Raw genomic sequence first — 57,671 nt, forward strand, 5'->3', positions numbered from 1 at the left:
TGTCTCCATTGTGTCTCGGGGACCATTCCCTGCGGCTGGCTTGTCGACCTATGGGCGGATCGGGCCCGCCCGAAACCCTCGCCGGCAGCTTTTTTCCCCGCCGCCTGCGGCGGCTTCCTCGCGCCGCTTCGCTTCAAAAAAGCTGCCCGCGCGGGTCCTCCGCTATCGCTGCGGCCGTCCCGGTTCCGGCGGTCCGGACGCGCCCATCACGGTCCGCCATCGCAGGGGAATGGTCCCTTGCGAGCACCAAGAGGAGACTGGAAATGACCGCGATCGGATACGTCACCAAACAGGAAAACGGCGGCTACAAGGGCCAGCTCAAGACGCTCAGCGTCCGAGCCGACATCGATATCGTGCCCAATCAGGCAAAGAGCGCCGACACCCATCCCGACTTCCGGGTGCTGACGCAAGGGGTCGAAGTGGGTGCGGGCTGGATCCGCACCGGCGAGACCTCCGGCAAGGACTATGTGAGCCTGTCGATTGCCGCCCCCGAGTTTGGCCCCCGCAAGCTCTACGCCAATCTCGGCCGCGCCGCCGGCCAGGATGACGACGACACTTACGCCATCATCTGGAACCCGGTCGACTAACCGGCCGATCCGGAAAGCCCCGCGCCGCCACCGGCGCGGGGTCCTCTCTCAGGACCCGTGAGGCCGCCGAAGGGGGCGGCGAAAACTCGCCCCCCACTCTTCGCCCGTCCCCAAAACGATCTCGCTCGCCGATCCTCGCCTTCGCTTGTCCGTAGCAAACGAGGATCATCATGGACGACGAAAACGAACGCGCAGCCCGCGCCAAGAAGGGCAGTCCGTTTCTCAATACCGCGCAGGCGGCCTTCTATATCGGGCTGTCCCAGCGCACGCTGGAGAAGATGCGCCTCAAAGGCGGCGGCCCGCAATTCCGCAAGCACGGCCGCTATGTCCGCTATCACATCGACGAACTCGACGATTGGTCGAAGGGGCACGCGCAGGAGACCGGGCCCGAGGACGGCGGGCACGATTCCGGCTCGGCCGGCGAGGGAGGCCGCTCATGAGCCGGCGTCCCACCATCCATCTGATCGGCAGCCATCTGCGGCGCATTCGGGCGCGCAAGACGATCGCCGTGGCCACGATGGGCCTTGCCCTGATCGGCTTCGCCGCCTTCGGCAAACCATCGCCCTGGCTGGTCTGGAACGCCTCGGCGAGTGCGCCGGTCGGCCTCTATCGCGTCGCGTCCGGATCGCCGGCTCTTGGTGATCTCGTACTCGTCCGCCCGCCAAAACCGGTCGTCGATCTGGCCGCCGAACGCTTCTATCTGCCCAGCAACGTGCCGCTGGTCAAGCACCTTGCCGCGCTGGCTGGCGAGCATGTCTGCGCCTTCGGCGACGCCATCATCATCGGCGGCGAGATTGTCGCGCGCCGGCTTGCAACCGACACGCAGCACCGTCCGCTGCCTTGGTGGAATGCCTGCCGAAAGCTCGCCGCTGCCGAGGTTTTCCTACTCGGCAGAGACAAAAATCGCTCGTTCGACAGCCGCTATTTCGGGCCGGTGCCGACCGAAAATATCATCGGGAGGCTCGTGCCGCTATGGACCGAGTGACCCTCCTGATGCTGGGCATGGTGTCTCTCGCACCATGCTCCTGTTCCGCGGCGACCAACACGAAGCCGGTCGTCATCTCCCATAGTCCGCAGCTTGCAAGATGGCAGCCCTTCGTAGCCGAAGCAAGCCGGCGTTTCAGCATTCCACAGACCTGGATTTATGCCGTCATGCATGCCGAAAGCCGGGGGCAGACGACGCTCAATGGGCGGCCGGTCACGTCGAGCGCCGGCGCCATTGGCCTCATGCAGGTGATGCCAGGCACCTACGAGGAGTTGCGCGCAGAGCTTGGCCTGGGAGCCGCCCCGCACGACCCTCGCGACAACATTCTGGCAGGCACTGCCTATCTGCGCGCCATGTATGACCGCTTCGGATTTCCAGGCCTGTTTGCAGCCTATAACGCCGGGCCGGAGCGCTACGAACAGCATTTGCAGCGTGGGCGGCCACTGCCCAGCGAGACGGTTTCGTATCTGGAAGAGGTCAAGGCGGCGGGCATTTCGGCCGCCGATATGGACGCGCTCACCGACAAATCCCGTTCCAAAAGCGCGCCGGGAATCCCTTCCGGGCAGTCGCTGTTTTTCCTCCGAAACGGTGTTTCCGTGACCGGCCCGAATGGCCACCTCCTGGTGCCGCTCGGATCGGAGCGAGCAAGGTCAGGCCGGCCGGATCGCAGGTGAGGGCAGCGGCTACCGCGGTTCGGGCGGGGGGCAGGGAGGCAGGTCCGCGGAAGGCAAGATAAAGGCATCGCCTCCTGAGGCGGCGAAGTGTTTGTCTGCACATCGTTTTCCCGGGAGGTTGCCTGCGGGTCCAGGAGGGTCTGGCGCGCAAGCCTCTGATTTTGCTGCTGGTTCATCGGAGGCCGCATGCAGGATGACGAATTCACGCCGAGGCTCGGCAAAATTGGCTCGCGCGGCTCGAAGGCGGGCAAACGCTACGCTGGCCAGGTCCAGGCCGCGGTCAACCGAGCAGGCGGCAGGAGCGGACGCGGCAGCCGCTTCATCGGAAGCCGGGTGGGGCGCGGCGGGGCTGCTGCCGCCGTTCTTAGAGCACGCGACCGCCACGCGGCGTTTCGGCAGCGGCGCGCAGTCGTCAAGGCACGCATCGTCAAGCTGGCCGGCAAGGGAGTCGACGGAGCTCGTGCGCACCTCCGCTACCTCCAGCGCGACGGCGTCACCCGGGAAGGCGAGCGTGGCGAGCTCTACGCTGCCGACAAAGACCACGCGGACGGCAGGGCCTTTCTCGATCGCGCGAACGGTGACCGTCATCAGTTCCGCTTCATCGTCGCCCCTGAAGACGGTATCGAGTATGATGACCTGAAGCTGCTCACCCGGCGCCTCATGGCGCAAATGGAAGAAGACCTCGGCACCAGGCTAGACTGGGTGGCCGTCGACCATTTCAACACCGGCCATCCTCACACCCACATCATCGTGCGCGGCAGGGACGATCACGGCGAAAACCTCGTCATCGCGCGGGACTACATCTCCTCTGGCCTGCGCGAGCGCGCAGCCGAACTGGTTAGCCTCGACCTTGGCCCGCGCACCGACCGCGAGATCGAGCAGCGCTTGCGCCAGGAGATGGAGCAGGAACGCTTCACCAGCATCGACCGGCAGCTGATGCGCATGCGCGACGAGGGGCATGTCTCACCAGCCAGCCGAGACACCTTTCGCCAGACGCTGCACCAGGGCCGCCTGCGCAAGCTCGAGCGGATGGGCCTCGCCGAGGAGATGCCTTCGGGTCGCTGGCGCCTGGAGGATGATCTCGAAGCCACGCTACGCCGCATCGGCGAGCGCGGCGACATTGTCAAGACCATCCATCGCGAGCTGACCGGCAAGGGGCTCGTCCGCAGTGCCGCCGACTATCTTATCCACGATCGATCCGACGGGTCGGCCCAAACCGTGGTCGGACGTGTCGTCGGGCGCGGGCTGGCCGACGAAATCACTGACCGCCATTACCTCGTCGTCGACGGCGTGGACGGCAAAAGCCACTATTTTGATATCGGCAAAGGCGAGGCCACCCAACCGACACCAGAAGGCTGCATAGTGCGGATCAGGCCGAGGGACACCGGGCCAAGAAAAGTCGACCGCACAATTGCCGGCATCGCCACGGTCAACGACGGGCGCTACAGCATCGATATCCATCTCAAGCATGACCCCTCGGCCACCGAACGCTTTGCCGAAACGCACGTGCGGCGACTGGAGGCGATCCGCCGTGCGACCGGTGGCGTCGAGCGCGAGCCGGACGGCACATGGACAGTCGCGCCCGACCATCTCAACCGCGTCGCGGATTACGAGCGTCAACGAGCGAGGGCCCAGCCTGTTGTCGTCGACAAGCTCTCATCAATGCCGCTGGAGAGCCAAGTAGGCTTTGACGGCGCCACCTGGATCGACCAGGAGCTGGTATCAGCCCACCCTGAGTCCTTGCGCGACTCTGGCTTCGGTCGAGAAGTACGTCAGGTCCAGGCCCGCCGACAGCAGTGGCTGATCGCGCAAGGTCTTGCCCATGATGCGCAGGATCGGGTCATCTATCGCGCCAACATGCTTTCAATGCTGCGCCAACGAGAGCTGAACCGTGTTGCCAGTCAGCTCTCGGACGAACTCGGGCTCTCGTATTCTGAAGCGCAGCATGGCAATCGAATAGACGGTACGCTGCGCCGCTGCGTCGAGCTCGCCGGCGGAAAATACGCTGTCATCGAGAAATCGCGCGAGTTCACGCTGGTGCCCTGGCGGCCGGTGCTTGAGCATCATATCGGCAAGGAGGTGTCTGGCGTGGTGCGCGCCGAGGGGATTTCCTGGACGATCGGACGGCAGAGGAGCGGGCCTGGCGTTTCGTGAACTGGCTACAATTTATTTGTTCACGTTGAAACAGGTACTCAGCCCAGACGGAGTTCCTCCGCCTGCTGCTTGCTCGCAGCATTCATTTGGCGGAGAGTCAGTGTTCTGCATTTTGTAGTTCGCTCTGTCAAAAAGCGCTGGGAATATGCATCATGTTCTGCGTTGACACGGAAGCCGGGCCGACAGGTGCCGCCCTGTGGTTGCGGATCGGCTCCCGATGGCTGCCAGCTAGAAAGGTGGGCTGACTCGTGATAGCGCAAGGGGGCTATGGCGGCCGCGGTACGGCGAAGCGGGCACTGGCATCGAGGATGAAGCCGCACTTCCCGATCTTATTCTACTCGCAGGACCGGCAGACGCGGCGGTCGCCCCTGCGGGTGCTGTTGGCCCTGGCGTGAACTGGCAGTCCGTCCCGCGGGGACTTTGTAACGGAGAAAAGTCGCTGCGATGGCCCGGGTGACGATGCGGTCAGCGACCATGCCAGACGAGATCGGCAGCTTTCTGCCGCGGCACGGCGCCGGAGCCATCAGGCCGCCGCGACATCGGGTCTGGCGCACCTTCGGATGTTGGCTGGCCGCGGTTTACTTCGAGCAGCGCCGGGTGGGTCATGCGGTGCCGCTACTAGGCACCGAGGCAGCTTTGAGCATGAGACCCGTTCAATCGCGCCGGCCACGTCGGTCATCGCGACATCTGGACTCGAGGCCAGGTCAGACCGGGAAAAAAACCTGCTCGTCGCGCGGGAGCCCCGGGTTGCGCCGTCGATCCTTCCGCCCAACTCAGCGCCGCGCGACCAGCAATAGCCCCTTGCCCCGAAACTGACGCCAAGCCGACGGACCCGCTCTGCGCATACCGATGCCGTCCGCGCCGTCGTCGGCGGAAACCAGCGAGCCGTGGACCTCACACAATCTGAGCCGCTGGTGACGATGTGCATCGCCTACTTCCATCCGCACTCCTATCGACGAACTCGCCCGCTGCCCGCGGTGATGCGAACCCGTGGATGAATATTTCGCCGAAGCCGCAGTGGGGGCTCAGCCTCGACGATTTTTTTGCCTTGCCCCGGCGGGCGGCGCAACCGAGCATCGAGACAAAAAACGGGAAAGGGAGGGCACCAGCCCGTTAGAGCCGTGGCCATGATGATGTGGGGACGATCTCCTGGAAGAAATGTGGAGATCGACGCTCTCCTGACGCGCTCATCGAAGATTTTAGGCCGCGCCGACGTGGCTGCTTGAGCGATAACACTCACTCCGGAGGCCCCAGTGCGGCTCCTTGGCCAAGCTGCTCGGCACGCCGTGAGTGTGCTTTCTTGTTTGGGGAAGGGAGACTTACGTCTACAACAATCTCGTTTCGATCTACGATGGAGAGTCGGCGAGACAAGTGTTGCTGATGTTCATTGGCTCCGTAGCAACTTCTGCAGTCACAATGCAGCTTATGTTCCTATGCTGGAGAGTTGGCCATTCAACTCGCGTAGCTCGCTTTGTTGCGGTGGAGCTTGGTCAGAGCACACTGCTGCTTTACCTGCTTCAGGGCGCCGTGTTTCGCTTCATGGATCTAATAGGGTTCGGAGAGCTTTGGATCTCCCGAGCAGAATCGGGTTCGCCACTTTGCTTGGTGCCGCGATCGTTGTCTCCGCTTGACAATTCGCAGGATTGCGCGTGACCACGGATGGTTGTCGCGCGGCTACGCTTAATATGTGACGACGCTTGCGCCTTGTAGGCAATTGTTGCGGCCGCCCACGGCCGACATGAACGTGCTTGGCCGCACGTTTTCTAAGTGAGGCGGAAAGAGGCGCGCGACCCCTCTCCCCAGCAACCCGCCTTGCGGATTCCTCCTCTGCCCGCTTCGCAGACGGGGATACCCTCCGCCCCCTTGCTATTCGTTGCCCGCCGCTATGCAAAGGACGGGCGACCTGAATCCGTGCTCAAGCCGATCTGGCGGCAGAGGGGGGGCGGGCTGAACATGGGACCCGTGATTGACATAATTGCCGCGCGAATCCTCATGCTCGCCTAACCGGCCGGAACGATTTGCAATCCGGGCAGGCTCGACAAATCAAGGAGTAGCTCGTTCCGTGTCCAAGCCCAGACAAGTCTTGGTTATCTCACGGGCGCGATACAAAAGGCACAGGCTGGACTTGGCTGCCGGGGGCGGGGCTTGTCGACCGCTCGATTGAAAGTGAGATGCGAGGCGGAGAATCACCCATGTGCAGAGCGGCAAGGCGCTCGCCTACCTCCCTGTCATTCACCGTCAGCCGATGGTGTAGACGAAGATAGTCCGTCCATGTCGGCGTGCGGAATGTCTCGGTCCAAAGCGTCGACTTCTGAAGGTCGCGCTGGAGGGTCCAGTCCCGCGCACCGGCGCGGCTCTGAACGCGCCGCCTTTCGCGCATGCAGCTCAGAAATTGATCGATACTCTCCTCGGGTATCGAGTACTCCACCTTGATCACGATCGGACCGCTCCTGGGCTTCAAAGGGAGGGCCAGTTCTGGTGGCCTGAAGTCGACGGCCGCTTGATCCGATTCCTCCCATAGCCGCACTGGCAATAGCTTTCCCACACCCGCGACCAGCAACAGTGCCGCTGCAGCACCTTCCAAAGCCCACGTCAGCGAATAGTACTGCGCGACAGCACCCCAGATCCAGCTGCCCGCTGCCATGCCGCCGTAGGTCAGGGCGTAATAGATGGACAGGGTCCGACCAACGACCCACCTTGGGCTTGCCAACTGCACACACACGTCGGTTCCGGTCCAGGTGACAACCCAGCCAGCGCCACCGATTGCAAGCGCGATCGCCGCCACAGCCACCGACGATGTGAGGGCCATCAAAAGGCAACACGTTGCGCAAGCAACGGATGCGAGCGTGATCAATCGGTTCTGGGATGTAATGCGTCTCAAGTAGCTGCTGCCAATGCCGGCTATGAAGGCGCCTGTGCCGAAGCCAGCCAATAGCACCCCGTAAACAATTGGCCCTCCCGCCAGCTGGTCGCGAACCAGGAGGGGGAGCAGAGCAAGGATCGAGATGCTTGACAGCCCGAATAGGGTTGCACGCACAATCGCCACTCTGATCTCTGAGGATATTGCCGTGAATCGCATGCCATCATGAATGGCCGTAGTCATCCGCTCGCGCGGAAGAGGCGAAAAGCGAACTTGCCACTTTGAGCGCAGAACAGCGCTCAACGGGACCAGGTCACTCAGCGCAGCGAGGGCGAAAGCCGTAAGGGGGCCTAGCAAAGCTAAGATTACACCGCCCAGCGCCGGTCCTATGCTCCGAACCACGTTGTAGCCCACCGACATCAGCGTCACTGCGGCGGGTATGTCGCGCTTTTCCAGGATATCGCCTACCGACGCGTGCCATGCTGGATCGTTCAAGGCAAAGCCGCATCCGGCCAAGAAACTCAGTCCCAGGATCAGCCATGGACTAACAAAGCCCAGTCCCACAGCGAGTGCCAGCGCCGTGGATGCCAGTGCGATAAGGCAGTGTCCGGCAAGCATCACGCCGCGGCGGCTGAAGCTGTCTGCAATGGCTCCAGCAAGGATCGACAAGAAGAACGCGGGCAGTGTCGATGCAGCCTGTACGAGCGCAACCATTAGATCGGAGGCTGAAATCGTCGCCATGAGCCAGCTTATAGCCACGCTCTGCACCAGCCAGCCAAGGCTGGATATCTGCGTGGCTGTCCAGATAGAACGAAAGACCGGGTTGTGAAGAGGGATCAGTGTGTTTGCCGCAAAGCGCGGAGGATCTTGACGCCGCATCACTTCTCTCCTCCACTGGGTGTCGTTCGTCCGCTCATTTGCTTACAGCGGTGCGCTCTGTGCACAGACTGCGTCACAACGAAGTTCCGAAATCGCGCTCGCAACAAGGACAATGTGACATCCATGGTGCTGATGCGCCTTGAGGTACCAACCTGGCCGTTAGCTGATGGGTCCCGCAGCCCGCTGGGTGCGGTCAGTTCTGCCCTGCGACTCTTGGCTTTGGACGGTGCTAGCGCCCCGATGGCCGGCTTGTCAAACTGCCGTAGTGCCAGCACATCCATCCCATCTGTTGACCGCGATCTCCGACGAGGTCGAGCAGCAGTAGGTCAACGGCAAATCTGGGTATTTCCGCTATCCGGTCGAGCGCGTGGCCATCGTCCGGAAACCCGAAGACGTTCATCACCCAGGCGACCACCACGCCCGAGACAATGCGACACGGCGGTAGCGGTTCACCAGAGGACGTGCGTTCTACTCAGCAGGAACATTGTTCTGCCGATCGTCGGCTGCGCCAGCCGTCACGTAAAGCGGCGCCAGAGTTCTTGCACCCGTCATTGGACTCCCGCTTTGCAGGTTTCGCCTAGGGCCTGCATCAGGTCATCTATAATGTCCTGAGGATGTTCAGGCCCTACAGAAATTCGCAGCAATCCGCTTGGCGCTTTGGACTTCGCACCTTCAACGGATGCGCGATGCTCTATCAGAGAATGCGTCCCGCCAAGGCTTGTCGCCCGGACAACAATCTTCAGGCGGCCGGCCACGGCCATTGCAGCATCGGCTCCGCCCTCGACGATAAAGGATAGCATCGCTCCGTAATGGCTCATTTGCCGCGTAGCAAGATCGTGTCCCGGATCAGTTTGCAAACCAGGAAAGAGCACTTTTTCGACGCGCGGATGAGACGCCAGGGCCTCGGCCACTTTCTGGGCGCCTTCGCAATGGGCGCGCATGCGGACCGGCAATGTCTGCAGGCCCCGCAACGCCAGCCAACAGTCGAAGGGCGCTGCGACGCTGCCCTTGTGTTTCTGGACCATCCGCAATGGGCGACCGAGGGGTGTCGCGTTTGGGACAATGACGACACCGGCCATCAAATCCGAGTGGCCGCCAATGTACTTTGTCGCCGAGTGCATCACCGCGTCTGCCCCGATTTCGAGTGGCAGTTGAAGCACTGGGGTGGCCCACGTATTGTCCACCACCGCCAAGGCGTCTGCCTCGTGCGCGATTGCGCAGATGGCCGCAATGTCGACAACGCGGATCATCGGGTTTGACGGCGTCTCGACCCAGACGAGGCCAGTCCGCTTCGATGTCACCGCGGCGCGCAAAGCGTCCAAATCGCGCATGTCGACGGGGGCAAAGTCGAAGCGAGACCCAATGTCGGTCTCTTCGATCAGCGAACGAATGCCGAAATACATGTCATCCGGCAGAACGATCCGACCCGCCGACGGATGGCTCTCGAAAACTGCAGCGATTGCGGCCATGCCCGAAGCGAAGGCGATGCCGTCTCCCCCTCCCTCAAGCGTCGCCATGGCCGCCTCGAACGCATTGCGTGTCGGATTTCCATCCCTTGTGTATTCGAAGCCGGACGGAAATGACCCGTTGGCGCCTCGTTCGAACGTCGTGCTGGTGTGCAGCGGCATGGATACGGCCCCCGTGGACGCGTCGACACCTCGGCCGCAGTGGATCGCCTTCGTCTCAAAACGCATCGGTTATTTCCTTCCTAACGGGCAGTTGCAATTTCGTGCCGGTCATTATACTGACCGCAATACGTGAGCCGAGGACCCAAGTCAATATAATGACCAATGTTACGGAAGCGTTTGATGCCGAGCAAGCGCTTGGGCAAGCGATAGCAGCCCGGATCCGAGACATGAGGCGTGACCAAAACCTGACCCTGGATCGCCTGGCTAAACTAAGTGGCCTATCGAAGGGAACCGTGGTCGCGCTGGAGCAGGGTAGGGCGAACCCCAGTATCGGCATACTGTGTCGGCTGGCGGCGGCGTTTTCGCTCTCGGTGGCCGATTTGTTGAACGAGCACCCTTCCACGGTGCGCCTTCCCATCGAGCGGACAGAGACCAGGAGGCTTTGGACGAGCGCCAAAGGAAGCTCTGCGCAACTGCATTCGTCGACCTCGGGACGCACGATGTTCGAACTGTGGAGCTGGGTCATGATGCCGGGCGACGTGTTTTCCGCGGATGCTCATAGTCCGGATACGCGCGAGCTGATCTCGGTCAGTCAGGGTGCCCTGAGCGTTGTGGTAGGTACCCACGTGGAAATTTTAAGCGAAGGCGAGAGTGCGCGGCTTGTCACTGACCAACCTCACTCATATGCGGCGGCATCTGATGTGCCCGCCCACTTCACGATGGCGGTGCTTGAGCGTGGTGGACACCGAAATCCGGGGCACTCGTCGACGGCAGCGAAGATTCAGGGGCACGTTCCGTAAGGCCCCGCCGATTACTAACAACCGCACATTCGCGACAGGAGATAAACCGTTGTACGTTCCGCCTCATTTTGCCGTCCCTGATCAGAACGCCCTGTTCGACCTTATCGAGAGACACCCGCTCGGTATCCTCGTCACCCAAAGCAAAGGCACGCTGGACGCGAACCACCTCCCTTTCGAGCTTGACCGCTCGAAGGGAGACAAGGGCGTTCTCAATTGCCATGTCGCTCGCAAGAACCCAGTCTGGGAGGAAGTCGCCAATGGCGATGAGGTTCTCGTAATCTTCCGTGCGGCCGACGCTTACATCTCGCCGAACTGGTATCCGAGCAAGCATGAATTCCACAAGCAGGTGCCGACCTGGAACTATCTCGTCGTCCATGCCCACGGACGCATCACTGTCCGGGATGATGAGCGGTATGTGCGCCGCAACGTGGCGAAGCTCACTCACATGCAAGAAGCCTCGCAGCCGGTCCCATGGAAGATGAGCGACGCGCCGAAGGACTTCATCGACACGATGGTCAAGGCAATCGTCGCCCTGGAGATCGAGATCACCGGCTTGGTTGGAAAAACAAAACTCAGCCAGAACAAAGAGTTGCGCGACATTCAGAACCCTGGCGAAATGCTGCGTGCCCAAGGGGCCATAGCGATGGGAGAAGCGATGCTCGCGGCTGCGGCGGTCAAATCCCAATAGCATGTGTCTTGTCCCGACAAAGCCGCTGGTGCCGGCTTCCCGACGGGTCACCTAGTCCGCCTTGACGCACGGCAATAGCGTTTGACGGCCTGAAGCGACGCTGTGGTCACCCTTGTGATGCTTTTCCACGCGCCTAGTCAGGCGACAGGATTGCTCCGTCGTGAGGACAGGCGGGAGTTTGCAGGTTGCGGTCGGCGGGTTCGTTTCCGGCGCCTGCGCCCCGTCGTATGTCGCGAGTTGAGGAATGCGATCGAGGGCGATGTGCAGGATGCGCTGCGGGAACGTCGTCGGCTGGCACAGACGGACTTCCGATTTCACCTCGACCACCCGCGCGGCGGTTTTGAATGAGGCGCAAACGCACGCGTGTCGAATTGGGCGATTTCCCTTGGGCGCCGAGTTCGACCATGCGCGATGATGCGCTCGACGCAGCTCCAGCTGGAGGCGCCTTCAACGAACTCCTTGAACCTGCAGAACTTGCCCGAAAGCACTTCTCTTACGGGAGATGATTGGCTTTGTCGCCGAAGCGACTGATGGAGATGGTGGTGGGCGCCGCCGCGTAGGCGACGACCCCGTAATCACAGCGGGAGCTCGCAGGCGGGGTCGACAAAAACCCTTGATTGGCCGAGCTTGAGGTGCATCTCTATCAGGCTGATTGCCTATTGGGCTGGTCCAGCGTTTGATCGGACGCATGATCCATCCGACCAGCTTGTGAGGGATGCAACCGAACCAGGCGCTGCTCCCACAGTCTTCGCAGGCCCTCCATTAGAGCTGCATGCCTGGCCTGATCCGGCTCAATCATATTGAGGTGATCTCGCAACACGGCTTCGCCCTCGATCCGCATCAGTAGATTAAACAAGTCGTTTGAAATTCGCACACTGTCAATGCTGGAGTGGTTCGGAATAATCTCGCAGACAGTCTCCTGATGATCTCGCGCTGTGTAAGCACGGGTTTGATGGAGGGAGACTGAGGGAGGCAATGAAATCGCAAGCGCAGTCCAATCGTGCAGCGTTGCAGCCCGTTTTTTTACCAGGAAGGGCCCGACCACAAGTCCATCCAGCTCTGTCGTCAAAAATGTGGCAATCGCGTCTGCAACCGTATCCACGATCGGTTCAGCATTGTTGTTAAAGGACGTATTGAGCAGAATTGGAGTGCCTGTCCGCTTCTTGAACGCATTGATGACCTCCCAGTAAGCGGGGTTGGCATCGCGCGATACTGTTTGCAGCCGAGCCGTACCGTCGACGTGCGTAATGGCACCCAACAAGGCGCGCTTTGAGTCACGCACGCGAACGACGAAATTCATGAATGGAAATTCGTGCTTACCGTCCGGGAGGTCGAAAAATTCGCTCGCATCCTCTTCCAGCACAGATGGTGCGAAAGGCCTGTAGCCTTCGCGCTTCTTGACCATGGCATTGATCCGGTCCTTGTTCGCAGCGGGCCGAGGGTCGGCAAGAATGCTGCGGTTGCCCAGCGCACGTGGCCCAAACTCCGAACGACCCTGCACCCAGCCGATCACGGCGCCGTTGGCGATCCAGTCGGCTGCACTGATCGCTACGTCATAAGAGCGTTCAACCTCGAGATGTCCGGCCCATGCATTCAGTTCCTGTTCCACGGCGCGGTCGCTCCCGAGATCAGGACCCCAATAGACCTCCTGCAGTCGCTCACGCGGCGCGGGGCGGCCCATCTCGTTAGAGACTATCAGCGCAGCTCCCAATGCGCAGCCAGCGTCGTGAGACGCGGGTTGCACGAAGATGTCTTCGAAAAGCCCTGAATACAGCAGCTTGCCGTTCATGGTGCAGTTGTGGGCTACCCCTCCCGCCAGACACAACCGCTTCATGCCGGTGGCCTCACGGTGGTGCCGGAGAATGTGGAACACGATCCGCTCAAGCGCTTCCTGCAGTGACGCACTCACATCTCGATGCTGCTGGGTGAAAGGCATTCCCTTTCGCCTGATCTCGATGTTGCGGAGCAACGCCGGACCGATGCGGTCGAGGTGAACACGGTAGCCACCGTTGGCGGAGAGCTCGTAGAACTGCTCGAAGAGCTCGCGATAGGGAGCGGGGTCGCCATAGGGCGCGAGTCCCATTACCTTATACTCGTCGAACAAGCCGTAGCCGAGACAGCGGATCGTCTCGAGATAAAACAGCCCAAGAGAATTGTCCTCCGGGAAAGCCTCGATTTGCGTAATTTCTGTGCCAGACCCTACCGCCACAAGGCCCGACAGGAAATCACCACAGCCATCAATCGCTAGAATGAGACTTTGTTCGAAGCCCGACATTGCAAAGGCGCTCACGGCGTGCGCCTGATGATGACCTACGAATGAAATACGTGAACTGTCCAACTTAGTGCCGAACTCACGCGCTAACAGGTTCTGCACCAACATTTTAGCATCCAACGGAATGGAGAGAATGTCTGGTTGGGAAGCGGACATACCTTCAAGCATGGCGTTGGCGTAGGGCTCGCTGGCGTAGACCGCGACACGATCAATGTCGCTGAGCTGAACCCCGGCCGTCGAAAGACAGTATTGAATCGAACCACTTGGCAGCTTGTTCGAGTGCTTGATTCGATTGAGGCGTTCCTCTTCTACGGCGGCTATCACCTTTCCGTCTCGGACGAGCACCGCGGCGCCATCGTGCATAAAGGCGTTCGGACGCTCGAATCGGTTTTCATGGACTTGGTCAAGTCCGCCGCTGATTCCTAGACACAGCATTTCTTTCTCCAAATAGTAACGGGAAGCCAAATTGGCTTACCTCGACTGTTCCAACTAAATAGGCCGTGTTGTCGCCTGCAGCTGCGACCGCCCGTCAGGCATCAGCGGCATCGAAGAAAGCCTCATAAACGATCAATGAGATGCTTCGACTGTGACGCCTACGGTGCCATCACGCCGAGAGCTTGGATCATCCAATCCTGAGCGGCTGCTGACATGTATCCGGCGATGTCGTTTTCATCGGCAGAACCAACTTGCGATGCCGCCTGTTCTTGGGAAGGGCGGCCGTCGACGAATAACAGTACCGCCCCCGTGAACTGGCCCGATTTCATTTCCCGAAGCGACCATGGTCGCACCGCCCGACATTGTCGGCCAGTTGCAACTCACTTTCTCGGCACGACCTCCACTGCACGTCAGGGCGCATGGAAGATTTTCTCCTTTGGATTATTCCTAAGGCAGCTTTCGTCACGCGATAGAGCAGCGTGTGATTGGTGCGTGAGGCTCTTTTTTGTCCATGCACGATTCCGGAAGGGTGATGAAATCGATTGTTTTGATCAAAGTCATCCACGCTATGAATAACAGCCGCAGCACATGCGTTTTCTAAGCGCTTCAGGCTTCCCGGATGGCTACTCCGATGTGAAGCGCATGGCATTCCAAGCGCTCTGTCAACCAAACGATGAGTATCGGCGTCGACCCTCATTGCCTTCGTCTTCGCGACTCCGTGACAGCGGCTGGCATTGTGTTTGTAGAGCATCGGGCGAAGATCATGTCGATCGGCCATCTCGCCTGCCTATCGGCAAACCCTTGAACAATGATCCACGCACCAGCGCGATTGTGATCACGAGCGCCTCTGAGCTCGGGAGGTTCGGTTTTCTGAGGGCCTGGAGGTAGCTAGCCTTCCTGGTGCTATACGGTTGTGCTCTTCATGGAGTGGACGCATTTGCGTCTCGAAAGCGGTTCTTCAGTGGAACCGGCGCCAAGGCCCGTCTGTGGTCGTTCAGAACACGGGGTGCCGTCTCCAACCCGGATATTGGAGCGGGCAGCCGCCGGAATTTGACCCATGGAGATGAGCGCCTGTCAGGAGGCGTTTCGAAAACGGCGCGATTTTCATCGCGGCTGTTTCATGGTGTCATTCCTGACATGTTCTTTATAATCGGCAGCTTGCGGATAGTCTTGCCCGTCGCCGCCCGTAGCGCGTTGGCGACGGCCGGGCCGATAGGCGGCACACCTGGTTCACCAACTCCCGTGGGCGGCTCCTCGGACGGCACAATGTGCACCTCGACTCGCGGCATCTGCTCGATCCTGAGCGGTGTATAGGTATCGTAGTTCTCTTGGTCTACGACACCGCCATTCAGGGTCAGCTCCTCCTGGAGGATCGCGCCTAGCCCGAAGCCGATACCGCCCTCCATCTGAGCGCGAATCTGGCCAGGATTTATCGCGGTGCCGCAATCTACCGCGCAGACGACGCGGTCGACCTTGAAACCATTTTCATCGTTGAGGGTGATCTCCACCACATCGGCGACATAGGTCGAGAGGCTTTCATGCAGGGCCACGCCGCGGAAACGGCCTTCCGGCAGAGGCTTGTCCCAGCCTGCCTTCTCAGCAGCCACTTTAAGCACGGCGGCATTCCGTGGATGGTGACCGAGCATTGACAAGCGGAAGTCGACCGGATCACGGTTCGCAGCGGCGGCGAGCTCATCGATCAGGGTTTCCACCGCGTAAGCGGTGTGGGTGGAGCCTACCGAACGCCACCACAGCACCGGGATGTTCACGTCCGTGGTGGTCAGCTCGACCTTCAGGTTCGGGATCGCATACGGCAGGTTGGTGGCGCCCTCTACGGAGGTTGGATCGATGCCGTTCTTGATCATCGCCGCAGAGATCGAACCGCCCAAGACCGATTGGCCTACGATGTGGTCATGGAGAGCGACGACATTGCCTTTCTTGTCGAGCCCCGCCTTGACTGCATGCACATAGGCCGGCCGGTACCGCCCACCCCGCATGTCATTCTCGCGGGTCCACTGCACCTTCACTGGCTTGCCGCGTCCCAGTGCACGCGCTGTGGAAACAGCTTCGATAATGACATCTGCATCAAAGACCGCGCGGCGGCCGAAACTGCCGCCGGTCTTCATCACGTGCAGCCTCACCTTGTCCGGCGTGGTGCCGCCTACCTGAGCGGCAGCCGCCTGATAAAGGTCGGGCATCTGGTGTCCGCCCCAGACGTCGATGGTGCCGTCTTCGTTGATTCGGGCGGCCGCGTTGAGTGGCTCGATCGAAGCATGGACAAGATAGGGGAATTCGTAGTGCCCCTCGATGATTTTCTCAGCACTGGCGAATGCTGCGGGAGTGTTACCGTCGTCGCGCGCGGTGGCCGCGCCCAGATCGTCTGCTGCCTTGTTGTATTCGGCCATGATCTCGGCCGTGCCGCGCCCTTCGGCCTTCTCCTCGTTCCAGGTCACCTCCACGAGTTCGCGGCCCTTTAGAGCCGTCCAGGTGTCCCTGCCAACCACGGCAATGCCTCGCGGCGTCTGGACGACATCGACAATGCCGTCGAGTGCCTTCGCCTTGGTTGCGTCGAAGCTCTCGATCTCGGCGCCGAACTTCGGCGGATGGATCATAACGGCCGTCTGGAGTCCCTCCATCATGAGGTCGATCGTGTAGGTCTGCGCGCCGTTGGTCTTGCCGGCGGAATCGTAGCGCTTGAGGCTGTCCGATCCGATCTGGGCCCACTTGTCGCGCGGCTTTAGCGGCACGTCGTCGGGAACCGGCATTCCCGCTGCGGCTTCAGCCAGGTCACCGTAGCGCGCCTGCATCCCTGAGGCGTGCGACACGACCCCGGAAGCGACTTTGATCTCGCCGGCTGGCACATCCCACCGCTGCGCCGCGGCCGCCACCAGCAAGGCCCGTGCGGCAGCACCCGCCTTGCGGTAGCGTTCCCACGACGAACTCATCGACGTGGAGCCACCAGTTGCCTGTGCGGCCCCGCCCCAGGCGAGATTGCCGTAGAGCGCGGTATTGCCATATCCGCCGACCACGTCCACCTGCGCCCAGTCGCCGTCGAGCTCTTCCATAACCAGGGTGGCGATGCCGAAATAGGAGCCTTGTCCCATCTCGAACTGCGAGGAGTAGATGATGATTCGGTTCTCCTTTGTGATCTCGACATAGGTCTGGAAGGGGTTCGCCTGAACCTTTGCAGTAGTCGTTTGTGCGATGTCGGACGCCGCCAGCACTAGCCGGTAGCCCACGGCGAGGCCAGCGGTGGTGACGCCCGCGCCGACGAGGAACCGGCGGCGCGTGGGCCGCACGGAGTTATGCTTCGAGAGAAACTGCGACATGCCTCAAGTCTCCAGCCGGTTGGCGGTCTCGTGGATGGCCGCGCGGATGCGATGATAGGTGGCGCAGCGGCAGAGATTGCCGCTCATCGCCGAATCAATATCATCGTCCGACGGCTTAGGCGTTTCTGTAAGCAGGGCCACGGCCGACATGATCTGGCCAGACTGGCAATAGCCGCATTGAGGTACGTCGAACTCGGCCCACACGGCCTGGACCGTTTCGCCTATCTTGCCCGACACACCCTCAATGGTGGTGATCGAGGCTCCTTCGATGTCGCCGACTGCGGTCTGGCACGAGCGCGTCGGCATGCCGTTAACGTGAACCGTGCAAGCGCCGCACTGGGCAAGCCCGCAACCGAATTTCGTTCCCGTGAGTCCGATGACGTCACGGACCGCCCAGAGCAGCGGCATCTCTGGATCGACGTCAAGTGTTCGCGCCTCGCCATTGAGGGTAAAAGCGACCATTGCTTGCTCTCCTTGTCCTGAGCTGGCTATCTCGTTGAGCCTCCGCCCGCCTGGCAACCGAGCTCTTGTTGCTGGGCCTAGCGACCACACCGTAGGAACGCGCAGCTCACGCAACAAGCCGCTAGTTTGGCGAGTTACGAGATCGTGAAGTGGGTCGTGTCGAAAGGCTGGAGGCAACTGAATGTCATTTTTTGGGCGGACAGGCCGCTTAGGCTGGGTTACACGAGACTGGACATTCGGGTCGTCGCGAACATCGACCGCTGGTCGGCCGCGTCCGGCAGGGCCCTGATTGGCTACACGAAATGAAATGGGACGACTATCGATGGGGGCCTACCTCGACCCGCAACCTCCACGACTGGACCCTCAGGTTTCCGACTATCGTCCCGGGCGGTAGCCGAGCTCGGCGCCTCGGACGCTATAATAGACGGTGAGGCGTTCGTCGTTGACCAGAAGGCTTGTCGCGCTTCCCAGTCTTCAGCGGGCTCTTGGCCGCGGCGGGAGACGTCAGGACCATGCTTGCCGGCTTCGACCTGCTCAAGATCGACGGCGCGGGTCTTCGCGATCGGCCACTCGTCGATCGGCGCAAAGCGCTAGTTAACCTGCTGAAACGCCGCCAAACGGCATCGTTCTGAGCGACGAGATCAGCGGCGGCAGCGACATTCTAGCGCAAGTCTGCCAGTTCGGCCTCGAGGGCACCGTCTCCAAGCTGCGTGTCAGTCCATATCGATCCGGCCGGCGCCAAGAATGGGTGAGACAAAATGCGTGCTGAGTGATGAGTTCATCGTCATCGGCTGCGAACCCGGCAACAGTTACGGCGGTCGGGAAGCGTGCTCTGGCGAATGTCGAGGACGGAAATATGGTGTTCGCCGGCGGCATTGGCACTGGCTTCAATGCGCGCACCGGGCCGGAAGTAAAGCGCCGGCTCGATGCCATTCCAATGGATAAACCACCGATTCCTAGTTTGAAGGCCAACGGTGCGGCATGGGCGGAGTGCCTGCGCAGTCTGTACCTCCGCAGTCGATTGTTGAGTTCGAAGGGAGTGTTATTGGCGTCGAGACCGCTCAAGCCATGCCTATCAGCACGCCGAGTGCGTTGTTTTCGATCAGTTCTCGAAATGAGCGGGTAAATACATGACACTTCCTTTCACTTGCCGAACGAGGTTTGCTGTTCACCGGCTGGCATCCGATGGCAAACCTTTCAACGCGGCGGCGATCTGGCGCTTCGCTGCTGGGGGCAGAGGCAGGATGGGACGCGGGGGGTCGGCACAAATGTCGAGCAATTCAGCGAGTGCATAGACGACGCGAAGGCTTGAGAACTCCTTGAAGAGGCTCCAGATCGGAACCAGCGCGGCATTGATCCGTCGCGCTTCGGCCGCATCCCCCTGTTGCGCCGCTGTGACGATCGTCATGCAGACCTCGGGCAGGATGCCCGCGAGGACGCTGTACCATGTGTCGGCGCCGGCGATCATGGCCTCGGCGGCGTTCCAGTCGCCGCTGTAGCCAATCGAGAACCCTTCCGGCAGTGTGCGCCTCTGGGCGGTCAGGTGGTTCTTGATCGCATCGCTTTTGTCTGTCGGATTCTTGATGGCGACAATCCCAGCCACCTTTGCCAGGCGGCTGACAAGGGGTGGACTGAAATGGAAATGCGTCGTTCCTGGATTGTCGTAGACGACGATCGGCAGGCCACTTTCGCGCGCCACAGTGGAGAAATGTTCTAACACCTCGTCATCAGTAAGCGGGGTGTAGGAGGCGGCGGCAAGCAAACCCGCAGCTGCTCCAAGGGCCTTGGCGTCTTGCGCGAGCCCCACGGCTTCATCGGTGCGCAGCGCGCCCACACCCACCACGACCGGCATTTGCCCCGCCGTTTGGTCCAAGGTCTCGGAGAGCGCCCGCCGCCGTTGCTCGCGCGACAGATAGATGTATGTGCCGGTGCTGCCGAGAAGACCGATGGAATCGACCTGAGCAATGCCAAGCCGAGCAATCAGCCTGCGCAGGGCAACGCTATCGACGCGGCCGTCACGATTGGTTGGGGTGATGGGGAACGCGGAAAGACCGCTCAGGAATGCCATGGCAAGGCTCCAGATCTATGTGTGAGCGCAGAGGTGACCGCACGCCAGGTCATTACAAGACGTCCAAAGCCCGCCGCAGATCGGCGATCAGATCATCAGCGTCTTCAAGCCCCACCGAAAGACGCATGAGGTCCTCGCCCACTCCATCGGCCAAATGGGCATCCTTGCGGATCGGCTGCCGAGCACGGGTGAGGCTTGCTGGATGATAGATGAGGCTGTCGGCATCGCCGAGGCTGACGGCGCGAATGATCAGGTTGAGCCGGTCCATCATCCGGCGCGCTCCTTCGTATCCAGCGTGGAGGCCAAAGGCCAACATGCCCGATCCGTTGGACATCTGTTTTCGCGCCGTCACCTGATCAGGGTGCGAGTCCAGGAACGGATAACTCACAAATGCCACCGCCGGGTGCGCTTCCAGCGCCCGAGCCACCGCAAGGGCCGTGGCGCTGTGCCGTTCCATACGCAGCGTCAGCGTCTTGAGACCGCGCAGGATCAGGAAAGCTGACATCGGCGAGAGCGCTGCGCCGGTGATGTAGCGCAGGCCCGTTTCATGCAGCGTACGGAGCGTTTGGGCGTCGCCGAGAAGCGCCCCGCCAAGGGCATCGCCATGACCATTGATGTACTTGGTCAGCGAATGGAGCACGATGTCCGCCCCGTGCTCAAGCGGTCGCTGGAGCGCGGGCGAGGCGAAGGTGCTGTCGACTGCAACCCTTACACCGCGCGCGTGAGCGCGCTCGGCAATTGCCGCTATGTCGAGGATGCGGCTCAGCGGATTCACCGGCGTCTCGAAGAAAACCAGCCGCGTCCGCTCGGTGATCGCAGCGTCGAGATTTTGGGGATTTGACAGATCGACCGCGACGACCTTGATGCCGAAGCGGGGAACCGCCTGTTCGACCATGGCAAGCGTGTTCGCATAAAGCGTCTTGTGGACGATGAGTTCATCGCCCTGGGACAGGAGCGACAGGATCAGAGTGCCGAAGGCCGCCATCCCCGAGGCAACAACCAGCCCCGCCTCGGCTCCTTCCAGAATCGCGAGCCGCTGCTCGAGGATCTCGGTCGTGGGATTGTATTCGCGCGCATAGAGCCGTCCACCAAGGGCGGCGGCGGCATCGTTTGCTGCCACGCTTTCGAACCCATAGGTTGACGTCAGGAACACTGGCGGCTGGACGGCATTGGAAAAGCCGGCCGGATCGTAGCCATGATGGATCGCCCGGGTGGCAAATCCGGGGCTGGTGCGGTTGAGCGACCCCGTGGGAGTATCGGTTTCGGATTGATGGGAGCTGGTCATTCGGCCTCTGCGATCTTTCTTGGGGTTCCGAAAGATTGACGGCAACCTGGCCAATGTGAAATATCCAGTTGGCGATGAAAGAGATGGTCCAGTCTTCAAGTGCCGGGTCTGCAGCGCGCTTGCATGCGATGGGTGCACGCCAGATATACGAAGCCCTTCGCGAGCAAATCCTCGGCGGCGTCTACGAAACCGGCAGTCAGTTGCCATCCTCCCGGGCCCTGGCAAATGACCTCGGCGTTTCGCGAACCACGGTGACGGTCGCCTATGAGCAACTGGCTGCGGAGGGTTTCATCGAAGCCCGTCAAGGCGCGCGACCTCGCGTTGCGTCTTCGTTGATCGGCCATGAGACGGGCCGCACTCACGCGAAACGGGTCGGCCCAATCAACCTGTCCGCATATGGCGAGCGGCTGCGCGCGACGTCACCCTGGTCAGATTATCTGTCGACTGGGCTGAAGGTCGAGTTCCGCTATGGGGACCTGGCACCGTCGGATTTCCCATCATTGGTCTGGAAACGCGCGATGAACGAGGCGATGGGGCAGCGCCCGCTGCGTCTTGCCTATGACGATCCTCGCGGCTCGCGCCGGCTCCGCCAGGCGCTTCAGGGATATCTCTGGCGCGCCCGGACCCTGAGCTGCGACCTCGACCAGATCGTCATCGTCAGCGGTTCGCAGCAGGGCCTTGATCTGTGCGCGCGCCTGCTTCTCGATCCCGCCGACCGCTTCGTCATCGAGGATCCGTGCTACAGGATGGCGCGTCAGGTCTTTGCCAGTACGGGTGCTTCACCCATCCCGGTCATCGTCGACGAAGACGGGATGAGGACCGAGTTGCTGGCGGGGATCGGAGCACGACTGGCTTATGTGACGCCATCGCATCAGTTTCCGCTGGGCGGCGTCATGCCGATCGCGCGCCGCCATCAGCTTCTGGAATGGGCGCGGCACAACAACGCCTATGTGATCGAGGACGACTACGATAGCGAATATCGCTACGACATCAATCCGGTCCCTCCGCTGCACAGTCTCGAGGACCACGGGGCTGTCATCTATCTCGGCACGATCTCCAAAACGCTCTCGCCGATGCTGCGCATCGGCTACCTCGTCCTCCCGCCCGAATTGCAGGAGGTCTTCGCAACCGCCAAACAATTCGCAGACCGGCATTCGCCGGTCGCTGAACAGGAAGCGCTGGCATCGTTGATCGAGAGCGGCGGCTACGAAAGCCATGTGCGCCGTGTGCGCAGGCTGAACGGCGAGCGTCGGGAAACGTTGTTGGGTGCCTTGCAGCACAGCTTCGGGGATCGCATCACTGTCCAGGGAGCTGATGCGGGACTGCACGTCGCGGTTTGGTTCAATGACCTGCCACGATCGCGGGAAACGGCCTTGGTCGAATCCGCCCGCGACGCTGGCCTGGGGCTACACTTGATCTCGCCGCTCTACGTACGGCCATCGGACGAAGGCCGCACCGATCGCGTCGGACTTGTCATGGGCTATGCCGCCTTGAGCATTCGGCAGATCGGGAAGGGCGTTGAGGTCCTGCGAGAGGTTGTCAAGCAGGTGCAAGACGCGATGCCGGCGCGGAACAACTGAGACGGGGCGACGTCGAAAGCTGGCGCTGAAAACGGTCCGAGACCCCTCGTATTTCTTTCCAGACAGCCAACTGGACCGGTAAAATGCCATGCAACTGGCGCTGTTGATCAGGCCAGTTTTGCAGCAGGTTCCACGAGACGAATTCCGAGAGCGATGATGACCTGGCGAGGAAAGCTGCTTCACGTCCATATCGCGCCCGCTGCCTCCTATGAAATGGAGGAGCTGGCGCAGGCGCAGCTTATTGCCGGCCAAGGCATTGTCGGAGACCGCTACTACCTGGGGACGGGGACCTATTCCGCGCGTCCTGACGTTCGCGAAGTGACGCTGATCGAAGCTGAAGTCTTGGACGCCATCGCACAGGGCGAACCCAGAATTCCGGGCTTCAAGGCCAAGCTCGCACCCGAAGATCACCGGCGCAATCTTACGACACGAGGCGTTCCGCTTAGCCATCTTGTCGGCAAACGCTTCCGGGTCGGGGAAACGATTCTCAGGGCCGCCCGGATGAATGTGCCGTGCAAGTATATCGAGGAGTTGCTCGGGCTTTCGGGTCTCTACGAGGGGCTTCTGAACCGCTCCGGCCTGAACTGCACAATCGACGTCGGGGGCGTGATCCGCCCTGGTGATCTGATCTTGCCCATCGACGAGTGAAACGCCATGGCCTCGCCGCGTATTATCATGAAGCTGACCGTGACCGCCGTCCGCAAGGAGCCGGGCGACGTGCTGGTCATCGACCTGAAACACCCACGCAAACCTGTGCTGCCGGCGTTCGAAGCGGGTTCTCACGTCGACGTCCATCTGCCTGAAGGGAAGGTGCGTCAGTATTCACTTTGCGGCGACCCGACCGAGCTGGGCCGCTACACCATCGCGGTGAAGCGCGAGAATGACGGCCGTGGCGGCTCGGCGTGGATCCACGAAACCATTGCCGTCGGCTCCGCACTGCCTGTCTCCGCGCCACGCAACCATTTTGCGCTCAAGTCAGGCGAGGGGCCGACTTTGCTGCTGGCAGGGGGAATCGGGATCACCCCGATTCTGGCCATGGCGCGCGCGCTCACCCGGCAGGCCAAGCCCTTCGAGTTGCACTATTTCACCCGCAGCCGGGCGCTCACGCCACTCTTGGCGGCGATCGGGCGCGATCTTCCTGGCGGCAATGTGCGGATCCATTTCGACGACGAGCCTCAGACCCGGCAGGACATCGCCGCGCTGCTGGCGAACCGTTCGGCCGAGGTTCAGGTTTACTATTGCGGGCCGCCTGGCTTCATGGCGGTTGTGGGGCGCGCGGCCGAACACTGGCCCGAGGGTACTGTTCATTTCGAAACTTTCCAGCCTCCCGAGTTTGATGGCGGGCCACCGGAACCATTCGTCATAGAACTGGGTGAGGGCAGGATGGTCGAGGTTTCGGCGCAGACCACGGCGCTCGCGGCCCTGCGCGCGGCCGGTGTGCCGTTGATGGCCTCGTGTGAGAATGGGGTGTGCGGGACCTGCGAATGCGCAATGCTGGCGGGACAGCCGATCCATCGGGATGCCGTCCTGTCCAAGGAGGCACGCGGCCACCGCTTCATCCCCTGCGTGTCGCGCGCGACAGGTTTGTTGAAACTCGATCTTTGACCATTTGGGCGGGGGTCCTGTGAGACCGGCAGCTTATTTGCGGGAAACGGAATGACGAGGAAACTGGAATATCTGAACGAGATCGAGCGCTGCGTCTCCTGGCTCGCAGCCTGGACGATCCACCACGCCAACCACGTCCGCGAGGGCGATGAGATCAAGGTCGGGGGGCATCAGGCCTCGTCCGCGTCGCTGAGCACCATCATGACCGCGCTCTACGGTTCGGTCCTACGCCCGCAGGATCGGGTGGCGGTCAAACCCCATGCGGCGCCGATCTTCCACGCACTTCAGTATCTGGCGGGCAACCAGACTCACGAAAAGCTCATGAACTTCCGCGGCTACAAGGGCGCGCAGAGCTACCCTTCGCGGACGAAGGATGTCGACGATGTCGACTTCTCGACCGGGTCGGTGGGTCTCGGCGTTGCTCAGACGCTGTTCTCGTCGCTGGTGCAGGACTACGTCTCGGGTCACGGCTGGATGAAGGAGCGTGCCGAGGGCCGAATGGTCAGCCTGATCGGCGACGCCGAGATGGATGAGGGCAACATCTACGAGGCCCTGATCGAAGGCTGGAAGCACGGGCTCAGGAACTGCTGGTGGGTGGTCGACTACAATCGCCAGTCGCTCGACGCCGTGATCCGGGAGGGCCTCTGGCAGCGGTTCGAGCAGATTTTTGGCAACTTCGGCTGGGACGTGATGGTCCTGCGCCACGGCGCTCTGCAAGAGGCTGCCTTTGCCGAGCCGGGGGGCGAGAAGCTGCTCGAGTGGATAGAGCGCTGTCCGAACCAGCTCTATTCGGCGCTGACCTTCCAAGGGGGTGCTGCCTGGCGCAAGCGGCTGCTCGACGAGATCGGAGACCAAGGGCGGGTAACCACTCTGATCGAACGCCGCTCCGACGACGAGTTGCAGGCGTTGATGACGAACCTTGGCGGGCATGACATGCCGAGCCTCCTCGAAGCCTTCGAGGCGGCGTCCAAGCATGACCGTCCCGTCTGCTTCATCTGTTACACCATCAAGGGCTACGGTCTGCCGCTTGCCGGACACAAGGACAACCACGCGGGGCAGATGACGCCCACGCAGATGGAGGACTACCGCCTGCAGATGGGCGTAAAGCGGGGTGAGGAGTGGGACAAATGGGCGGCCGCCAACTTGCCGGAAGCGGAACTTGACGCCTTCTTCGCAAAGGCGCCGTTCTTCAGTGAGGGCCGTAGGAGGCTGTCTGCGCCGTCGGTGCCGGTGCCCGAAACCCTTCCGTCACCGGGGCAGCCCGGCAAGCCGCTCTCGACCCAGATGGGCTTCGGCCAGATCCTGAACGACATCGCACGAGAGCGCAGTCTGCTTGCCGACCGCATTGTCACCACCTCGCCCGATGTGACGGTCTCGACCAATCTCGGTGGCTGGGTCAACCGGCGCGGCCTTTTCGCCCGGGAGACCATGGCGGACACCTTCAAGGCCGAACGCATTCCGTCGACCTTTACCTGGGAATTTGGGCCGAAGGGGCAGCACCTCGAGCTCGGGATCGCCGAGTCGAACCTGATGATCATGCTCGGGGCGCTCGGTCTCTCGCACTCGATTAATGGCGTGCGCCTACTGCCGATCGGGACAGTCTATGATCCCTTCATCTACCGATCGGCCGACCAGCTAAACTACGCCTGCTATCAGGATGCGCGCTTCATGCTGGTCGCAACGCCCTCGGGCGTGACGCTGGCGCCCGAGGGCGGGGCACACCAGTCGATCGGCACCCCATTGATCGGCATGGCGCAGGATGGGCTTTGCGCCTTCGAACCGGCCTTCGTCGACGAACTGTCCGTGATCATGCGCTTTGCCTTCGATTACATGCAACGTAATGGCGAGGGGAATCCGGATGAAACGACGTGGCTGCGTGATCAGACCGGAGGATCGGTCTATCTTCGCCTGTCAACCCGGCCGCTCGAGCAGCCGCTGCGCGACATGAAACCGGCGCTCGCGCGGGACATCGTCAATGGCGCCTATTGGCTGCGTCCGCCCGGGCCGAACGCGAGTGTCGTCATTGCTTACCAAGGCGTTGTCGCGCCGGAGGCGATTGCCGCGACGGGTCTTCTGGCGGAGGACCGGCGCGATGTCGGGCTGCTCGCGATCACCTCCGCGGACCGGCTTAATGCGGGCTGGCAGGCGGCGGAACGAGCCCGGCAGCGTGGCGCGATTGGCGCCCTGAGTCATATCGAGCGGCTGCTCGCGCCGCTATCGCGTGACTGCGGCATCGTCACCGTGATCGACGGCCACCCGGCGACGCTCGCGTGGCTCGGTGGGGTTAACGGGCATCGCGTGAAGGCGCTCGGGGTCGAGCATTTCGGCCAGACGGGGACTATTGCGGACCTCTACCGTCACCACGGCCTGGACACCAACGCCATCGTACATGCGGCACAGGCGGTGAGTGCGGGACCGGCTGTTCGCTACCGGAAGGCGCTGCCTTGACCATGAGCTATCGGACGCTTCGGGCCGGTACGGATCGGCTCACGTCCACCGCCCCGCCATTTCCACGGGCGTTCCGGTTCGCTTCAAAGCGGACAGCTGCCAGGGACACTGTGGACGTTCTGATCGCGCTAGAGTAGCTCGTGCGACCCCCAGGGTCACCTGGAATACGCAGGGAGGCGGCTTTTATTTAGCCTTGCGTCCAATTACGAATTCGATCCAATCCAGTCCGGAGCAAAAGCTCCGCGTCCTCCCGATTTTCGGCTTCGACGTAGCACCGCATTTCCGGGGCATTTCCGGATGGACGCAAATGCAAGACACGCTTATCCGCGAGAGTGATACGAAGCCCGTCAACATCGCTAACCTTGCTTACCACTCCAATCGACCCGACGAAGGCGGCGATGTTAGTTTCCGCTGTACGAAGGTATGTCATGAGGCGAGTGCTGCTTTCGACGGAAAAATTTTCCAAGCGATCCGCCACCGCCGCTGGCAATTGAAAGGAACTGCCAATCTCCGACAGTGGCTGCCCACTTGTATTAACAAGGGAAAGTGCCGCAAGGATGGGGAGAAAACTGTCGCGTGTGGGTAGCGCTCGCAGTTTAGTTCCGTTCGGGTCAAAGTCCGTGCCGGTCAACAAACCACCGTTTGCTTCGAAACCAACCACGCGCTCGTGACCCGACGCAACCAAATCGAGCATGGCAGCAATAACAAATGGCGATCCAACCTTAGTACGTACAACTTTGAAAGAACCTGCGGTCTCGATACCAGAGTTTGATGTGACCGGCGTGACGACCGCCTTCGCTTGCAGGAAGTTCGCCGTAACCAGGCCTAACAAATCACCACGAAGGGGGTCTCCGTGGTCGTCAGCTACCAGTGGGCGGTCACCATCGCCATCTGCCGAGACGATCGCATCAAGTCGATGTTCTTTGGCCCAGAGCTTGAACTGTTGAGCAGTCTCGTCAGGGACCGCTTCAGTGTCGACAGGAATGAAACCTTCCGAACGTCCAAGGGTTACGGCCGTCGCACAGTGACATGAGAGAATGTCAACCAAGAGATCGCGCGCGACTGTGCTGTGCTGATATACGCCCACCGTTAAGCCCTTTAGAGCATTATTCTCCATAAGCTTTCGATTGCGCGCCATGAAAAAAGCCTTGCATTCGGCCTCCCGGTGCTGCCGACGTGCAACAGCACCTTCAAGGACGTATCCGCGCTTCTCCAACTGCAAGGCGATGCGCGTTATCTCCCGCTCATCACCTTTGTCGATCTCACCGTCGGGTCGATAGAATTTTATTCCATTACGGTCGGCCGGAATGTGCGAGCCTGTGATCATCAAACAACCACTCTTACGCGCCTGAGCATACAGTGCCAGGGCAGGGGTGGGGACTGCGCCGCAATCGACTACGATGAAGCCGAGCGCCGACAGTGCCGCCGCACAGACGGCGGCGATGGCCGGACTCGAGGCGCGAAAGTCGCGCCCTATGAGCATCTCGTCGCCAATTCTCGCCAGGCCGGATTCCAGCAGGAATGTCGCGAATGCCGTTGCATATAGGGCAGAGGCGGCTCCTGCCAATTCTGTCGCTAGGCCCCGTAATCCACTTGTTCCGAATTTCATACCAAATCCGACGTTGCTAACTGGTTTTTAAAGGTGACATGCTCAAACCTTGGCTCGTCCGGAATGCCCATCGACAGATCCGTCGGACGAGAACAAGAAGTACATTCCGTTAGCGTAGACGCGTTCGGTTCTGTACGGTTACCCTTGTGAGGATTGGCGCGGTCGGCGTCGTCGTGGGCAGCGCACCGTGACCTTCATGGCGACGAGGTTGGAGCGGATGGGGTTGAGATCCGGCAGGGCTCCTCGCGGCTGGCTCACATGAGCGCTCGCCATCGAGTGATTGTCTCAGTCCACATTAGCTCTGGGTCCCGAAAGCGCGTACAGGCCTGAGACGCAGCAAATCCTTTTATTTATCGCCGTTCGGTGTAGCTCCCGTTCAGAAATGCATGATAGGCACTCTCGATGCCTTCCATGAGAGTGATCTTTGCTGCCCATCCCAAAGTGCGCAGCTTGTCGACGCTCATCAGCTTTCGCGGTGTACCGTCAGGTCTAGAGTGATCATGCGCAATCTCCCCAGTAAATCCGACTACACGGCAGATCATTCTTGTCAGCTCTAGGATCGTGATGTCCTGTCCGCAGCCGAGATTGACGTGATCATGGTCAGAGTAGTTCTTCAGAAGGAAGACTAATGCGTCGGCGCAGTCGTCGACGTGCATGAATTCCCGACGTGGTGTGCCCGTGCCCCAGATGGTGATTTGCTTATCACTTATGAGCTTAGCTTCATGCGCTTTCCGGATCAGCGCTGGGACGACGTGGCCTGACTGCAAGTCATAATTGTCGCCTGGCCCGTAGAGATTCGTCGGCATAGCGGAGATGTAATCGCGGCCATATTGCTCGCGATAGGCTTGAGCCATTTTGATGCCGGTGATCTTGGCGACGGCGTAGCATTCGTTGGTGCGCTCTAGTGGCCCGGTCAAAAGCGCGCTTTCAGGAATGGGCTGTGGTGCCATCTTCGGATAGATGCAAGACGAGCCGAGGAAGAGGACGCGGTCGACATTGTTTTCGTGGGCTGCCGCGAAGATATTGGCCTCGATCATCAGATTGTCGTAAAGAAAGTCGACCGGATAGGTGGCGTTCGCGAGAATGCCGCCTACCTTTGCCGCCGCCATAACGATAGCGTCCGGTTTCATCACTGCCACGAAGTTTTCAACTTCGGCCTGTCGCTTGAGATCTAGCTCTCCCCGAGGGGCGGCCACAACTTTGCAGTCTTCGGACGCGAGGCGGCGTACAACAGCGCTGCCCACCATACCTTTATGGCCAGCGACCCACACGGTTTTTCCGTTCAGATCATACATTACGCTTCCTTCATGACTACAGATGTCTGCATGACCTTCAGGTCTTCGCGGACCATTTCCGCAGCAAGGTCGCGCACGGATATCTCATGCACCCAGCCGAGCTTCTCCTTCGCCTTGGTAGCGTCACCCAGGAGAAGATCGACTTCCGTGGGGCGGAAGTAGCGTGGGTCCACTTGGACTAGGCATCTGCCGCTCGCTAGATCATAGCCCTTTTCGTCGACACCCTTGCCACGCCATTCGATCTCGACGCCGACATCTTCGAAAGCCCACTCGACGAATTGGCGGACAGGAGTCGTTTTGCCCGTAGCCAGCACGTAATCATCCGGTTGATCCTGCTGCATCATCATCCACATACCTCGCACGTACTCACGCGCATGGCCCCAATCGCGTTGAGCATCGAGATTGCCGAGATAAAGCTTGTCCTGCTTGCCCAGGTAAATAGCAGCGGCAGCGCGGGTGATCTTGCGCGTCACAAAAGTTTCGCCACGAAGGGGGCTTTCGTGATTAAAAAGAATGCCGTTGGAAGCGTGCATACCATAGCCCTCGCGATAATTGACGACCATCCAGTAGGCGTAGAGCTTGGCGGCGGCGTAAGGGCTGCGCGGATAAAAGGGCGTCGTTTCGTTCTGCGGTACGGACTGCACGAGGCCGTATAGCTCTGACGTCGAGGCTTGATAGAAGCGGGTCTTGTCCGTCAGACCGAGGAGGCGAATCGCCTCAAGAAGTCGCAATGTACCGATACCGTCCGCGTTTGCTGTGTACTCAGGTGTTTCGAAAGACACCTGGACATGGCTCTGAGCAGCCAAGTTGTAAATTTCGTCTGGCTGAGATTCCTGAACCACGCGGATGAGGTTAGTCGAATCAGTGAGATCACCGTAATGCAAGATTAAGCGCGGATCGGATTCGTGCGGGTCTTGGTAGAGGTCTTCGATACGACCGGTGTTGAAGGAAGAGGAACGTCGCTTAATCCCATGAACGATGTAGTCTTTTTTGAGAAGAAGACGGGCAAGATAGGCACCATCCTGTCCAGTTATGCCCGTAATAAGAGCAACTTTCCTGCTATCACCCATTCTATTCCTGCTCTATTAAAGTTTAAAGTTTCGGCTCCGGCTCGCCACGCCGACACAATGTGCGGCCCGCCCCGTGCCCTATGGAGCACTTCGACAGATGCGGCGCGAAGATCGTCATTGACGGTCCGCCAGCCGAGCACACCTGCTCTGCTTAGAGTCACGAGCAAAAATAGAGTCGCGCCGCTAACCTGTCGGACTCGTACACGCGGTCTGAGTGCCGCTCAGCTCACGCCCTGAGCGACATGTACTCCCAGCACCTTGCAGCTGATTTGCTCTTCTATCAGCGAGTGAGGACGCCTTTCTTTCTTGCTTCAGCGTCTTCTAATGGGAATTGTTTGGATCCGTGAAATCGATTGTTTGGATAAAGTGCATCCACAGAATGGATGGTCTGAGCGAGCGGCGGGGGCATCGCCGGCCCGGAGTCGTAGCGCGAGCTTCCGTTCGGGGCGAGGACAAAGTTCGTGGCCGCGAGCCGTCACCACAGCATCCGGCACAGGTCGTGCAGAACTTTGGGAGCCGACTGCGGATTCTGTCGATCAGCTGGTTCCAGGCGCGTCGAGCCGTCGACCTCATCTCGCCCGGTACCGGTTGCTGTATGCAGCCTTGCACCCTTGGCGTACGGCGTCGACGGAATGATTTTCTTCGGCAGGCCGTGTCGTAGCGTTCCGGCTGTTTCGGCTCTATTGACCGGGCCCGCGTCAGCCGAGCCCCTTCATCATGGCATCCAACACATGGATGGCCGGCATCCACTCAATAGATTTTACATATGCCGCGGAGGCCCAGTAGAGAAGGCTGAACCGGAAGCGAGGGCAACCCCAAGCAAGGGCATCGGCTTCAAGCTTTGCGAGCGTCACGGGATTAGTGGGCAGTGCCGAGTGAGCTCTTCTGCCCTATGGCCCGGCCTCTGCCAAGGGCCCGGCGACAGGGTCTACTAGTGTCGACTAAGGATTCCAAACCGGATGCAACCTCCTCTCCGAAACGAGATTTCCGAAAATGCATGTTAGTGGATTGGAAAAGCGCCGGTTCGTCGTCTCTCGGAGGCGTACGGGGTTCGGTGATTGTCTGTGGTCGTTGGCGGCCGCTTGGCGCTACGCGCAGCGGTCGGGACGAACTCTAGTCATCGACTGGCGGGGGGCCTGCTACCTCGACCAACCCTTAACAAATGCGTTTCCGGTGTTCTTCCAGCCGATCAATGACATCGCTGGGGTGCCGGCTATTTCCGACGACCGGATCAACGACGTTTCCTTCCCTGGTCCATTCTTCCCGGAGTGGTGGAACAGGCCGGCGATCGAGTGCCTGTACCGGCCAGATGAGCAGATTTTCCAAGAGCGCGATGAGTTGGGCGAGCTCTTTCAGGCCGAACACGATGTCGAAGCGAACACAGTAGTGTGTGACGCTTGTCTGATGTGGCGGTGCGATGAGGATGCAGAGCGGCAGGTGTTCCAAAGTGTCCAGCCTCGGCCAGAAATTCAAGCCCGCATAGATGCCATTTATCAGGAATGTTTTGAGGGGCACAGCATCATCGGGATTCATGTTCGGCACGGTAACGGTGAAGACATCATGGAGCATGCGCCCTACTGGGCCGATCCGGAGCTCGCCGTTCGGCAAGTGTGCGCTGCAATTGACAAGGCTAAGGCGTTACCGCATCCTAGGCCTGTGCGGCTGTTCTTATGCACGGACAGCGCGCGGATACTGGATCTTCTGTCGGCCAGGTTTCCCGATCTGCTCACTGTCCCGAAGCACTTCGGATCCAATCAAGGTGGCCCCTTACACACTGCAGCACTCGGGATTGACGGCGGAATTTCCGCCCTCGTTGAGATGTATCTTCTCGGGCGCTGCGATACCGTAATTCGGTTTCCCCCGACGAGCGCCTTTACACGATATGCACGCCTTTTCGCACCACGGGTAATTGAATTCGATCTGAAAGAGCCAAGTCGTTTGACTTTGATAGAAGGCAGCCAAGTCTCTGATCTCAGTTAAGACCCGCCACCTGCGCAATTCGGCAGACGCAACCAACAGGCATAGTTGAATGCGCATTTCTCACCGACGCCAGTGGAGGCGTCGTACATTACCGATAGCGTCGTCATCTGACGCCGCCTGCAACGCGCCAGAACTGCGCCGTTACGCGGGGGCCGCAGACAAGCCAGAGCGACGGCGATCGTGACGCTGACGCTCGAAAGACGCGGGCGATCACTCCAGAGACGAAATTGAGGTTGGTTATGAAAGTGATTCCCGTGATCATCAGCGGCGGAGCCGGATCGCGGCTATGGCCCGCCTCAAGGCAATCGCACCCCAAACCTTTCCTCAAAGTAGCGGATGGATATTCTCTCATTCAGCAAACTGTGCTGCGCGCCGCTTCGATAGAAGGTGTCGTGGAACTCGTCGCTGTGACATCTGGGGAACACCTCTTCCTGACCAAGGACGAATTTGACGAACTGGATTCCGTGGTCCTGCCACGCACCTTTCTACTCGAGCCCGAAGCTCGGGATACGGCCGCCGCCGTGGCGGCAGCCGCGATCCATGCGAGGGCCACGCAAGGCCCTGACGCGATTCTGTGCGTCTTCCCGGCCGATCACCTGATTGGCAACTTGCCTGCGTTTCTAGACGTCATGGGCGTGGCCATGGAACATGCGAAGCTCGGGCGGATCGCCACATTGGGCATCACTCCAACCAGACCGGACACAGCATTCGGCTACATCGAAGCAGATGGTGAGAACGTCGTCCGTTTCGTTGAAAAACCGGATCTGAATACTGCCAAAGCCTATGTCGCGTCCAAATGCTTCTTCTGGAACGCCGGCATCTTCTGCTTCAGTGCACAAACCATGCTCGACGAGATGGCTTTGCATTGTCCCGAGGTGCTCCAGGCCGTCGCCGACAGCTACGAGAATGGCCGCGCCAGTCAATGCCAAGGCTTTGCCAAAATCGAACTCGCGCCTGAGCATTTCGGTTCCGCGCCGCGAATCTCGCTCGACCACGCTGTCATGGAGAAGACTAACAGACTTGCCGTGATTCCGTGCGACATGGATTGGAACGACGTCGGATCTTGGAACGCAATGGCCGATTTGATCGCCCCCGACGAAAGCGGGAACAGGATACGCGGCGATGTGCACATGGTCGACACGACCGGCACCTATGTGAGCTCCGAGAAGCGCGTCATCGGCACGGTGGGTATAAGCGATCTGGTGATCGTGGATTCCCCGGACGCTTTGCTTGTCACATCCCGCGACCGCGTTCAGGACGTTAAGAAGCTCTTCGAGGGCCTCAAGGCTTCGGGACATGAAGCTCATCTGGTCCATAGCACGGTACACCGGCCGTGGGGTACCTATACGGTTCTGGAGGAAGGCGAGCGCTTCAAGATCAAACGCATCGAGGTGAAGCCCGGTCGCCAGTTGAGCCTGCAGATGCACTATCATCGTTCGGAGCACTGGGTCGTGGTCAGCGGCTCCGCCAAAATCGTCAATGGCGAGCAGGAGCTGTTCCTGGGGACAAACGAATCTACCTACATCCCCTGCGGCCATAAGCATCGGCTCGAGAACCCAGGCAGAATTGACCTGGTGATCATTGAAGTGCAGAGCGGCGATTATCTCGCCGAGGATGATATCGTTCGCTTCGACGACGAATATGGTCGAACGTAGATAGCAGTACAAAAAACGTTAACGGCGAGCCGTCCCTCAAGGATCTCTGTCGTGGGTACTGGGCCTGACATTGGCAAGCAGCGGCCCGAGCGTGTCATAATCCGCCCCGCACTCTCATCAGGCACTCGATCGTGGCCCAAAACATCGGTGAGCGCTTGACAGCGCGCCGTCCGCGGTAACGAAGACTTCAGATCTTTCTTAGGCGGACCCGTTGCTCAGCTGTTCAACGGCACAGCCGTATTTCAGCCTGTAGGCGGCAATGAAATCCTCATCGCTGCAGATGCAGCGGCCGCTGGAATCTTTGGCTTTCGGATCATGGAGGTGAGAACCAAGGGGGCGCAGTAGATTCACGCGAGTGCTGGTTGTCGGACTCATCGGAAAACCCGCACTATGCTTGACCAGGTCTGCGGCAAGCATGATCCCGGCAAGCGCTGATTGAAAGGCCATCGGAACCACGGTTCGAACGAGACGACTTCCTTCGCTAAGCTGGAACACCAGACCGCCGCAGATAGCCTGCTGATAAAAGGAACGGAGGGGCTGGCCAACAAACGCGGCGAGCGGCTCAAACGGCACAACCATCGCCGTAGCCACCCGAGCTACGAACTCATTGGGGACTCCGGTATTGGACTGCAGGAGCGTTTTTACCTCATCTTGTGCTTCCGGCATTCCGAGTTCCTCCGCGACCAGTTGGTGTTCGTCCTTGGATTTGCCGGTCGGCATGTACATGCAGCAAAGGCAAGCCTGGCCGTCATCGAAACCATGCCGCGAGATGCCTAGATCTTGCTCCTGAGTCCAGGCGTTCGCGATCCATCGAGGCAGAGCACCTTGGACAGCTAGACGGTCGGCGGCGGTGTCAAGCGCCACACCCACTCGGTCGAATACCCAGTCGCTCCGGCGCGCGACATATTCTGCCCACTTCATAGGGTGCGCCTCGACTTCAAGGGCGGTGGACCGAAGGGCGTTGGTTGCGAGGGCCGCCTTAGAGAGGCCGACCTCCGCCTGACCTGCCAACACGTAGCGCTGCAGGTTTGAGAGTTCGACAGCTTCGTGATCAACTACATGCAGGCGCCCCGACAGACCGGATTGCCTCGCCAGCGCCCAGAGCGAGCCATGGCCTATCGCGCCGAGCCCAACGAGGTGCGTTTCGCCAAGGTCGACAGGGAAGTTCAAGGGGCTGGAATCGCCGGCGTTGCTCTTGTTGTAGGTGCGTAAAGAGAGGTCGATGTTCTCGTCCAGCTCGGCGCCGGTCAGCTGGGAAGCAAAGATGGTTCGAAAGACGTTGGCCGCGGCGAAGCAGCTTGCGGCGCCAGCTCCATAGGGCAGCAAGCTCGAGCCAGAGCCCACCGGGTCCGTACGCGACAGCTTTGCCGCCCAACCCTGCGATCCCATGAAAAACGTTGGGCACCGAAGTGATGGGTGCACCGCGCCTGCAGCTACACAGACCGTCGCAAACTTGCCGGAATGCCGGATGCTGATTTTGGATTGATCGACTTTGCCAAGCGCTCGAGCGCTTGGGCTTGAGAGCTCGCGGCCATATCCAGGGGGAGTATGGCCAGAACCGGATACAGTCTGGCAAGCAACCTGACCGTAAGGTCAAGCGTCGCCTGGCCCTCGGCACACGAAGCGGCTTGGCTGTCGAAGGCGACAGCCACGACCTGCTTTTCGAGAGCCGCTTTGAAGTCAGCGAGATGAAAGTCGGCCAGGACCTGAGATGCTGCCGTGGCGGCGCGGTCGATGAAATTAGCAAGGGCCATCGTTAGCTCGTTATCGTCATCATTCGCGCCAGTGCCGCAGGCGGGACTTCATTCCAGTTCGCCTTTCCGTCAAGTCGATAGGCGGCGACGCGAGCAAGATCGAAAGGCTCGCGGGCGAAATTCGGCACTACCAGCGACAGACACCCAACGGTAGTAGCGACCGCATAAGCGTCGTCGGTCGTCGAATGGTAGGCGCGGCCCGCATGGCTATGGATCTGGGCCAAAAGTTGCAAGCCGCGCTTATAGAGCCAGACATTGAGCCGGTGCAGTTCTTCGGCCGGAACAATCACGCAAACGCCATCGCTTGTTCGGATGTGGCGCTGCGTTGGGATAACTGTCTCCGTTACGCCAAAGTGCTGGTCTTGCTGAACGCCGACCCAGAGCGCCATTCCCTCATTGCCCTCGCGACCAACTGAGCGCAGATGCGCCTGCACACGCGAAACGCAGTCTCGAGGGAGAGTGACTGTCCTGACATCCTCCAGCGCGGTCATTCTGGAATCGCCTGAGGTGATACCAGCAGTCCCCCCACCGACATTTGAAGCTGAATCTGCAGCTGCTCCACGGGCCCAGTCCCGTACTTGATGATCTTGTCCAAGATGAAGGCCAAACAGCCTTCGCCAGAACCCCGATGAAGTAGCCATGGGTCACCTGAATGGGCTGGGTTATCGTGGTACTCCCGGACTCCTGCCATGCACAGGAATGGCAGATCTTCGGGACTGTTGGCCTGGATGAAGTCCGTCAGTGGCACGGCGTTCTGCTGGATGAGATTAGAAATGATTTCCGGCGAGGTTCCGGGCAGCTGCGGACGTCTGAGCATTTTCACGGCTAGATCCTTCCGGGCAATCGGCTGACGCGTTAACAGATCGACGAAGACCACGGACGGTGGTCTCAAGTCATAGTTTGTGAAGTCGATCTCGATGGCTGCGCCGATAACCCGTGGTTTTAACTTAGGGCTTGCAAATATGAAGAAAGCGCTCGGGAAGCTCGCCTCGATCAAGAAGCATCCTTGAGCGCGATAGGCATCAGCATATGGCCGGAACCAGCCGATCTGCCGATCGAACTTCGCTCGGGAGACCTCCGGGTCCGCAGTTTGGAGTTCAGGCACCTGCGATACCCGCCTTCAGGCTGAGAAACAGGGTCACAGTGTTCGCGAAACCGAAATCGCCAATCTTCTTGTCGACGTCGAGCAAGGTGCCGGCCTCATCCTTGAATTCCCAATTCTCGGCCGGTTGGGCGACGTTCTGCGTATGCTCAAGTGCTTTGGTGCGAACGACGTGAAGCGGCTGGTTGGGATTGGCTTCGACCTGGGTGGGCTGCCCGTTCACCACCACCGTGATCTCGATCTTCCCGGGGCCGCCGCCGTGATTTTCGCCCTTGCCCGAATCCTTCGACATTGCCCTACTCCTGTGGCGTACCAATGGCCCCCAAGGCGCCAGTGCAGACCTGCTGGTGAGCGGGCTGGCGGTCTTCAATCGTCCACTCGGCACCACGAACCGCGAGTACGCGAAAGACAGGGACAAGCTACCGAATCGGTGCTGTCTTCTTTTATGCGGGACTTGAGCGGCAAGTAAACTGGCCGAAACTGCTCTTCAAACTATAATCGATTAGAGCATTGATAAAATATTGGCGCCGTACCTAATTGCGCAACCACCGGCTTGGCAGGACCAGCTTCTCGTTTGCGACGACCCGTGCGCTCGAAAAGCCAAGTTTCAAGTCTTCTCGCGTACTTGCGAAATCGATGCTCCCGATGGGCAGCACGCAGTGCACGAGCGCGTAATCACCCGGACGGTCGCGCGGCCGCGCGGGACGCAGCATGACGTACCGGATTTCTATGTTCGCAAGGCCCGGCTGGCGATTGAGGTGGCCTGGGCCGAGGGTTCGCGTGCCCGAATCCTGGCCGAACCGGGCTAGCTGCGCTACCCAATCGGCTACACGTTGGCGGGACCCGAAACGCATGCGCCCACACAGCAAGCCACAAAGCTGAAGCCTTTGTTCGCGGGCCAGTGAGCGCTTTAGCGTCGCGGGAAGGTGGCGGGAACGACTGGGATCGGCGCTTTGCTGCCTGGAAGCAATGGGCCGGAAGGCGAACTGACAGTTTTCGGGCGCGGGTGTCACCGAATCGGACATCAAACACCTGACCGGCCAGCCCGCGCCGCTCGTTATCGGACGCAAAGGGTGCGGAATAATGCGCGGCGAAGCCGCTGCGCCGCCAGTCATGGCGTGGTCGATCCGGCCCTCGATCCATTCGGCAAGCACGTTGACCTCATCGATCGCCTTTTCCAGCCCGGTCGAACTGATCTTGATCGTCGGCATCAACAACGATGCGAGCGAACCTCCTTCAGAGGTGAGCGCCGGCTCTATGTCGCTGACGAAGAATGGTCGTGGATGCTTATCGAGCGTCGCCTTGTCATGGGTCACCAGGAATGACGTCAGATCCTCGCCATGCTGGCCGCGATTTGCGAGGTAGAGCGATCTGCTCGATCAGCGCGCGATCGGCGGGACAATCGCTCCAATCGGTATCGAGAATCTCGCCCAACGCCTCGAAGTAGGCCGGCACGAAACCGCCACGGAACGCAGCCTTCTTGTTCTGGAACGAAAAGCCAATCACGCGGTTCGCTAGCGTGTGGAAATAGAGCTTCAGCGCGTCCGACAGCATCGAGATGCAGGCGAGGCCGAGCACCTCCAGCACTGTGTCGGCATCCATCCATTCCTCAAGGAAGGCGGGCTCGCCGTCCTCGCTATAGGGCGGATTGTCGAACGGTGGGAGCTGGTTCTCGATGCGATGTTGCACATCGACGAAGGCCTTTGCGCTCTCCGAATAGAAGAAGCGGACGAACGCCGTGCGGCTTTTCAGGAAATAGCGCGCGTCCATCCGAGCCTTCCGATCTACCGTTAGAGCTTTGATGGCTGGTCGACGCCGAGGCGCCAGAATCCTTCGGTGAGGGGCTGCAGCGCGCCTTCCGCCATCGCGTCGTCAACGACCTCACTAAGATGGCCGGATCCTGCCAGGCGGGCCCGACAGAATAGCCGTCGCCGAGGATCAAACGGTAGTCCTTGATCCCCGTCATCGTCGCCATAACAATCCACGGTCCTTCGATCCCATGAGGCCGCAGTCTCGCGATCAAGCTCACCACTGCGCCAAGCAGGTGATCAACGACATACTTTGGCCAGATGATCTTCTTCCCATCAACCTCGCGGCCAATCGCCCAGGCAAGGTCGACATAGCCGATCCGGTGATTGACCGACCAGGCGCGCGCCCTGCTCCTGATCGACATCGACAAGGACGATCAGTCCGTCTAGCCCAACCATGTAGTGGATGCCGCCCATGGGCTCTGGCGGAAGGACGGCATAGTCCCGTGAGACAGAGATATCCCGCGCCTCGCGAAGCACAGACAGCGGCGCGATGGTCAGGATGAGCGTTGGCCGATCGACGATGCGTCTCGACATGTCCTTGCCTGTAATCGCCTCGACCGCTTTGCGGTGGAGATCCCGGACGCGGTTCGGGAAATCTTGAGATGCGGCGAAGGCTTGCCTGAGCTCGGTCGTGGTCATCTCGAAATTGCTCCTGTTAGCGCGCCGGAGGAAGCGGCTGCTCTTGTCGTATGTGACCCTATGGGGGGCGACGAGGCTGGCGCAGACGCGCATCACGAGTACGACGGTGCCGTCGGGCCGCGTTAGTTCCCGAGCGCGAACTGCGGGACACGGTGATCAACGAGCGTGCGTAACTGATCGTCGATGCGCCTCAACTCCTGGTCAAGCCCGATCCGGCCGATCCCGACCACTTCGGCGGCGACGCCGTTCTTGTCGTCGCGCACGCCGATGATGATATCGCCGCCATCGGTATTTGCGAACGCGGTCACATCGGCGAGGAAATCCCGGACGCCCTTGTGGTCGCCTGCCGGGAGCGCTTCCTTGAAATCCAGCGTTCGGCTCTCGCTACGCCGGAAAGTCACCAGCGCCTCGATTTCGTCAAGCGTGATCTGATCCAAGGGGCGTTCGATCATGGCGCTGCATAGCATCGTGGGGCTATCAAGTCTGCTTCCTAGATCCCGTTTCCCAAAGCTGCCAGACCGTAACGGCCCAATGCTGCCGGGCGGCAATGCGCCTCCATGTCAGACGTTGACCCCAACCTTGCAGCTTCCCGTTAGCTGATATCCCAAGCGAACTCGCTACAGTCGCGGTTGTACGATTATGACATCGTGGCTTAGGCCCGCATAAGAGCGGTCTTCACCTCACCCCGACCGATCAGCTTGGAAAAGCGGCGATAGTCCGAATGCTCGAATCGCCAGCGACCGGCGGAGATCGCAGGATGCACGCCAGCTTTCTGCGCCGCCTCCAAGACCTCCTCCGTGCTGCTGTCCTTGTCGATCCGCCTCCATATGGCAGGAGGTATAAGAGCGTTTCGTGCAAACGAGTCCGCCTCCGCTTCTATGGTTTCCGAACTCGCCACATCCAGATCGTCCAAAATGACCTGTCGATCAGAGCTCAAGTGGCAAACCACGTGAGAAAACTCATGCAACAGCGTAAACCAGAAATTGTCCAAACGATCGTGGCGAAGGGTCAGCGCTATCACTGGAACACCGTCTCCCCTGCACATCGCAGCACCGTCAAGGAATGTTCCTGGCATATGTTCCAATACAACTAATATTATTCCAATTCGATGTAGCTCAGAAAAAATACGAGCATTCCAGTCAGGAAATATGCTTATCTGTGCAAGTTGTCTGGCAGTTTTTTCCGGGTCACTTATGTCCATCTTCTTGATTTTGATTTTCTCAGCGCGCATCAATACCGCCGCACACCACGCTTCTAGCGCTGCCAAGTCCGTCTTGGCATTGGTACGTTCAGTCCTGGTCTTGCGCAACATGGCGACCGCAGGGGTAGAAGCTTTCGAACGCGATAAAAAGCCAGCGAGATTGTCTTTCGCTTTCATCACGCCAAGCTTCCGAAGCTTCCCCTCCGCCGCCATCGAGGTGCTCGAGGCACCCGTCGCAGGCTCGTGCTTGAACGAGCCGATCAGCGAAGCAACTGGAATGCCCAAGTGCTGGTGCAGTGCTCTGATCTGATCAACCGTCGGCTGTCGCTGGCCGTTGAGTATCTCGGAAACTCGAGATTTGCTTCCGAGATATGCCATCAGATCGCGTTGGGACAGTCCTGTCTGTGCCATGCGAAACTTGATCGCCTGAGAAGGGGTGGCTGCCTTGACGGGATGCTGTGATCGCTCCCATCGTTCGATGACGGCCTGCAGCACTTCGAGCTCGTCGCGATCCTTTGGGCTCTTATGCCCGAACAGCGCCGCGGCACGTTTGAGTGCCGATTGGTGGTCCTCGTGCGTACGTATAGGTCGAACCGTCATGTAACCTTGCTCCCTGTTTTGCCCTTGGCGCGTGCCCCGCTAGTCGCGCCCGCATATTCAATGAGAACCATCTGCGCCTCGCAGTCAGCGAGCAGATCGATCCGATAGCCACCGTCGAGTAGGATTCGGACCTTGATGCCATCGATGACGGCCGACGGGTAGAACTCAGCGATTTGATCCATCGATCGCCAGGACCCTGCCTCGAGCTCGGCAACCAGTGCCGGTACGGCTCCGTCAAGGCAGTCACGGGCACGACGCGCAAGTTCGTGCAACCTCGATATCCCCATCAGCTTCATGGCAACCGCGGCTCCATCGCAAAAAAGGTTCCCAAATGTGGGACGGCTATTGCGCTCGACTTAGTGCCGTGCCATATCAGAATCAGCGTTCCCAGATGTGGGAATAACACGCAGAAGTGCCGGGACCAAGGGATTTTGCTCCGCCCTTCCCGTGCAAGGATTCCGGGGCGCTGCGGAGAATTGCAATGACTACCAACAACGAAGGTGGCTCTGACGATCGCCACAAGGTCCGTGTCGAACTTGAGTTCGAGGACCTACAGGAGCACTTGGACCTCGAAATTGAAGCCGGTGATCTGGATGCCATCCTGCGCGCCGCTCATGGCAAGCCGGGTTTCGAAAAGGCCCATTTGTTCGAACGCGACAACGAGGAGACGCTGACGGGCATTGGCGATCGCCGCGCCATCTCGATCCTGGTTCACCGCTGCCGCCGTGTAGCCGTTCAGGTCAACTACGACGGCGACACCAAGAGCCGGGAGTTCTCGCCAGCGGTCACCATCCTGCGAGTTCTGCAGTGGGCGGTCAGCAAGCGTGGCTTCAACCTTGACGACAATACCGCGGCGAAGGCCAATCTGATGCTGCCGGGCGCCGATCAGCCCCTGCCCAAGGACGCGATGCTCGGTATCTACGTCAAGCGCCCGGGCTGCTCGCTGACGCTCGACCTGACCCTCAAGGACTTCACCAATGGCTGAGGTCGAGATCACGCCTGCACAGAAGACCCTGATCAACCAGTTGAACTCGGTTCGTTTCCTTGCGGGCGTCGACGAGGGCCGTTGGGAGATTCTCACGGTTGCCTGGCCCTACCTCTTCGTGCGCATCCGGGTCGTAACTGGTCAGGCCGAGGTCTTCACCCATGACTTCCGTCTTGAGTGCATGGGCTTCCCTGATCCTGGCCCTTATGTCGAGCGTTGGACCTATGCGGAGGATCCGCAACACGGCACTCGCCCCGCAGCACCCAGTGCAGGCGCCTCGGGCTTCGTCGAAGCACTCAAAGCCTGGGGCGACGGCAACAGCGACGGCGGCATTTACCGCGCCTGGAACCGCGGCGCGGCCCAGCACAATGACTGGTGGCGGAAGCGTCCCGACGAAGCCTGGCACCGGAACCGGGCAATCACCTTCATCATGGAGCAGCTCTATGCCCTCGTTTCTGAACAGGCTCTTTGGCTGGCTGCCAGGGCGGCCTAAGCCCCGCATTGTCTGCGACGAGGCCGTATGGTTGGCGGGAGCTTCGGAACTGAAGCTCCGGACGCTCGGCGGGAGACGGGAAAGCGGTGCCTTCCTTATCGGCGAGAGCCCCAACAAGGAGCCTAAGATCATTCGTGCGTTCGTCTATTACGACGATCTCGATCCGCACGCCCTCGATAGCGGTATCGTCCATTTCGACGGCAACAAGCTGCCTCGCCTGTGGCAGATCTGCCGCGAGCGTCGATACCGCGTCGTTGCGGACGTGCATGTCCACCCATTTCACTATGGGCAAAGTGCGTCCGACCAGGCGGACCCGGTTATGCCACGCGGTGGACACTTCGCGTTTATTCTTCCCGATTTCGCTGCCGGTTCGGTGATCCCCGGCGGCATTGGCCAGTATGAGTATCTAGGCAACGGCAAGTGGGTCGACCACTCCCATGCTGGTGCATCGCTGCTCGGGCTCAAGAGGCCGAAATGATCCCCGATCTCCGCCGCTCGCGCATCGCCAAGGTAATCACCGATGCCGCGGGTAGCGAGCGCGACTTCGACCAGGCGGCGGCCGCGCTGGATGCCGTGCACGTTGCCGTAGTCACCAGCTGTGGCGGGATCGCCTCCGCCGCGGCACAGGCCGCTGTAGTCACCGCTCTCAACACCGCCGTGAAGACCTTCGGCAAGGCCACGCTTGTCTGCCCGCGCGATATTCCGCTCGAGGCCAGGCTGGCCCTCGGGAGCGATCTCTTTACGGTCGCAGAGGCTTGCGGAGCCCAGGTCTCCGCGTTGCTTCCGTCGAGCGTGACGCACATTGTTGCAGTCGGCGACTCCCCTATAGCCGGAGCCTTCGTGCGATGCTGGTGGGACGGCTGGAGCGCTGGCGTGATCCCCGGCTGGGATGACGATCCTTGCGGCAAATTCGGCAACCCACTGGCCGGGGTATTTTCAGGAGCGCTCGCCGTGCGCCAGGTTTTCGCGAACGCGATTGGGCGCCGTCATTCAGTCAATCGCCGTTCCGTGATCTCGCTCTGGCAGCCTTGGTCGCAGGGGGGCGAACCCGAGCAGCCGCCGACGGCACTCATACTTCCCCGCTCGCTTTGGCTGGTGGGACTGGGGCATGTCGGTCAGGGCTTCTTGTGGAGCCTTGCCTTTCTTCCTGCCGCCGATACGCATGCAATCCTTCAGGACGATCAGACTGTCGGCGAAGAAAATGTCGGCACGGGCCTCGTGACGCAGTTGCTCGACTTCGAGAAGGAAAACAAGAAGACCCGGGTGGCTGCGCGGTGGCTTGAAGCCGCAGGATGGACCACATCGTTGCTTGAGCGCCGGAACTATGGCGATTTGCAGCCGACGGACAATGACCCACCGGTAGTACTGACCAGCCTTGATGAGCCAACGGCGCGGCTGGCGATCGCCAAAGCGGGCCATGGCGTCATGATCGATGCCGGTGTCGGGCACGGCGCCTTCGACTTCGAGATCGGCCAAATTCGAGTGGTGCCAAAGGGTGTCGACACCGAAGGGCTATGGGCTCATGCCGCAAAACCCAAGAACATCGATGTCATCCTTGAAACGCTCGCCTATCGCGAGCACGCGAGGAAATATGACGGCTGCGGCACCTTTACCCTTGCCGAGGCCAGCGCCGCCGTGCCGTTCGTCGGGGCAGCCATCGGTGCTTTGACCATTGCGCAGCTGCTGCGCATCGCGTCCATGTATTCGACCCCCAGGATCATGCAGGTCGAGCTCAACGCCCCGGAGACGGCCACCGCCGGCACGATGAACCCAGCCGTCGCCCAAGGGCTTGGCGGGATCGAGTTGCGATGGGCATAGGCAGAGCGTCGTACTGGACAGGCGGCGCGATCTAGACGAGGCTCTCGTCCGTGGCACTGTAAGCGGGCATCCCCGGCGCTGACAGGCAAAGTTTGCGCCTCATCTCGGCCGTACGGTCGACGATATCTGACTCCCAAGAGCGGTGGTCTAGGGAGCGGCCCATGGTTGCTCCAAGTGAGGGGTATCAATCTCACGTCCATCGCTGCTGTGGCGGCGGTCGGTCAACTATCGCCGCGGAGTGACCCAAGCATCTCACTCAGTTCCTGATCAGCGAAATAGGCCTCTGCCCGGCTGTCCTTGTACCTGTCATAAGCATCATCGTCGCGGCCCGCGCTATCGCTCTCATTTTCTTCTTGTGCTGCAGTCTCAACCCGCAAAAGAAGGTCGTCGATGTCGACCAGGATATGGTCGCGGAACAGTTCCAGATCCTCCTTCAAGCCCTCGAACTCTTCAGCCGACCGGCACTCGCTCAACTCCTGATCGAAGTTCTTGCCCCTGATTGTCTCAAACGCGAGCCTAAGACCTTCGAGAGTAGCAGCATCTGCCTCTGGGCTCGTATCAACGACGCTGACCAACTCGCGCTATTCGGCACGCGGTCGAGGACGCCGCGGCTTGCAAGCCACAATTTAAAATGGCGTCCTTCTACCTCGGGAGACTGGTCGAGCAACGCGTTGAGCCCTTCCTGCCCGACCACATCGTCCGGCGCGATCAGGTCCTGTCCCAGAGCCGCAACAATCTCATCCTTGTTCGCGGGTGAGAGAGGAACGGACGTGACCAGCAGGTATCTCAACGGCGCCAACGCGCGCAATTTAATAGCCTCAGCCGCCATTTCGCGCAGGAGGCCACGTAAGCCAGTCCTGTGATAGTGTTTAACCTGGACTACGATCTTTTGCGGACCGCGCGCATACCTCAGGTCTATTCCCCATCTTTGCCGGACTTGAAGTTTTCGATGTCCACCTTCCAATGCGCTTGCAGAAGGTCTCTGGTTAGCAGTTCCAAGTCATGAGCTGATAACTAATGAAAATCCTAGTCTGGCACGCGCTATCCTTCGAAACTTAGACTGCCATTTAGTGTAGTGTTGATCGGCCAATGATAGGGACCCTTGTCACGTAATCTGGCGACGGGCCCGGCGTCACCGCTAGGGGAGGCCCACTTTCAGGTAGTGTCTACTCTCGAAGCATCAAAGAACAGCCGGTCATCCCGCGAAAGTGGAAATCTCCGGCGTTCGGCCAAGGAGGTTTTTCGCTTTCGCGAAAATGACGCCGAGGAGCAATGTGCCCCGTTGTAAATACCCCTTTCATATCCAAGGCCCTTGAAGCATGTCCAAACGGACGGGGTAAGCCACCAAGGCCTCTATTTTTATATTCTGGACAATCTGGCCAGATTTGTGAGAGGCGCAGCCGCTCAAGGAGCGATTTGTTATGGTTCGGACAGTGGTAGCTATTCTGGTTGCTCGCTACTAAATACTGGCGATCGTAAGTTCTGGCTGGGAGGAGCGGCATAGTGTGGAGTGAGGTCAATTTTGGAAAATGGAGAGATATGGGTAAGACGCTGCCCCAGATCTTGATTGCAGATCCGGACTGGTTCTTTTGGGCGTTAGATGAAGGTGCTTTCAAAGGGGCGCTCGCAACGCAGGCACAGAAGCTGGCGCGTCGGGCCCGTTCTATAAATCTACCGTCAGCGCAAGCCGGGACGCATTGCGTCCAACACTGGCTCTCGCACGATGGCAAATACGCGCGTTTCGATCTAATTGAAAAGGATCAGGGGCCACATCACGGCTCGAGCAGCGAAGTGCGCCGACCTACGCTCAACATGGAGTTTCCTCGGGGCATCAAGCAGTACGACAAGCTGGGGTGTAAGCAGCTGATGAAAAGCTCCAAGCACCACTGGTTTGGAGGAAAGGCTTTTACCAAGGCAAAGGTGGAAGCGTTCTTCGACGATGCGGCGAACTTCGAAAATCCGTAGTTCATAGGAGTGTTGCCAACAGGGCGCCCACATGGAGCGCCCTTTCAAAGGGGGCGTCGGGTTGTCCGTTACGATCAAATAAGCGGTGGACTGCGCCGACGCTTCAAAACATCTGGAAGTGCCGTATCAGGCCCGCAACCGGCAGCGATTGCGTTTTGGGAGGATGATTTGGCTGCCGATCCGTCGCCGACTGCGATCTACGAAGGTCATCCCCACGGGCCTGTGGGGATGCGGGACAGCGTCGTGACCATTACACTCGATGGCAAGCCCATGGCCGCGCGGGACGTGGCGCTGCGTCTCGACAACTATCTCGAGGTTGAACTGAAATGGCAGGGCGCTCTGGAACCCGGTCCCAACAAGATCGCCAAGGACTTGCTCGTCACATTCGAGGGCGGCACCACTGCTGAATTCCTGATGACCAGTCACCAGATGCACTTTGCCGGTCACGAGGAGTTCGTAGCCACGGCAAGAATTTCGCCGTTGGATTTGGCTGGGAAGTCGAAAGGTTCTGCGACTGCCCTGATCTTGAACGGACCGCGCTTGCACCCGAAGGCGGCCCCGATCGTGCTAGTGTACGAAAACTATGAGGTCTCGCTCGCCCCGTTCGAGCACTTTCGCGCCATGGAAGGCCGAAACGAACGGCTGCCCCTACAACCGACGATCTCGCACGCCGCGACACTGCAGACATTGGACGGCAAGCCGTTCAGGGCGACCCGTTTGTATGAGTTTCTTAGTCGGGTTTGTGGATTTCTTGGGTTTATAAAGGGAACTCGAGTGGGATACGGCCAAGTACGGAACGACGCCCACAATGGTTTCCGCTGCCTTGGCTTCACCAAGACGGACCGCCTTCACGCGCTGCCCGGCTGGTACCATTGGGCCTTGCAGGATGAGCTTCCGGAGCTTTTCCAGAGCTATATGCACCTGATGTCGACGGACGACGCCAGACGAAGCCTGGGCCGCGCGCTCGTCTATTACAAGATTTCCAATGTGACCCGTTACGATGCGGTCGAAACGGCCGTCATCATGTCGGCGGCAGGGCTTGAGACCCTCGCCGGCCACGTCCTCGGGTCCACCGGCGGCTGGACCCCGAACTTGATTAGGAACGTCAATCTCGCGGAGCAGATCAGGGCTTGCGCGCGCCTGCTCGGGATCAAGGGCGATCCTGCCGACGAGTCAGCACTGCTGGCGAAGCGGCTCCGGCCGAAGAAGGGGCAGCCTCAAGGACGCGACGGCTTCAGCCTGATCACCGAATTCAGGAACGGTGTCACACATCCGGGTCCATTCAACTATGACCTCGACATTTTTGACGCGTGGAACGCGTCGCAATGGCTTTTGGAGATGCAGCTGCTCGTACTGATGAACTACCGCGGGAGGTATCAAGATCGCCGGCTGAACCGGCGCTCCTATGCCGGGAACCTGAGCACAATGCCAGTCGGAGCATAGGAAAAATCCGGCCGGCCGGAGTCTTTGCGGTTCAGGCGGTCGAAGGAAGGCACCGCCCCGCGCTGCAACTACATGCCTTGGTGCGCGGATTTCCAGTCGACTGGCAAACTCAGTTAATAGTTGGGCCTAACTCGGCTGTGGCCTGTAGGCATCTGGAGAAGGCGCCTGGTCGGTCGTGAAATGGCAGCTTTTCAATAGTTCATCACGAAACCAGACTGGCAGCTCCCGGCCCCATACAAGTCATTCGCCGGTCACCTTCGCGATGACATTTCTTGGCTAACCCAACCGTCCAAGCCTGCAACGTTCGCTGGATCGCACGGGCGCGTATATTGGGTATCTTCGATACTCTGAAACGCCACGCCATGCTGCTTCCGTTTAACAATACCTCGGAGGCTGCGCCCATGACACCGACGAAGCTCCTTGTCGGTCAGATCGTAGTTGTATTCGCCATCGTCATCCTCGGCGTATGGACAGCGACTCAATGGTGCGCCCACATGCTGGATAATCAGCTGCAGCTTGGCGCGCCATGGTTTGTCGCGGCGGCCTGGCCGATCTACAAGCCGTGGAAACTGTTCGAATGGTGGTTTCAATTCGACGCCTACGCCCCTGAGGTCTTCGACAAGGCCGGCATGCTTGCCGGAGCCAGCGGATTCCTGGGGTGTGCGGCCGCAATAGCTGGCTCCCTCTGGCGCGCGCGGCAGAGGGGGTTGGTCACCACCTACGGTTCCTCACGATGGGCCGCGGCTCGGGAAATCGAGAAGGCAGGCCTGTTTGAGCCGGCCGGCGTTTTCCTTGGCAAACTGAAGGATCACTATCTGCGACATGACGGGCCGGAACATGTCATGGCCTTTGCGCCGACACGTTCGGGCAAGGGCGTCGGATTGGTCGTTCCAACTCTTCTTTCCTGGACCGGCTCGGCCGTCATTCACGACATCAAAGGCGAGAACTGGCAGCTGACCTCCGGCTGGCGGTCGAAGTTCTCGTACTCCCTTTTGTTCAACCCGACCGATCCAAGGTCGGCGCGGTACAACCCGCTGCTGGAAGTGCGCAGGGGCTCAGATGAGGTCCGCGACGTTCAGAACATCGCCGACATTCTCGTCGATCCGGAAGGCGCGCTGGAGCGGCGGAATCATTGGGAGAAGACTAGTCATTCACTCTTGGTCGGGGCCATCTTGCACGTGCTCTACGCCGAAGAAGAAAAGACGCTCGCCCGCGTCGCCACTTTCCTGTCGGATCCGCAACGCTCGTTTGCCACGACACTGCTGCGGATGATGACCACCAACCACCTCGGCACGGCCGACACACCTCGGGTCCATCCCGTCGTGGCCTCGGCGGCTCGCGAGGTGCTGAACAAGTCAGAGAACGAGCGTTCTGGCGTTCTCTCGACCGCCATGTCGTTTCTCGGGCTCTATCGTGATCCGACGGTTGCCTCGGCAACATCGGCCTGCGACTGGCGCATCGCCGACCTCATGGATGCGGAACGACCGATGTCGCTCTATCTGGTGGTGCCGCCATCGGATATCTCGCGCACCAAGCCACTGGTGCGACTGGTGCTCAATCAGATCGGCAGGCGACTGACGGAGCGGCTAGAAGGTGACCCGAAGAAAAGCCGCAAGTACCAACTGCTCATGATGCTGGACGAATTTCCGGCTCTTGGTCGCCTCGACTTCTTCGAGACCGCGCTCGCCTTCATGGCGGGTTACGGCATCCGCGCCTATCTGATCGCGCAATCCTTGAACCAGATCTCCAAAGCCTATGGCGAGAACAACGCCATTCTCGACAATTGCCATGTGCGCATTGCCTTTTCGTCCAACGACGAGCGCACGGCCAAACGCATCTCGGATGCGCTCGGTACGGCGACGGAACTCAGGACCATGCGCAACTACGCCGGCCACCGGCTGGCGCCCTGGCTTTCGCACGTGATGGTCAGTCGCCAGGAGACCGCTCGCCCGCTGCTGACGCCTGGCGAAGTGATGCAGTTGCCGCAAGCTGACGAATTAATCCTTGTTTCGGGGTTGCCGCCGATTCGCGCCCAGAAGTTGCGCTATTACCAGGATCCGAATTTCACCGGACGGGTGCTGCCGGCGCCGGTGTTGCGGGAGGGTCTGTTCGCGGACTGTCCTGCGTCGCGCCCCGACGATTGGAGCGGACAAATCCGCAGTGTTGACCGCCGTCTCGCTGCCGATGACGAAAACGCCGGCGCGTCAATCGAAGAAGAGGGCGGCGTGCAACAGCAGCGTCATCCCGGCCTGCCTGAAGAACACGTGGTCGTCTCTCAGGAGCCTGATCAAGACGACCTCTTCAATCTGGCGGACGATGACGCCGAGGCACTCGCAGACAAGCGTGTCATGGACCGGGTTTCTACCGCGGCGAGCGCCTACGGTATCAACGGGGGAAGGGGCGACGACAAGGACATCATCCCCGGCTTCTAAGTGCTTCCGCGGCTCAGGCGTATCTCGGCGTAGATAACGCCCATAAGCGATTTTGCCGATCTCGACGATGTTCGTTCCCGCCGCCGGCGCATTAGCGCCGGTCAGTCGGAACGAGACATATGAAGTCCCACCGCATCCGCCACCAGTTTCTGCTCGAACCCGCGTTAAGCGAGAAGCTGGAAACCCTCAGCCGCAACCCGTCGACCACAAAATCGGCGATCGTCGCAAAAGCGGTCGAGGCCTTCATCGAGCGGCGTGGCGAGAACGAGCTCGACAATCGTTATGGCAGGCGGCTCGACCGTCTTTCCCGCGACCTCGACCATATCCGAGCCGATATCGAGGTGATCCTAGAGAGCCTGGCGCTCTTCATACGCTTTTCGATCACGCTTCATGCCCACACGCCAGTCCCGGATCGGGCGACACAGGCGATTGCCCAAGAGCGCTTTGACAAATTCGTCGAGCAGGTCGGTCGCCAGATCGCCTCCGGGAAGCGCTCGCTTGGCAACGGCAATGGCAACGGAGGCGAAGGATGAGCTCTCATCCAGAGGCCGACCATCGCCGCCGCGCCATGCTGCGCACAGCCATGGGCTCCGCGATCACCGAGGCCCTTGCCGATCCGACCGTCATCGAGGTGATGGTTAATCCCGACGGCGCGCTGCGGCTCGACAGGTTGGGAGACGGCCGGGTCGACACAGGTGTGCATATGCACCCTTCCGAGGCGGAACGCATCATCCGCCTCGTTGCCTCCCACGTGCGCGCCGAGGCGCATGCAGATAGTCCGATTGTCAGTGCCGAATTGCCATCAGGCGAGCGCTTCGAGGGTCTGCTACCGCCGGTCGTGCTGGCGCCATGCTTCGCCATCCGCAAACCGGCGGCAAAACTCTACACGCTGGCCAACTATGTCGCGGATCGCGTCATGCTCCCGCTGCAGGCTGATGCCCTGAGGAAGGCGGTGCGCGAGCGGCGCAACATCCTGGTCGCCGGCGGCACATCGTCGGGCAAAACGACACTTGCCAATGCTCTACTGGCAGAAGTCGCCGAATGCGATGAGCGGGTGATCCTGATTGAGGACACCCGCGAGCTGCAATGCGCGGCCAAGGACTGCGTTGCCATGAGGACGAGGCGGGGCTCCGTCACACTCGCCGATCTCATACGCTCCACCTTGCGGCTGAGGCCCGACCGCATCATCGTCGGCGAAGTCAGAGGCGCGGAAGCCCTGGATATGTTGAAGGCATGGAACACCGGACATCCCGGCGGCATTGCCACGGTTCACGCCAATTCGGCACGCTCCGCACTCTATCGTATTGAGCAGCTCGCCCAGGAAGCCGTTGTCACCGTTCCCCGCCGGCTGATCGCCGATGCCGTCGACTTGGTCATCTTTATTGCCGGAAGAGGACCCGCGCGCCGCGTTGACGCGATCGCCGAGGTCGCAGGTCTCGACGGCAGCGGCGATTACGCCGTCACCCCGCTCACCCTTCCGCAACTCCAGCAGCTTTGAAAGGTCATCTCATGCGCAGGAAAATTCGCTTTCTTTCGTCCGCCGTCGTCGCGCTTCTTCTCACAGCTCAGGCTCACGCTGCCGGCTCCGGCATGCCCTGGGAACAGCCGCTTCAGCAGATCCTGGAATCGGTGCAGGGGCCGGTGGCCAAGATCGTTGCCGTGATCATCATCATAACCACTGGCCTCACCCTTGCCTTCGGCGACACGGCCGGCGGTTTCCGCCGGCTCATCCAGATCGTCTTTGGCCTGTCGATCGCCTTCGCGGCCTCGAGCTTCTTTCTCTCCTTCTTCTCCTTTGGTGGCGGAGCGCTCGTCTGATGGCCGTCGGAGAGCAGCATACCGAAGGATTGGAGGTGCCCGTCCACCGGGCTCTGACTCAGCCGATCCTGTTCGGCGGTGCGCCGCGGGCGGTGGCGATCCTCAACGGCACGGTGGCGGCGGCAGTCGGCCTTGGCCTGCAGCAGTGGATTAGCGGTTTGGTGGTTTGGGTGGCGGGACACACGCTCGCGGTTTTTGCCGCACGGCGCGACCCGGACTTTGCCAGCGTGCTTATCCGCCATGTTCGCCAGAAGGGCTGGCTCGAATGCTGAATATTTCCGAATACCGCGGCAAAGCCGACCGGCTTGCCGACCATCTTCCCTGGGCAGCACTGGTTGCGCCTGGGATCGTGCTAAACAAGGACGGCAGCTTTCAGCGGACGTTGCAGTTTCGTGGCCCAGACCTTGAAAGCGCGACGGAAGCTGAGCTCATCGGCGTTTGCGCCCGCGCAAACAATGCGCTGAGGAGGTTGGGCTCTGGCTGGGCGCTGTTCTTCGAGGCCGAGCGCGTTGTGGCGCTGGGCTATCCGAGCTCGATGTTTCCGGACGCCGCCTCTTGGCTTGTCGACGAGGAACGGCGCGGCGCCTTCGAGGGCAAGGTCGCGCATTTCGAGAGCGTCTATCATCTGACCTTGGTCTTCATGCCGCCACCGGATGGCCAGGCGCGGGCGGAAAGCGCCTTGGTCGAGTCGCATCATTCGGGAGCCGCGAGAAACTGGCGCGAGGAACTGGCGTGGTTTGGCGATGAGACTGACCGGGTTCTCGATCTTCTGTCGGGCTTCATTCCTGAAGTACGTGCGATGGATGACGCCGAGACGCTGACTTATCTGCACGGCACGATCTCGACCCGCCGCCATCCGGTCGCCGTGCCTGAAACGCCAATGTATCTCGACGGCGTCCTGGTTGACGCGCCGCTGACCGGCGGCCTAGAGCCGATGCTGGGTGACCAGCATCTGCGCACCCTCACAATCCTCGGTTTTCCGAACGTGACCCGGCCCGGAATCCTCGATGCCCTCAATCACCAGGATTTCGCCTACCGCTGGGTGACGCGCTTCATCCCTCTCAACAAACTGGAAGCCACCAAGACGTTGACGCGGTTGCGCCGGCAGTGGTTTGCCAAGCGAAAGTCGATCGCGGCTATTCTGCGCGAGGTGGTGACCAACGAACCTGTGCCTCTCGTCGACAGCGACGCCGACAACAAGGCGCTCGATGCCGATGCAGCACTGCAGGCATTGGGCGGCGATCACGTCGGCTTCGGCTATCTCACCACGACGGTGACGGTGTGGGATCAGAACCGTAAAGCCGCCGCGGAAAAGCTTCGCGCCGTCGAGCGGATTGTCAACGGGCTCGGCTTCACCACCATTCGCGAAAGCATCAATGCCGTCGAAGCGTGGCTTGGTTCATTGCCGGGTCATGTCTACGCCAACGTTCGCCAGCCGCTCGTTCACACGCTTAACCTTGCCCATCTCATGCCGCTGTCGTCCGTGTGGGCAGGTCCAGCGGAGAACGAGCATCTTGCCGAGGTCACCGGCGATTACGCTCCGCCGCTTCTTTTCGCCGAAACCTGCGGCTCGACGCCGTTTCGGCTTTCGACCCATATCGGCGATGTCGGCCACATGCTGATTGTCGGGCCGACCGGTGCCGGCAAGTCGGTTCTGCTTGCCCTGATCGCTTTGCAGTTCCGGCGCTACGCTGGCGCGCAAATCTATGTCTTCGACAAAGGCAATTCGGCCCGCGCCGCCGCGCTTGCCATGGGCGGCGACCACCATGCGTTGGGTGCGAATGGTGGGCTTGCTTTCCAGCCGCTGCGCCACATCGACGACCAGGCCACACAGAGCTGGGCGGCCGAATGGATCGCCGGCCTCATTGCCCACGAGAATGTCACCGTCACCCCGGAGGTGAAGGAGGCAATCTGGTCGGCGCTCACCAGCCTCGCCACCGCGCCGGCGCAGGAACGCACGCTGACTGGCCTGTCGGTCCTGCTTCAGTCCAATGCGCTCAAATCGGCGTTGATGCCCTACACGCTCGACGGTCCATTCGGCCGGCTGCTCGATGCCGATGACGACCGGCTGGCCATCTCGGATGTGCAGTGTTTCGAGACCGAGGAACTGATGCACAGCCGAGGCGCTGTGCTGCCGGTGCTCACTTATCTGTTCCACCGCCTCGAGGACCGATTTGACGGGCGGCCGACGCTGCTCATGCTCGACGAGGCCTGGGTCTATCTCGACCACCCGCTCTTTGCCGCCCGCATCCGCGAATGGCTGAAGGTGCTGCGCAAGAAGAATGTGTCGGTGATCTTCGCTACGCAGTCGCTTGCCGACATCGCCGGCTCTTCTATCGCACCCGCAATCATCGAGAGCTGCCCGCAGCGCATTTTTCTCCCCAATGATCGTGCGGTGGAGCCGCAGGCACGGGCAGCCTATGAGCGCTTCGGTCTTAATGAGCGACAGATCGAATTGGTCGCCCGCGCCACGCCGAAGCGCCACTACTACCTGCAGTCGCGCCGCGGCAATCGCCTCTTCGAGCTCGGACTCGGCCCGATCGCTCGTGCGCTTTGCGGCGCCTCCGACCCGGCCGCGCAGACCCTGATCGACAATGTTCTTTCCGAAGAAGGGCAGGGCAGCTTTGCCGCCCGTTTCTTCAGTGCGCGCGGCCTAGATTGGGCTGCCGAGCTTCTCCAGCAATTTCCTCAACCTGACAAGGAGCAATCGTCATGATCGGACGCCGCCTTTTTACCAGCTTAGTGACCGTTTCCCTGATCGCCAAACCGATGGCTGACTACGTCCAGCCGGCCTATGCGCTGATCGTCTTTGACCCGTCCAACTATTCCCAGAATGTGCTAGCGGCAGCACGCGCATTGGAGCAGATCAACAACCAAATCCAGTCGCTTCAGAACCAGGCGACCATGCTGCAGAACATGGCGCGCAACCTTCAGCGCCTGGATTTCTCTTCCGTGGGCCAGCTTACCGGCTCGCTCCAACGGATTGACGGTCTGATGACCCAGGCGAGCGGCCTGAGCTTCGATCTCGATAAGCTGCAGGACCAGTGGCGCCAGCAATATCCGGAAAGCTACGACGCCACCATCAAGGTCAGCGATGTGGCGAGCGCTGCGCGCGAGCGCTGGCAGAGCGCCATGCAGGCGTTCCGCCAGACCATGAGCGCGCAGTCGCAGATCGTCGAGAACGTGCAGGCCGATGGCGACCTGCTTACCGATCTCGTCAATCGCAGTCAGGGCGCGGCAGGTGCCCTCGAGGCAAGCCAGGCTACCAATCAGCTGATCGCGCTTTCGACCAAGCAGCAGATGCAGATTCAGACGCTGCTTGCGACCCAGTTCCGGGCCGAGGCCGAGGATGCGGCGCGCAAGGCGCAGTCTGAGGAAGCCGCTCGCGAGACGACGAAGCGTTTCCTGGGCACCGGCACGGCCTATCCCGGAAACTGATCGGCAGTTCTTTAAGACAACGAGGAAGGCGGCTACATGAACGACCTCGGAGTCATCGATCGCTTCATGGAGACCTTTACCCGCTATATCGATAGCGGGTTCGGTCTGCTTTCGGGCGACGTCGCCTTTCTCACCACAATTCTGATCGGCATTGACATCACGCTCGCGGGCTTGGTCTGGGCTTTCGGCGGCGAACCCAACGTTTTTGGCCGGCTTGTCCGCAAAGTGCTCTATGTCGGCGCCTTCGCCTTCATGCTCAACAACTTCAAGAACCTCGCCGACATCATCTACCGTTCCTTTGCCGGGCTCGGCATCAATGCGTCCGCCGGCAATCTGTCCGCCGAAAGTCTCCTGCGGCCAGGCCGGATTGCCGCAGCCGGCTTCGAGGGCGCCTGGCCGCTCCTCAATGAAGCGAGCCAGCTAGTAGGCTTCCCCGAAATTTTCGGTAACGCGCTCACCATCTTCGTGCTGCTTCTGGCCTGGTTCTTGGTCCTCATCGCCTTCTTCATTCTTTCCATCCAGCTCTTCATCACCATCCTCGAGTTCAAGCTCACCACGCTGGCCGGCTTCGTCCTGGTGCCCTTCGCGCTCTGGAACCGCTCGGCGTTCCTGGCCGAGCGCGTGCTCGGCAATGTGGTTTCGTCGGGCATCAAGGTGATGGTACTTGCCGTCATCGTCGGCATCGGCTCCACGCTCTTTGGCGAGTTCGCTTCCGCCCTGCAGGGCCAGGAGCCGGACCTGGCCGCGGCGATGTCGCAGGTGTTGGGTGCACTTGCGCTGCTTGGGCTCGGCATTTTCGGCCCCGGGATTGCGTCGGGTCTTGTTTCCGGCGCGCCGCAGCTCGGTGCGGGCGCAGCACTTGGAACAACGGGGGCCGCAGCCGGATCAACGCTCGTTGCCGGAGGCGCCGCGTTTGCCGGCACGCGCATGGCGGCCGGCGGTAGTCTTGGTGCAATCCGTGCCGGCACAGCTATGGGATCGGCTGCTTCCACGGCCTGGCATATGGGCCGTGCAACAGCGCCTGGCTCCGTCCTCTCCGGGGTAGCTGCTGGGCTGCAGGGTGTTGCGAATGCCGCTGGCGGCGCCGCGATGCAGGGAATGCGATCTGCTTCAGAGCCTTTCCGACGCAGCGCCGACGCCGGCCGCGATGCCGGCTGGACAGCGACCGGTGGCACGCCGATCAGCTCGATGAGCGGAAGTTCGCCCGCTGCGGATCCAACCGCGGCGCCTCCATGGGCAAGGCGTCTGCGCTCCGAACAGGCCGCGCGCGCCCATCGCCATGCTGCCACGCAGGTGGTGCGCGATGGCGATCGGGGCGGAAGCGGCGCCAACCCCTCTCTCAACGACAAGGAAGATTAGATGCTCTTCAAGCGACCCGTTCAGCGTTACGGAAAGACGTCCGAGCCTGAAACACCTTATCAAAAGGCCGGTCAGCTCTGGGACGAACGCATCGGCACAGCGCGCGTGCAGGCGAGGAACTGGCGCCTGATGGCCTTTGGCTGCCTGGCCTTGGCCGCGGGGCTTTCTGGCGGGCTTCTATGGCAGTCGGCGCAGGGCCGCTTTGCGCCTTACGTCGTTGAGGTCGACCGTTTTGGTGAGGCGCGCGCCGTCGCGCCGGCAATTCAGGACTACCAGCCTGACGATGCCCAGATCGCCTGGCATCTCGGCCGCTTCATCCAGAATGTCCGCTCCATCTCCACCGATCCGGTGCTGGTGCGGCAGAACTGGCTGTCGGCCTACGATTTCGCCACCGACCGCGCGGCGCTTTTCCTCAACGAGCATGCCAAGGCGAACGACCCGTTCAGTCAGATCGGCACGCGCAGC

At 60.5% G+C, this 57,671-nt stretch carries 49 protein-coding genes and 2 pseudogenes (1 of these 51 running past the window's edge); 29 read left to right on the top strand and 22 right to left on the bottom strand.

Translation table 11 applies throughout. The annotated features are described in order from the left end of the window. Positions 1-263 precede the first annotated feature (263 nt). From NKI61_RS10470 to NKI61_RS10500, 6 genes and pseudogenes are all read left to right on the top strand, one after another. Positions 264-587, top strand: coding sequence for a DUF736 domain-containing protein (locus NKI61_RS10470; protein WP_023672372.1), 324 nt, complete (start codon positions 264-266; stop codon positions 585-587). A gap of 170 nt (positions 588-757) precedes the next feature. Next, positions 758-1,027, top strand: a complete 270-nt coding sequence (locus NKI61_RS10475; protein ID WP_023672373.1) for a helix-turn-helix transcriptional regulator — start codon at positions 758-760, stop codon at positions 1,025-1,027. Beyond that, a complete protein-coding gene (locus NKI61_RS10480; RefSeq protein WP_352839337.1) occupies positions 1,024-1,572 on the top strand; it encodes a S26 family signal peptidase in 549 nt (182 codons plus the stop codon). Before NKI61_RS10475 ends, NKI61_RS10480 begins: the two co-directional genes overlap by 4 nt. Beyond that, positions 1,560-2,246 (top strand): lytic transglycosylase domain-containing protein, encoded by a 687-nt coding sequence (locus tag NKI61_RS10485; protein WP_352839338.1) that lies wholly within the window; start codon positions 1,560-1,562, stop codon positions 2,244-2,246. Before NKI61_RS10480 ends, NKI61_RS10485 begins: the two co-directional genes overlap by 13 nt. Before the next feature lie 186 nt (positions 2,247-2,432). Next, positions 2,433-4,400 carry a relaxase/mobilization nuclease RlxS gene (gene rlxS / locus NKI61_RS10490; RefSeq protein WP_023711844.1) on the top strand — a complete coding sequence of 656 codons (1,968 nt, stop codon included), beginning with the start codon at positions 2,433-2,435 and terminating at the stop codon, positions 4,398-4,400. 1,290 nt (positions 4,401-5,690) lie between these two features. Beyond that, positions 5,691-6,084: pseudogene (locus NKI61_RS10500) on the top strand (nodulation factor fucose acetyltransferase NolL); the annotation flags it as partial. A 408-nt stretch (positions 6,085-6,492) separates the two neighbouring features. Here the strand turns inward: NKI61_RS10500 and NKI61_RS10505 are convergent. Together NKI61_RS10505 and NKI61_RS10510 are read right to left on the bottom strand one after the other, a co-directional pair. Further along, positions 6,493-8,139 (bottom strand): MFS transporter, encoded by a 1,647-nt coding sequence (locus tag NKI61_RS10505; protein WP_352839339.1) that lies wholly within the window; start codon positions 8,137-8,139, stop codon positions 6,493-6,495. 548 nt (positions 8,140-8,687) lie between these two features. Beyond that, entirely contained in the window at positions 8,688-9,833 is a 1,146-nt protein-coding gene (locus NKI61_RS10510; RefSeq protein ID WP_352839341.1) for a trans-sulfuration enzyme family protein, read from the bottom strand. Between the two features lie 89 nt (positions 9,834-9,922). Between NKI61_RS10510 and NKI61_RS10515 the strand changes: the two genes are divergently transcribed. Both NKI61_RS10515 and NKI61_RS10520 read left to right on the top strand, forming a co-directional pair. Beyond that, positions 9,923-10,567 (top strand): helix-turn-helix domain-containing protein, encoded by a 645-nt coding sequence (locus NKI61_RS10515; RefSeq protein WP_352839342.1) that lies wholly within the window; start codon positions 9,923-9,925, stop codon positions 10,565-10,567. A gap of 49 nt (positions 10,568-10,616) precedes the next feature. Then, entirely contained in the window at positions 10,617-11,255 is a 639-nt protein-coding gene (locus NKI61_RS10520; RefSeq protein WP_352839344.1) for an FMN-binding negative transcriptional regulator, read from the top strand. A gap of 643 nt (positions 11,256-11,898) precedes the next feature. On the opposite strand, the gene NKI61_RS10525 is transcribed toward NKI61_RS10520, so the two are convergent. From NKI61_RS10525 to NKI61_RS10545, 5 genes are all read right to left on the bottom strand, one after another. Beyond that, positions 11,899-13,962: a carbamoyltransferase family protein gene (locus NKI61_RS10525; RefSeq protein ID WP_352839427.1), complete on the bottom strand. Its 2,064-nt coding sequence runs from the start codon at positions 13,960-13,962 to the stop codon at positions 11,899-11,901. Positions 13,963-15,080: 1,118 nt separating this feature from the next. Further along, positions 15,081-17,291 (bottom strand): xanthine dehydrogenase family protein molybdopterin-binding subunit, encoded by a 2,211-nt coding sequence (locus tag NKI61_RS10530; protein ID WP_352839345.1) that lies wholly within the window; start codon positions 17,289-17,291, stop codon positions 15,081-15,083. Between the two features lie 3 nt (positions 17,292-17,294). Continuing rightward, the gene (locus tag NKI61_RS10535) at positions 17,295-17,753 is read right to left on the bottom strand and encodes a (2Fe-2S)-binding protein (RefSeq protein ID WP_023708041.1); all 459 of its coding nucleotides are present in this window, start codon (positions 17,751-17,753) and stop codon (positions 17,295-17,297) included. A 1,168-nt stretch (positions 17,754-18,921) separates the two neighbouring features. Then, positions 18,922-19,821, bottom strand: coding sequence for a dihydrodipicolinate synthase family protein (locus NKI61_RS10540; RefSeq protein ID WP_023747238.1), 900 nt, complete (start codon positions 19,819-19,821; stop codon positions 18,922-18,924). A gap of 52 nt (positions 19,822-19,873) precedes the next feature. Then, on the bottom strand, positions 19,874-21,106 hold the full coding sequence (locus NKI61_RS10545) for a trans-sulfuration enzyme family protein (RefSeq protein WP_023711839.1): 1,233 nt from the start codon (positions 21,104-21,106) through the stop codon (positions 19,874-19,876). Between the two features lie 83 nt (positions 21,107-21,189). Between NKI61_RS10545 and pdxR the strand changes: the two genes are divergently transcribed. The 4 genes from pdxR to NKI61_RS10565 all read left to right on the top strand — a co-directional run bounded on the left by pdxR (position 21,190) and on the right by NKI61_RS10565 (position 26,739). After that, positions 21,190-22,686 carry a MocR-like pyridoxine biosynthesis transcription factor PdxR gene (gene pdxR, locus NKI61_RS10550; protein ID WP_502899891.1) on the top strand — a complete coding sequence of 499 codons (1,497 nt, stop codon included), beginning with the start codon at positions 21,190-21,192 and terminating at the stop codon, positions 22,684-22,686. A 156-nt stretch (positions 22,687-22,842) separates the two neighbouring features. After that, positions 22,843-23,334, top strand: coding sequence for an MOSC domain-containing protein (locus tag NKI61_RS10555; RefSeq protein WP_023711837.1), 492 nt, complete (start codon positions 22,843-22,845; stop codon positions 23,332-23,334). 6 nt (positions 23,335-23,340) lie between these two features. Further along, on the top strand, positions 23,341-24,291 hold the full coding sequence (locus tag NKI61_RS10560; RefSeq protein ID WP_352839347.1) for a PDR/VanB family oxidoreductase: 951 nt from the start codon (positions 23,341-23,343) through the stop codon (positions 24,289-24,291). 51 nt (positions 24,292-24,342) lie between these two features. After that, positions 24,343-26,739, top strand: a complete 2,397-nt coding sequence (locus NKI61_RS10565; RefSeq protein WP_352839349.1) for a transketolase — start codon at positions 24,343-24,345, stop codon at positions 26,737-26,739. A 187-nt stretch (positions 26,740-26,926) separates the two neighbouring features. On the opposite strand, the gene NKI61_RS10570 is transcribed toward NKI61_RS10565, so the two are convergent. The 3 genes from NKI61_RS10570 to gmd all read right to left on the bottom strand — a co-directional run bounded on the left by NKI61_RS10570 (position 26,927) and on the right by gmd (position 30,713). Beyond that, positions 26,927-28,348 (bottom strand): phosphomannomutase, encoded by a 1,422-nt coding sequence (locus NKI61_RS10570; protein ID WP_352839351.1) that lies wholly within the window; start codon positions 28,346-28,348, stop codon positions 26,927-26,929. Positions 28,349-28,698: 350 nt separating this feature from the next. Further along, positions 28,699-29,643, bottom strand: a complete 945-nt coding sequence (gene fcl, locus NKI61_RS10575; RefSeq protein WP_352839352.1) for a GDP-L-fucose synthase — start codon at positions 29,641-29,643, stop codon at positions 28,699-28,701. Beyond that, the gene (gene gmd, locus NKI61_RS10580; protein WP_023672397.1) at positions 29,643-30,713 is read right to left on the bottom strand and encodes a GDP-mannose 4,6-dehydratase; all 1,071 of its coding nucleotides are present in this window, start codon (positions 30,711-30,713) and stop codon (positions 29,643-29,645) included. Before gmd ends, fcl begins: the two co-directional genes overlap by 1 nt. A gap of 993 nt (positions 30,714-31,706) precedes the next feature. Between gmd and NKI61_RS10585 the strand changes: the two genes are divergently transcribed. Together NKI61_RS10585 and NKI61_RS10590 are read left to right on the top strand one after the other, a co-directional pair. After that, positions 31,707-32,693, top strand: a complete 987-nt coding sequence (locus tag NKI61_RS10585; protein ID WP_352544195.1) for a nodulation protein NodZ — start codon at positions 31,707-31,709, stop codon at positions 32,691-32,693. A gap of 239 nt (positions 32,694-32,932) precedes the next feature. Next, positions 32,933-34,348 (top strand): mannose-1-phosphate guanylyltransferase/mannose-6-phosphate isomerase, encoded by a 1,416-nt coding sequence (locus NKI61_RS10590; RefSeq protein ID WP_352839353.1) that lies wholly within the window; start codon positions 32,933-32,935, stop codon positions 34,346-34,348. A gap of 198 nt (positions 34,349-34,546) precedes the next feature. Here NKI61_RS10590 and NKI61_RS10595 read toward each other — a convergent pair whose 3' ends face one another. The 11 genes and pseudogenes from NKI61_RS10595 to NKI61_RS10645 form a co-directional block, all read right to left on the bottom strand. Further along, a complete protein-coding gene (locus NKI61_RS10595) occupies positions 34,547-35,692 on the bottom strand; it encodes a ThiF family adenylyltransferase (protein ID WP_352839430.1) in 1,146 nt (381 codons plus the stop codon). After that, a pseudogene (locus tag NKI61_RS10600) lies at positions 35,666-36,102 on the bottom strand (E2 ligase fold family C protein); the annotation flags it as partial. The pseudogene NKI61_RS10600 and the gene NKI61_RS10595, both read right to left, overlap by 27 nt. 2 nt (positions 36,103-36,104) lie before the next feature. After that, complete coding sequence (locus NKI61_RS10605) at positions 36,105-36,593, bottom strand: Mov34/MPN/PAD-1 family protein (RefSeq protein ID WP_352839354.1); 489 nt, start codon at positions 36,591-36,593, stop codon at positions 36,105-36,107. Beyond that, positions 36,590-37,207, bottom strand: a complete 618-nt coding sequence (locus NKI61_RS10610; protein WP_352839356.1) for a putative metal-binding protein — start codon at positions 37,205-37,207, stop codon at positions 36,590-36,592. The genes NKI61_RS10605 and NKI61_RS10610 overlap by 4 nt, the downstream gene beginning before the upstream one ends. Further along, positions 37,200-37,496, bottom strand: a complete 297-nt coding sequence (locus tag NKI61_RS10615; RefSeq protein WP_352839357.1) for a DUF2604 domain-containing protein — start codon at positions 37,494-37,496, stop codon at positions 37,200-37,202. The genes NKI61_RS10610 and NKI61_RS10615 overlap by 8 nt, the downstream gene beginning before the upstream one ends. Before the next feature lie 241 nt (positions 37,497-37,737). Next, positions 37,738-38,520, bottom strand: coding sequence for a hypothetical protein (locus NKI61_RS10620; RefSeq protein ID WP_352839359.1), 783 nt, complete (start codon positions 38,518-38,520; stop codon positions 37,738-37,740). Next, positions 38,510-38,974, bottom strand: a complete 465-nt coding sequence (locus NKI61_RS10625) for a hypothetical protein (RefSeq protein ID WP_352839360.1) — start codon at positions 38,972-38,974, stop codon at positions 38,510-38,512. The genes NKI61_RS10620 and NKI61_RS10625 overlap by 11 nt, the downstream gene beginning before the upstream one ends. 314 nt (positions 38,975-39,288) lie before the next feature. After that, positions 39,289-39,654 (bottom strand): hypothetical protein, encoded by a 366-nt coding sequence (locus NKI61_RS10630; RefSeq protein WP_352839362.1) that lies wholly within the window; start codon positions 39,652-39,654, stop codon positions 39,289-39,291. 122 nt (positions 39,655-39,776) lie between these two features. Further along, the gene (locus NKI61_RS10635; RefSeq protein WP_352839364.1) at positions 39,777-40,106 is read right to left on the bottom strand and encodes an AlbA family DNA-binding domain-containing protein; all 330 of its coding nucleotides are present in this window, start codon (positions 40,104-40,106) and stop codon (positions 39,777-39,779) included. A gap of 200 nt (positions 40,107-40,306) precedes the next feature. Beyond that, entirely contained in the window at positions 40,307-41,455 is a 1,149-nt protein-coding gene (locus tag NKI61_RS10640; protein ID WP_352839366.1) for a helix-turn-helix domain-containing protein, read from the bottom strand. Next, positions 41,452-41,751: a hypothetical protein gene (locus tag NKI61_RS10645; protein WP_352839368.1), complete on the bottom strand. Its 300-nt coding sequence runs from the start codon at positions 41,749-41,751 to the stop codon at positions 41,452-41,454. The genes NKI61_RS10640 and NKI61_RS10645 overlap by 4 nt, the downstream gene beginning before the upstream one ends. 185 nt (positions 41,752-41,936) lie before the next feature. On the opposite strand from NKI61_RS10645, the gene NKI61_RS10650 reads away from it, so the two are divergent. Genes NKI61_RS10650 through NKI61_RS10665 form a run of 4 tightly spaced genes read left to right on the top strand, consistent with a single transcriptional unit; the run spans position 41,937 to position 44,751 of the window. Further along, positions 41,937-42,440: a hypothetical protein gene (locus NKI61_RS10650; RefSeq protein WP_352839369.1), complete on the top strand. Its 504-nt coding sequence runs from the start codon at positions 41,937-41,939 to the stop codon at positions 42,438-42,440. Further along, entirely contained in the window at positions 42,433-42,933 is a 501-nt protein-coding gene (locus NKI61_RS10655) for a DUF7665 family protein (RefSeq protein WP_352839372.1), read from the top strand. The genes NKI61_RS10650 and NKI61_RS10655 overlap by 8 nt, the downstream gene beginning before the upstream one ends. After that, the gene (locus NKI61_RS10660; RefSeq protein WP_352839375.1) at positions 42,884-43,411 is read left to right on the top strand and encodes a hypothetical protein; all 528 of its coding nucleotides are present in this window, start codon (positions 42,884-42,886) and stop codon (positions 43,409-43,411) included. Before NKI61_RS10655 ends, NKI61_RS10660 begins: the two co-directional genes overlap by 50 nt. Continuing rightward, a complete protein-coding gene (locus NKI61_RS10665) occupies positions 43,408-44,751 on the top strand; it encodes a BilD N-terminal domain-containing protein (RefSeq protein WP_352839377.1) in 1,344 nt (447 codons plus the stop codon). The genes NKI61_RS10660 and NKI61_RS10665 overlap by 4 nt, the downstream gene beginning before the upstream one ends. A gap of 221 nt (positions 44,752-44,972) precedes the next feature. Here NKI61_RS10665 and NKI61_RS10670 read toward each other — a convergent pair whose 3' ends face one another. Continuing rightward, complete coding sequence (locus NKI61_RS10670) at positions 44,973-45,326, bottom strand: hypothetical protein (RefSeq protein ID WP_352839379.1); 354 nt, start codon at positions 45,324-45,326, stop codon at positions 44,973-44,975. Between the two features lie 964 nt (positions 45,327-46,290). On the opposite strand from NKI61_RS10670, the gene NKI61_RS10675 reads away from it, so the two are divergent. The 11 genes from NKI61_RS10675 to trbF all read left to right on the top strand — a co-directional run. Continuing rightward, a complete protein-coding gene (locus tag NKI61_RS10675) occupies positions 46,291-46,716 on the top strand; it encodes a hypothetical protein (protein ID WP_352839382.1) in 426 nt (141 codons plus the stop codon). Positions 46,717-46,884: 168 nt separating this feature from the next. Then, positions 46,885-48,159, top strand: coding sequence for a hypothetical protein (locus NKI61_RS10680; RefSeq protein WP_352839385.1), 1,275 nt, complete (start codon positions 46,885-46,887; stop codon positions 48,157-48,159). A 401-nt stretch (positions 48,160-48,560) separates the two neighbouring features. Next, on the top strand, positions 48,561-50,591 hold the full coding sequence (locus NKI61_RS10685; protein ID WP_352839432.1) for a conjugal transfer protein TraG: 2,031 nt from the start codon (positions 48,561-48,563) through the stop codon (positions 50,589-50,591). 119 nt (positions 50,592-50,710) lie between these two features. Beyond that, complete coding sequence (locus NKI61_RS10690) at positions 50,711-51,124, top strand: CopG family transcriptional regulator (RefSeq protein WP_352561945.1); 414 nt, start codon at positions 50,711-50,713, stop codon at positions 51,122-51,124. After that, positions 51,121-52,089: a P-type conjugative transfer ATPase TrbB gene (gene trbB / locus NKI61_RS10695; protein WP_352839387.1), complete on the top strand. Its 969-nt coding sequence runs from the start codon at positions 51,121-51,123 to the stop codon at positions 52,087-52,089. The genes NKI61_RS10690 and trbB overlap by 4 nt, the downstream gene beginning before the upstream one ends. A gap of 11 nt (positions 52,090-52,100) precedes the next feature. Then, a complete protein-coding gene (locus tag NKI61_RS10700; RefSeq protein WP_023704094.1) occupies positions 52,101-52,409 on the top strand; it encodes a TrbC/VirB2 family type IV secretion system protein in 309 nt (102 codons plus the stop codon). After that, positions 52,409-52,681 (top strand): VirB3 family type IV secretion system protein, encoded by a 273-nt coding sequence (locus NKI61_RS10705; protein ID WP_352839389.1) that lies wholly within the window; start codon positions 52,409-52,411, stop codon positions 52,679-52,681. Before NKI61_RS10700 ends, NKI61_RS10705 begins: the two co-directional genes overlap by 1 nt. Continuing rightward, positions 52,675-55,125: a conjugal transfer protein TrbE gene (gene trbE / locus NKI61_RS10710; protein ID WP_352839391.1), complete on the top strand. Its 2,451-nt coding sequence runs from the start codon at positions 52,675-52,677 to the stop codon at positions 55,123-55,125. Before NKI61_RS10705 ends, trbE begins: the two co-directional genes overlap by 7 nt. Beyond that, the gene (gene trbJ, locus NKI61_RS10715; protein ID WP_352839392.1) at positions 55,122-55,847 is read left to right on the top strand and encodes a P-type conjugative transfer protein TrbJ; all 726 of its coding nucleotides are present in this window, start codon (positions 55,122-55,124) and stop codon (positions 55,845-55,847) included. The genes trbE and trbJ overlap by 4 nt, the downstream gene beginning before the upstream one ends. Before the next feature lie 36 nt (positions 55,848-55,883). Continuing rightward, entirely contained in the window at positions 55,884-57,206 is a 1,323-nt protein-coding gene (gene trbL / locus NKI61_RS10720) for a P-type conjugative transfer protein TrbL (RefSeq protein WP_352839395.1), read from the top strand. Continuing rightward, on the top strand, positions 57,207-57,671 hold the 5' portion of the coding sequence (gene trbF, locus NKI61_RS10725) for a conjugal transfer protein TrbF (RefSeq protein ID WP_352839397.1). Its footprint extends 267 nt past the window's final position; the window shows 465 of its 732 coding nt (coding positions 1-465); the start codon lies at positions 57,207-57,209; the stop codon falls past the right edge of the window.

The organism is Mesorhizobium sp. M0514, from assembly GCF_040321145.1.
In the GTDB taxonomy this organism is placed as follows: domain Bacteria; phylum Pseudomonadota; class Alphaproteobacteria; order Rhizobiales; family Rhizobiaceae; genus Mesorhizobium.

Coding starts and splice junctions, on each gene's coding strand:
- NKI61_RS10615 (WP_352839357.1), bottom strand. CDS start 37,496: ATGTCGAAGGATTCGGGCAAGGGCGAAAATCACGGCGGCGGCCCCGGG.
- NKI61_RS10590 (WP_352839353.1), top strand. CDS start 32,933: ATGAAAGTGATTCCCGTGATCATCAGCGGCGGAGCCGGATCGCGGCTA.
- NKI61_RS10530 (WP_352839345.1), bottom strand. CDS start 17,291: ATGTCGCAGTTTCTCTCGAAGCATAACTCCGTGCGGCCCACGCGCCGC.
- NKI61_RS10525 (WP_352839427.1), bottom strand. CDS start 13,962: ATGCTGTGTCTAGGAATCAGCGGCGGACTTGACCAAGTCCATGAAAAC.
- NKI61_RS10470 (WP_023672372.1), top strand. CDS start 264: ATGACCGCGATCGGATACGTCACCAAACAGGAAAACGGCGGCTACAAG.
- NKI61_RS10485 (WP_352839338.1), top strand. CDS start 1,560: ATGGACCGAGTGACCCTCCTGATGCTGGGCATGGTGTCTCTCGCACCA.
- NKI61_RS10475 (WP_023672373.1), top strand. CDS start 758: ATGGACGACGAAAACGAACGCGCAGCCCGCGCCAAGAAGGGCAGTCCG.
- NKI61_RS10650 (WP_352839369.1), top strand. CDS start 41,937: ATGACTACCAACAACGAAGGTGGCTCTGACGATCGCCACAAGGTCCGT.
- NKI61_RS10545 (WP_023711839.1), bottom strand. CDS start 21,106: ATGACCAGCTCCCATCAATCCGAAACCGATACTCCCACGGGGTCGCTC.
- NKI61_RS10655 (WP_352839372.1), top strand. CDS start 42,433: ATGGCTGAGGTCGAGATCACGCCTGCACAGAAGACCCTGATCAACCAG.
- NKI61_RS10705 (WP_352839389.1), top strand. CDS start 52,409: ATGGCCGTCGGAGAGCAGCATACCGAAGGATTGGAGGTGCCCGTCCAC.
- pdxR (WP_502899891.1), top strand. CDS start 21,190: ATGGTCCAGTCTTCAAGTGCCGGGTCTGCAGCGCGCTTGCATGCGATG.
- gmd (WP_023672397.1), bottom strand. CDS start 30,713: ATGGGTGATAGCAGGAAAGTTGCTCTTATTACGGGCATAACTGGACAG.
- NKI61_RS10535 (WP_023708041.1), bottom strand. CDS start 17,753: ATGGTCGCTTTTACCCTCAATGGCGAGGCGCGAACACTTGACGTCGAT.
- rlxS (WP_023711844.1), top strand. CDS start 2,433: ATGCAGGATGACGAATTCACGCCGAGGCTCGGCAAAATTGGCTCGCGC.
- NKI61_RS10675 (WP_352839382.1), top strand. CDS start 46,291: ATGGGTAAGACGCTGCCCCAGATCTTGATTGCAGATCCGGACTGGTTC.
- fcl (WP_352839352.1), bottom strand. CDS start 29,643: ATGTATGATCTGAACGGAAAAACCGTGTGGGTCGCTGGCCATAAAGGT.
- NKI61_RS10510 (WP_352839341.1), bottom strand. CDS start 9,833: ATGCGTTTTGAGACGAAGGCGATCCACTGCGGCCGAGGTGTCGACGCG.
- NKI61_RS10700 (WP_023704094.1), top strand. CDS start 52,101: ATGCGCAGGAAAATTCGCTTTCTTTCGTCCGCCGTCGTCGCGCTTCTT.
- NKI61_RS10585 (WP_352544195.1), top strand. CDS start 31,707: ATGCATGTTAGTGGATTGGAAAAGCGCCGGTTCGTCGTCTCTCGGAGG.
- NKI61_RS10640 (WP_352839366.1), bottom strand. CDS start 41,455: ATGACGGTTCGACCTATACGTACGCACGAGGACCACCAATCGGCACTC.
- NKI61_RS10635 (WP_352839364.1), bottom strand. CDS start 40,106: ATGATCGAACGCCCCTTGGATCAGATCACGCTTGACGAAATCGAGGCG.
- NKI61_RS10690 (WP_352561945.1), top strand. CDS start 50,711: ATGAAGTCCCACCGCATCCGCCACCAGTTTCTGCTCGAACCCGCGTTA.
- NKI61_RS10665 (WP_352839377.1), top strand. CDS start 43,408: ATGATCCCCGATCTCCGCCGCTCGCGCATCGCCAAGGTAATCACCGAT.
- trbB (WP_352839387.1), top strand. CDS start 51,121: ATGAGCTCTCATCCAGAGGCCGACCATCGCCGCCGCGCCATGCTGCGC.
- NKI61_RS10560 (WP_352839347.1), top strand. CDS start 23,341: ATGGCCTCGCCGCGTATTATCATGAAGCTGACCGTGACCGCCGTCCGC.
- NKI61_RS10515 (WP_352839342.1), top strand. CDS start 9,923: ATGACCAATGTTACGGAAGCGTTTGATGCCGAGCAAGCGCTTGGGCAA.
- trbJ (WP_352839392.1), top strand. CDS start 55,122: ATGATCGGACGCCGCCTTTTTACCAGCTTAGTGACCGTTTCCCTGATC.
- trbL (WP_352839395.1), top strand. CDS start 55,884: ATGAACGACCTCGGAGTCATCGATCGCTTCATGGAGACCTTTACCCGC.
- NKI61_RS10505 (WP_352839339.1), bottom strand. CDS start 8,139: ATGCGGCGTCAAGATCCTCCGCGCTTTGCGGCAAACACACTGATCCCT.
- NKI61_RS10660 (WP_352839375.1), top strand. CDS start 42,884: ATGCCCTCGTTTCTGAACAGGCTCTTTGGCTGGCTGCCAGGGCGGCCT.
- NKI61_RS10685 (WP_352839432.1), top strand. CDS start 48,561: ATGACACCGACGAAGCTCCTTGTCGGTCAGATCGTAGTTGTATTCGCC.
- NKI61_RS10605 (WP_352839354.1), bottom strand. CDS start 36,593: ATGACCGCGCTGGAGGATGTCAGGACAGTCACTCTCCCTCGAGACTGC.
- NKI61_RS10565 (WP_352839349.1), top strand. CDS start 24,343: ATGACGAGGAAACTGGAATATCTGAACGAGATCGAGCGCTGCGTCTCC.
- NKI61_RS10570 (WP_352839351.1), bottom strand. CDS start 28,348: ATGAAATTCGGAACAAGTGGATTACGGGGCCTAGCGACAGAATTGGCA.
- NKI61_RS10645 (WP_352839368.1), bottom strand. CDS start 41,751: ATGAAGCTGATGGGGATATCGAGGTTGCACGAACTTGCGCGTCGTGCC.
- NKI61_RS10625 (WP_352839360.1), bottom strand. CDS start 38,974: ATGGACGCGCGCTATTTCCTGAAAAGCCGCACGGCGTTCGTCCGCTTC.
- NKI61_RS10630 (WP_352839362.1), bottom strand. CDS start 39,654: ATGACCACGACCGAGCTCAGGCAAGCCTTCGCCGCATCTCAAGATTTC.
- NKI61_RS10555 (WP_023711837.1), top strand. CDS start 22,843: ATGACCTGGCGAGGAAAGCTGCTTCACGTCCATATCGCGCCCGCTGCC.
- NKI61_RS10480 (WP_352839337.1), top strand. CDS start 1,024: ATGAGCCGGCGTCCCACCATCCATCTGATCGGCAGCCATCTGCGGCGC.
- NKI61_RS10540 (WP_023747238.1), bottom strand. CDS start 19,821: ATGGCATTCCTGAGCGGTCTTTCCGCGTTCCCCATCACCCCAACCAAT.
- trbE (WP_352839391.1), top strand. CDS start 52,675: ATGCTGAATATTTCCGAATACCGCGGCAAAGCCGACCGGCTTGCCGAC.